General features: G+C 73.9%; 37 protein-coding genes, 1 tRNA gene and 1 pseudogene. 21 read left to right on the forward strand and 18 right to left on the reverse strand.

The features are described from left to right. Positions 1-52: 52 nt before the first annotated feature. The 3 genes from GCU69_RS15145 to GCU69_RS15155 all read right to left on the reverse strand — a co-directional run bounded on the left by GCU69_RS15145 (position 53) and on the right by GCU69_RS15155 (position 4,360). Complete coding sequence (locus GCU69_RS15145) at positions 53-805, reverse strand: thioesterase II family protein (protein WP_098755295.1); 753 nt, start codon at positions 803-805, stop codon at positions 53-55. Beyond that, entirely contained in the window at positions 802-2,895 is a 2,094-nt protein-coding gene (locus GCU69_RS15150; protein ID WP_156206338.1) for a non-ribosomal peptide synthetase, read from the reverse strand. Before GCU69_RS15150 ends, GCU69_RS15145 begins: the two co-directional genes overlap by 4 nt. A gap of 178 nt (positions 2,896-3,073) precedes the next feature. Further along, positions 3,074-4,360, reverse strand: a complete 1,287-nt coding sequence (locus GCU69_RS15155; RefSeq protein ID WP_170315855.1) for an MFS transporter — start codon at positions 4,358-4,360, stop codon at positions 3,074-3,076. A 130-nt stretch (positions 4,361-4,490) separates the two neighbouring features. Between GCU69_RS15155 and GCU69_RS15160 the strand changes: the two genes are divergently transcribed. The 3 genes from GCU69_RS15160 (at position 4,491) to GCU69_RS15170 (ending at position 9,662) form a co-directional block, all read left to right on the forward strand. After that, positions 4,491-6,623: a prolyl oligopeptidase family serine peptidase gene (locus tag GCU69_RS15160; RefSeq protein ID WP_328629998.1), complete on the forward strand. Its 2,133-nt coding sequence runs from the start codon at positions 4,491-4,493 to the stop codon at positions 6,621-6,623. Beyond that, on the forward strand, positions 6,620-7,840 hold the full coding sequence (locus tag GCU69_RS15165) for an ATP-grasp domain-containing protein (RefSeq protein ID WP_098755411.1): 1,221 nt from the start codon (positions 6,620-6,622) through the stop codon (positions 7,838-7,840). Before GCU69_RS15160 ends, GCU69_RS15165 begins: the two co-directional genes overlap by 4 nt. Before the next feature lie 568 nt (positions 7,841-8,408). Next, positions 8,409-9,662 (forward strand): ATP-grasp domain-containing protein, encoded by a 1,254-nt coding sequence (locus GCU69_RS15170; protein WP_098755354.1) that lies wholly within the window; start codon positions 8,409-8,411, stop codon positions 9,660-9,662. Positions 9,663-10,156: 494 nt separating this feature from the next. On the opposite strand, the gene GCU69_RS15175 is transcribed toward GCU69_RS15170, so the two are convergent. Continuing rightward, positions 10,157-11,404, reverse strand: a complete 1,248-nt coding sequence (locus GCU69_RS15175) for a tetratricopeptide repeat protein (RefSeq protein ID WP_098755353.1) — start codon at positions 11,402-11,404, stop codon at positions 10,157-10,159. Between the two features lie 335 nt (positions 11,405-11,739). Here GCU69_RS15175 and GCU69_RS15180 point away from each other — a divergent pair, with 335 nt between their 5' ends. From GCU69_RS15180 to GCU69_RS15190, 3 genes are all read left to right on the forward strand, one after another. Beyond that, positions 11,740-12,549 carry a phytanoyl-CoA dioxygenase family protein gene (locus tag GCU69_RS15180; RefSeq protein WP_156206340.1) on the forward strand — a complete coding sequence of 270 codons (810 nt, stop codon included), beginning with the start codon at positions 11,740-11,742 and terminating at the stop codon, positions 12,547-12,549. Positions 12,550-12,637: 88 nt separating this feature from the next. After that, the gene (locus GCU69_RS15185) at positions 12,638-13,702 is read left to right on the forward strand and encodes a polysaccharide deacetylase family protein (RefSeq protein ID WP_156206341.1); all 1,065 of its coding nucleotides are present in this window, start codon (positions 12,638-12,640) and stop codon (positions 13,700-13,702) included. A 334-nt stretch (positions 13,703-14,036) separates the two neighbouring features. Next, positions 14,037-15,293: a D-arabinono-1,4-lactone oxidase gene (locus GCU69_RS15190; RefSeq protein ID WP_156206357.1), complete on the forward strand. Its 1,257-nt coding sequence runs from the start codon at positions 14,037-14,039 to the stop codon at positions 15,291-15,293. Between the two features lie 975 nt (positions 15,294-16,268). Here the strand turns inward: GCU69_RS15190 and GCU69_RS15200 are convergent. Further along, entirely contained in the window at positions 16,269-17,060 is a 792-nt protein-coding gene (locus GCU69_RS15200) for an SDR family NAD(P)-dependent oxidoreductase (RefSeq protein ID WP_098755350.1), read from the reverse strand. 171 nt (positions 17,061-17,231) lie between these two features. Between GCU69_RS15200 and GCU69_RS15205 the strand changes: the two genes are divergently transcribed. Further along, positions 17,232-17,304 (forward strand) — tRNA-Arg (locus GCU69_RS15205). A gap of 279 nt (positions 17,305-17,583) precedes the next feature. Here GCU69_RS15205 and GCU69_RS15210 read toward each other — a convergent pair. Both GCU69_RS15210 and GCU69_RS15215 read right to left on the reverse strand, forming a co-directional pair. Further along, positions 17,584-18,201 (reverse strand): DUF1707 SHOCT-like domain-containing protein, encoded by a 618-nt coding sequence (locus tag GCU69_RS15210; RefSeq protein ID WP_098755349.1) that lies wholly within the window; start codon positions 18,199-18,201, stop codon positions 17,584-17,586. A 428-nt stretch (positions 18,202-18,629) separates the two neighbouring features. Then, entirely contained in the window at positions 18,630-19,457 is an 828-nt protein-coding gene (locus GCU69_RS15215) for an alpha/beta fold hydrolase (RefSeq protein WP_156206342.1), read from the reverse strand. 358 nt (positions 19,458-19,815) lie between these two features. On the opposite strand from GCU69_RS15215, the gene GCU69_RS15220 reads away from it, so the two are divergent. Continuing rightward, complete coding sequence (locus tag GCU69_RS15220) at positions 19,816-21,024, forward strand: acyltransferase family protein (RefSeq protein ID WP_235978493.1); 1,209 nt, start codon at positions 19,816-19,818, stop codon at positions 21,022-21,024. A gap of 202 nt (positions 21,025-21,226) precedes the next feature. Here GCU69_RS15220 and GCU69_RS15225 read toward each other — a convergent pair whose 3' ends face one another. From GCU69_RS15225 to GCU69_RS15235, 3 genes are all read right to left on the reverse strand, one after another. Next, on the reverse strand, positions 21,227-21,697 hold the full coding sequence (locus GCU69_RS15225) for a hypothetical protein (RefSeq protein ID WP_156206344.1): 471 nt from the start codon (positions 21,695-21,697) through the stop codon (positions 21,227-21,229). Between the two features lie 77 nt (positions 21,698-21,774). Then, positions 21,775-23,211, reverse strand: coding sequence for a sensor histidine kinase (locus GCU69_RS15230; RefSeq protein ID WP_156206345.1), 1,437 nt, complete (start codon positions 23,209-23,211; stop codon positions 21,775-21,777). Continuing rightward, complete coding sequence (locus GCU69_RS15235; RefSeq protein WP_098754828.1) at positions 23,208-23,882, reverse strand: response regulator transcription factor; 675 nt, start codon at positions 23,880-23,882, stop codon at positions 23,208-23,210. Before GCU69_RS15235 ends, GCU69_RS15230 begins: the two co-directional genes overlap by 4 nt. A gap of 112 nt (positions 23,883-23,994) precedes the next feature. Here GCU69_RS15235 and GCU69_RS15240 point away from each other — a divergent pair, with 112 nt between their 5' ends. Both GCU69_RS15240 and GCU69_RS15245 read left to right on the forward strand, forming a co-directional pair. Beyond that, positions 23,995-24,894 carry an SGNH/GDSL hydrolase family protein gene (locus tag GCU69_RS15240; protein ID WP_218037930.1) on the forward strand — a complete coding sequence of 300 codons (900 nt, stop codon included), beginning with the start codon at positions 23,995-23,997 and terminating at the stop codon, positions 24,892-24,894. A gap of 18 nt (positions 24,895-24,912) precedes the next feature. Continuing rightward, entirely contained in the window at positions 24,913-26,514 is a 1,602-nt protein-coding gene (locus GCU69_RS15245) for a M1 family aminopeptidase (protein ID WP_156206347.1), read from the forward strand. Positions 26,515-26,731: 217 nt separating this feature from the next. On the opposite strand, the gene GCU69_RS15250 is transcribed toward GCU69_RS15245, so the two are convergent. From GCU69_RS15250 to GCU69_RS15260, 3 genes are all read right to left on the reverse strand, one after another. After that, on the reverse strand, positions 26,732-30,862 hold the full coding sequence (locus GCU69_RS15250; protein ID WP_156206348.1) for a serine protease: 4,131 nt from the start codon (positions 30,860-30,862) through the stop codon (positions 26,732-26,734). Between the two features lie 10 nt (positions 30,863-30,872). Further along, the gene (locus tag GCU69_RS15255) at positions 30,873-31,202 is read right to left on the reverse strand and encodes a trypco2 family protein (RefSeq protein ID WP_235978494.1); all 330 of its coding nucleotides are present in this window, start codon (positions 31,200-31,202) and stop codon (positions 30,873-30,875) included. A 253-nt stretch (positions 31,203-31,455) separates the two neighbouring features. Next, entirely contained in the window at positions 31,456-31,836 is a 381-nt protein-coding gene (locus GCU69_RS15260) for an ATP-binding protein (protein WP_098754825.1), read from the reverse strand. A 126-nt stretch (positions 31,837-31,962) separates the two neighbouring features. On the opposite strand from GCU69_RS15260, the gene GCU69_RS15265 reads away from it, so the two are divergent. Continuing rightward, positions 31,963-32,817: a helix-turn-helix domain-containing protein gene (locus tag GCU69_RS15265; protein WP_098754824.1), complete on the forward strand. Its 855-nt coding sequence runs from the start codon at positions 31,963-31,965 to the stop codon at positions 32,815-32,817. Continuing rightward, entirely contained in the window at positions 32,798-33,016 is a 219-nt protein-coding gene (locus tag GCU69_RS15270) for a DUF397 domain-containing protein (RefSeq protein WP_156206349.1), read from the forward strand. Before GCU69_RS15265 ends, GCU69_RS15270 begins: the two co-directional genes overlap by 20 nt. Before the next feature lie 377 nt (positions 33,017-33,393). Here GCU69_RS15270 and GCU69_RS15275 read toward each other — a convergent pair whose 3' ends face one another. Next, positions 33,394-34,095 (reverse strand): HAD-IA family hydrolase, encoded by a 702-nt coding sequence (locus GCU69_RS15275; RefSeq protein ID WP_156206350.1) that lies wholly within the window; start codon positions 34,093-34,095, stop codon positions 33,394-33,396. A gap of 57 nt (positions 34,096-34,152) precedes the next feature. Then, entirely contained in the window at positions 34,153-34,353 is a 201-nt protein-coding gene (locus GCU69_RS33735; protein ID WP_156206358.1) for a DUF4287 domain-containing protein, read from the reverse strand. Between the two features lie 537 nt (positions 34,354-34,890). Here GCU69_RS33735 and GCU69_RS15285 point away from each other — a divergent pair. The 6 genes and pseudogenes from GCU69_RS15285 to GCU69_RS15315 form a co-directional block, all read left to right on the forward strand. Continuing rightward, positions 34,891-35,610, forward strand: a pseudogene (locus GCU69_RS15285) (lytic polysaccharide monooxygenase auxiliary activity family 9 protein); the annotation flags it as partial. A gap of 325 nt (positions 35,611-35,935) precedes the next feature. Then, positions 35,936-38,227, forward strand: coding sequence for a HelD family protein (locus GCU69_RS15290; protein WP_156206351.1), 2,292 nt, complete (start codon positions 35,936-35,938; stop codon positions 38,225-38,227). 203 nt (positions 38,228-38,430) lie between these two features. Then, positions 38,431-38,772: a hypothetical protein gene (locus GCU69_RS15300; RefSeq protein ID WP_156206352.1), complete on the forward strand. Its 342-nt coding sequence runs from the start codon at positions 38,431-38,433 to the stop codon at positions 38,770-38,772. 483 nt (positions 38,773-39,255) lie between these two features. Then, on the forward strand, positions 39,256-42,135 hold the full coding sequence (locus GCU69_RS15305; protein ID WP_156206353.1) for a tetratricopeptide repeat protein: 2,880 nt from the start codon (positions 39,256-39,258) through the stop codon (positions 42,133-42,135). Between the two features lies 1 nt (position 42,136). Continuing rightward, complete coding sequence (locus GCU69_RS15310; RefSeq protein ID WP_098750881.1) at positions 42,137-43,129, forward strand: hypothetical protein; 993 nt, start codon at positions 42,137-42,139, stop codon at positions 43,127-43,129. Next, entirely contained in the window at positions 43,126-44,835 is a 1,710-nt protein-coding gene (locus tag GCU69_RS15315) for an extracellular solute-binding protein (RefSeq protein WP_156206354.1), read from the forward strand. Before GCU69_RS15310 ends, GCU69_RS15315 begins: the two co-directional genes overlap by 4 nt. Before the next feature lie 117 nt (positions 44,836-44,952). Here the strand turns inward: GCU69_RS15315 and GCU69_RS15320 are convergent, their stop codons facing one another. Together GCU69_RS15320 and GCU69_RS15325 are read right to left on the reverse strand one after the other, a co-directional pair. Continuing rightward, on the reverse strand, positions 44,953-46,617 hold the full coding sequence (locus GCU69_RS15320) for an MFS transporter (protein WP_408055809.1): 1,665 nt from the start codon (positions 46,615-46,617) through the stop codon (positions 44,953-44,955). Between the two features lie 1,249 nt (positions 46,618-47,866). Then, the gene (locus tag GCU69_RS15325; protein WP_156206356.1) at positions 47,867-51,517 is read right to left on the reverse strand and encodes a D-alanyl-D-alanine carboxypeptidase; all 3,651 of its coding nucleotides are present in this window, start codon (positions 51,515-51,517) and stop codon (positions 47,867-47,869) included. 262 nt (positions 51,518-51,779) lie between these two features. On the opposite strand from GCU69_RS15325, the gene GCU69_RS15330 reads away from it, so the two are divergent. The 3 genes from GCU69_RS15330 to GCU69_RS15340 all read left to right on the forward strand — a co-directional run bounded on the left by GCU69_RS15330 (position 51,780) and on the right by GCU69_RS15340 (position 54,255). Further along, positions 51,780-52,511 (forward strand): GOLPH3/VPS74 family protein, encoded by a 732-nt coding sequence (locus tag GCU69_RS15330; protein WP_098753299.1) that lies wholly within the window; start codon positions 51,780-51,782, stop codon positions 52,509-52,511. 433 nt (positions 52,512-52,944) lie between these two features. Beyond that, complete coding sequence (locus GCU69_RS15335) at positions 52,945-53,802, forward strand: helix-turn-helix domain-containing protein (RefSeq protein WP_098753300.1); 858 nt, start codon at positions 52,945-52,947, stop codon at positions 53,800-53,802. Positions 53,803-54,051: 249 nt separating this feature from the next. After that, positions 54,052-54,255, forward strand: a complete 204-nt coding sequence (locus GCU69_RS15340; RefSeq protein WP_098753301.1) for a DUF397 domain-containing protein — start codon at positions 54,052-54,054, stop codon at positions 54,253-54,255. A 338-nt stretch (positions 54,256-54,593) separates the two neighbouring features. Here GCU69_RS15340 and GCU69_RS15345 read toward each other — a convergent pair whose 3' ends face one another. Continuing rightward, positions 54,594-55,709 carry an ADP-ribosylglycohydrolase family protein gene (locus GCU69_RS15345; protein ID WP_098753786.1) on the reverse strand — a complete coding sequence of 372 codons (1,116 nt, stop codon included), beginning with the start codon at positions 55,707-55,709 and terminating at the stop codon, positions 54,594-54,596. Positions 55,710-55,797 lie beyond the last annotated feature (88 nt).

Here is a 55,797-nt window from a genome sequence, read left to right on the forward strand (position 1 = left end):
CCCGGCCGCCGGTCGGTGTCGCACCGTCCGAACCGGCCGCCGGGCGGGGCCCTCAGCCGGCCACGGGTGCCGCCAGCGTGTCCTGGATCAGCGTGTACGGGGGCCGCGGGACCAGGTAGAAGTGGTCACCCCGCACCGTCCGCTGCCGGAATCCGCCCCGGGTCAGCTCCCGCCACGGCCGCCGGTCGGCGTCCGCGTCGGCGTCCCCGGCGATCGCCGTCACCGGGCAGCGCAGCACCGGTTCGGCGGACGGGCCGTAACCGTGGAACATCCGGCCGTCGGCGCGGACGTACGGCAGGACCAGTTCCTGGAAGTCCGGGTCGGCCGCCAGCTCGGGGTCCGTGCCGCCGAGCCGGAGCAGCTCAGCGACGACCTCGGCGTCGTCCTCCGCCTCCAGCGCCCGCTGCTCCTCCTCGGTGGGCGGCGGCGGGTACGGGGCGTCGCGGGACCCGGAGGCGAACAGATGCGCGACGGTGACGCCCCGGGCCTCCAGTGCCCGTGCCGTCTCCAGCGCCACCGCCGCCCCCATGCTGTGCCCGAACAGGGCGACGGGGCGGTCGGCCACCTGCTCCACCGCGTCCGCGACCGACCGCGCGAGCACCCGCAGGTCCGTGGGGACCGGCTCGGCGATCCGCTCGGCCCGCCCCGGGTAGCGCACGGCGAGCACCTCCGTGCCCGGCAGCCCGGCGGCCCAGTCGCGGAAGAAGGAGGCGGAGCCCCCGGCGTGCGGGAAGCAGACGAGCCGCTGCCGCGGGTCCGGGACGGGGCGCGCGCACTGCAGCCAGATGCCGGCGTCCGTCGTCACTTCGCCACCCCCTGCTGCGCCCGCTGCCGCCGTGCCCGCAGCGCGTCGGCCCGGCGGGTGGACGCCCGCCCGGCGTCGGAACCGGCCCCGCCCGCCCCGCCGCCGTCGCGGATCAGCGCCCGCTGCTCGCTGACGGTGGTGTGCCGGAAGAGCGCGACGACCGCCGGCCGGTGGCCCGTATGGCGTTCCAGGGCGTCCTGGAGCCGGAACATCGCCAGCGAGTGGCCGCCCATGTCGAAGAAGTTGACCTCCGTGGGCACCTCCCGCACCCCGAGGACCTCCGCCCAGGCGGCACTGATCCGCGCGGTGAGGTCGTCGGCGGACCCGGAGCCCTGCGCGGGCGCCGGTGCCTGCTCCCGCGCGGGTGCCGGGGCGGCGTCCGCCTCGTCCGCGCGCTCCCGCAGCCGCGCCCGGTCGGCCTTGCCGTTGACCGTGCGCGGAAAGTCGCCGAGCACGGTGATCCGTGCGGGCACCATGGCGGGCGGCAGCCGGTCGGCCAGCTGCTCCCGCAGGGCGGCGGCGTCCGGGGCGGACGGCGCGATCACGAATGCGGCCAGTCCGGTGCCCGTCCGGTTCGGTACGACGACGGCCTCCCGGACCCCGGTCAGCGAGCACAGCGCGGTCTCCACGGCGCCGAGTTCGACCCGGTGGCCGCGGATCTTGACCTGGTGGTCGCGGCGGCCGAGGAAGGCGAGGGTGCCGTCGGCGTTCCAGCGGGCGAGGTCGCCCGTGCGGTACATGCGCGCCCCCTCCCGGCCCTCGAAGGGGTCGTCGAGGAAGGCGGCGGCCGTGTCGGCGGCGCGGCCGTGGTAGCCGCGGGCGACCCCGGCGCCCCCGATGTACAGCTCGCCCCGCTCGCCCGGGGGCACCGGGCGCAGGGCGTCGTCCAGGACGTAGAGCCGGGTGCCGGGGACCGGCCGCCCGACGGAGACCGGCCCGGGGGTGTCGTAACGCCGGTAGCTGGCCCAGACGGTGGCCTCGGTGGGGCCGTACTCGTTGACCAGGGCGACACCGTCCGGGTGCAGGGCGAAGTGGCGGTCGATCAGGGCCTGCGGGAGCGGTTCGCCGGCGACGATCACCGTCTCCAGCGAGCGCAGCCGGTCCAGGCCGGCGCGTTCGGCGGCGTCGAGCAGCACGCCGTACAGGGACGGCACGCACAGCAGCCGCGTCACCCCGTGCCGGCCGACCAGCTCCGTGAGCCGCGCGGGGTCGCGGACCTCGTCGGCGCCCGCGACGACGAGCGTGCCGCCCGCGGTCAGGGTCCCCCACAGGCCGGCCACCGAGGAGTCGAAGGCGAGCGGCGACACCAGCAGGAACACCGGCTCGCCCGGGTAGACCAGGCGGCGGGCCAGCGTGGAGGAGGCGAGCTGGCGGTGCTCGACCACGACACCCTTCGGCTCACCGGTGCTGCCGGAGGTGTAGATCAGATACGCGGGGTCGTCCCCGGTGACGCGGACCGGTGGCGGGGCGGCCGGTAGGGCGCCCTCCCCGGAGTCGCCGTCCCCGGCGGCGGCTTCGGCGGTGCCGGGCCGCCCGCCGTCCCGGGCCGCCGCCGCCCGCGGGTTCCGGTGCGACGGGTTGCGGGAGCCCGGCCCGTCCCGGTGCTCGGCCGGGACGACCGGCACACCGGTCCGCCCGGCGCGCGGCGCGGTCTCCTCTGTGGCCACCACGGCGGCGGCCCCGGCGTCGGCGAGGACCGCGGCGATCCGCCGGTCCGGGTTCGAGGGGTCCACCGGGAGGTACGCGGCCCCGCTCCGCATGACGCCCAGCACGGCGGCGACCATGGCCGTCGAGGGCTCGGCGAGCACCCCGACGCGGGAACCCCGGCCGACGCCCGCCTCGGCGAGCCGGCCGGCGATCCGGGCGGCCCAGGCGTCGAGTTCGGCGTAGCTGATGGCCTCGCGGCCGCTCCGTACGGCCGTATGCGCGGGGCGCGACCGGGCCAGAGCGGCCACCTGTTCGTGCACGGCGGGGCGGCCTCCCGGGGGCAGTGGTGCGCCGCGTCCCGGTGACAGCGGGTCGCCGGCGGGGCGGCCGGTGTCGCCGCTCCGGATGCGGCTCGCGATGTCGGTGTCCAGTGGTGCGGTCATCGGTACTCCTCTGCTGGGCGTCGGATGCCGGCGCGGCGTGCGTGACACCGCGCGTGCGGTGAGGGGATGAGGTCGGTGAGGTCGGTGAGGTCGGTGAGGTCGGTGAACTCGGTTCGGGCGGTGGCGGATCGGGGGCGGCGGGGTCCGTGGCGGCGGGGGCGGACGCGGGCCGGGGCGGTCAGGCGGCGGGACGGGGACGGGTACGGCCGGCGCGCCGGTCGGCGGCCAGGAGCAGTCCGGTGGCCAGCAGGGTGACGACGCCGAGGGTGCTCCAGTACGCGCTGCCGTCGCCCGCGGCGTACAGGGCGAGGAAGAGCGAGCCGCCGGTGAGGGCGCCGAGCGCCTCGCCCGCGGTCCAGCACAGCTGCCGCAGGTTGAAGGCCTCCAGGCTGGAGCCGATCGGCAGCCCGGCGAAGGCGGTGCTCACCATGGGCCCGAACACCATTTCGGCGACCGCGAACACCGCCACCGCGAGCACCGCGCCGAGGACGGCGGGCAGCCCCAGGCCGAGCACGACGAGGGAGACGCCGAAGAGCAGGTTCGCGCCGCCGAGCAGGACCAGGGGGGTGGCCCCGGACCGCAGGAACCGGGCGGTCACGGCGGTCACCGCGGTCTGGAGCAGCACGATCGCCACGGCGGGGCCGGCGACGAGCGCCGAGCGCAGGGCCGCCGAGGTGAACTCCTCGCCGACGTACAGCACGAAGGCCGAGTAGAACTGGGCGTAGACGAAGGTGCCGAGGAAGCTGACGGCCACCATCCGCGCCATGTCCGGGGTGCGCGCGACACGGAGCAGCACCTGCCGGCCGACCGGCCAGCCACCGGAGGTGGGCGGCGGCTTCCGGCCGCGCGGGACGCCCGGCAGCAGGGTGACGGCGGCGGCCGCGTAGCAGAGCGAGACGACGGCCATGAGCGGCCGCGGATCGGTCGAGGCGTAGAGCAGGTTGGCGACGAACGGGCCGAGGGCCGCGGCGGCGTTGACGGAGATCTGGAGCAGCGAGAAGACCCGGTTGCGGCCGATGTCGTCGCTGATCACCTCGGCGATCAGTACCCGGGAGAGCAGGAAGTGGGTGCTCACCCCGAATCCCGCGAGGATCACCAGCCCGCACAGCGCCCAGTCGGCGCCCGCGTAGGGCAGCAGGCCGAAGGCGACCGCTGAGGTCAGCAGGGCGCCGGCCATGCCGTGGGCGTAGTCGAGCCGGGCCAGCAGGCGGCCGGCGAGGGTGGCGGACAGCCCGGCGGAAGCGGTGTAGCAGAACAGCCCGATGCCGACCACGGCCGTGCCCGATCCCGGTGAGCGGGCGGCGAGCAGCAGGCCGAGCACGGGGATCACGCTGAACAGCCCGAGGCTGCCCAGCAGGGTCTCGGCGGTCAGGGCCGCGGTCGTCCGCCGCGGTGCCGACGGGCCGCTGCCGGGGTGCTCCGCCACGGACGCCGCCGGGCGGGGCACCGGGGTTGGTCGTTTCACGGCTGGCTCCCTCGAAGCCGACTGGCTCCCTCGAACAACGGGACGGGCAGCATCTTGCCAAGGAAGACACACTATTGGCAATATTTGGAAACCAGCAAGGTAAATGATGTCAACTCAAGGGAGACTCTCCGTGCGGACCGCTCCTTACGGAACGTGGCCCTCTCCTGTATCCGCCGCCGAAGCGGCCGCCGGGGAGGCCCTGATCGAGTGGGTCGGCTTCGTCGGTGACGAGGTGTGGTGGGTCGAGAGCCGCCCCGGGGACGGCGGGCGCAGCGCGCTCGTCAGCGGCACCCCGGGCAATACACCGGTCGATGTGCTCGGCCCCGAGTGGAACGTACGCACCAAGGTCATCGAATACGGCGGGCGGCCCTGGCTGCCGCTCGGACCGGAACCGTCGGCGGGTTTCGTCTTCACCCACTGGGACGACCAGCGGGTGTACCGGGCGCTGCCCGGACGCGGCCCGGAGCCGGTCAGCCCCGCCCCGGACCACCCCGCGGGCACCCGCTACTGCGACTTCGCCCGGGTCGGCGACGAGGTCTGGTGCCTGCGCGAAGAGGCCACCGGCCCCGCCGGCACGGAGGTCCGCAGGGACCTCGTCGCCCTGCCCCTGGACGGCGCAGCCGCCACGGACCCCGGGCGGGTACGGGTGCTCGCCGCCAGCCACCACTTCATGACCGGCCCGAAGGTCTCCCCCGGCGGTGACCGGGTGGTCTGGATCGGCTGGGACCACCCGACGATGCCCTGGGACGCCACCGACCTGATGTGCGCCCCGGTCGCCGCCGACGGCACCCTCGGCCCCCCGCGACGCGTCGCGGGCGGGGACGGGATCTCCGTCACCCAGGCCGAGTGGGCCCCCGACCAGCCCGGAGTGCTCTACGTCCTGAGCGACCCCGGCGGCTGGTGGAACCTCCACGAACTCCGCCCGGACGGCACCACCCGGGCGCTGTGTCCCCGCGCCGAGGAGTTCGGCGAGCCGCCGTGGCGCATCGGCAGCCGCTGGTTCGTTCCCGCGGGCGGCGGACGGCTGTTCGTCACCCACGGCACCAGCGAGCGGCGGCTGGCCGTGCTGGACGCCGACGGCTCCCTGCGCGACATCGGCGACCCCTACACCGAGTGGTCCCACCCGGCGACCGACGGCACCCGGGTCGCGGGTGTCGCCGCCGGGCCGCGCCTCCGCCGCCGGGTCGCGCTGGTCGACCCCGGGCGCCCCGGCGCGACCGGCCTGCGCCCCGCGGAGCTGCGGCACGCGGACCATCTGCCCGAGGGCCGGCACACGGTCTTCCGCGGCACGGACGGCGAGGACGTGCACGCCTTCGTCTATCCCCCGCACCACCCCGGCTACCGGGCGCCCGCCGGGGAACTCCCGCCGTTCCTGGTCCAGGTGCACGGCGGCCCGACCACCCGCAGCCAGCTCGTGGTCGACTACCGGATCGCCTACTTCACCAGCCGCGGCATCGGTGTCGTGGACGTGCAGTACGGCGGCTCGACCGGCTTCGGCCGTGACTACCGCGAGCGCCTGCGGGAGAACTGGGGCGTCGTCGACGTACGCGACTGCGCCACCGTCGCCCGGGGCCTCGTCGAGCGGGGGCTCGCCGACCCCGGCAGGATCGGCATCCGCGGCGGCAGCGCGGGCGGCTGGACGTCGGCGGTGTCGCTGGCGGCCGAGCCGGAGCTGTACCGCGTGGCCGGCATCTACTTCCCGCTGCTGGACCCGGAGTCCTGGCGCGGGCCCGGCACGCACGACTTCGAGTCCCGCTATCTCGACAGCCTCATCGGCCCCTGGCCGGAGGCGGCGGAGCGCTACGCGCGGGTCTCACCGCTGCGGCAGGCCGACCGCATCCGCAGCCCCTTCGTCATCATGCAGGGCCTGGAGGACGCGATCTGCCCGCCCGTGCAGGCCGAGCGCTTCCTGGCGCGGCTGGACAACGGCGACGGCACCGTCCCGTACGCGTACCTCGCCTTCCCCGGGGAGCAGCACGGCTTCCGCCGGGCGGAGACCGTGATCGCCTGCCTCCAGGCCGAACTGTCCGCCTACGCCCAGGTCTTCGGCTTCGACCCGCCGGACGTGCCCCGGCTGGACCTCTCACCACGCTCCTTCCCGGGCTCCGCCCAGGACCCGGAACCCACGCCCGGCGCCACCGCGCCGACCCCACCGGCCACTTCCGCGCCCACCACGACATCCACCCCTGCGGCCGTCCCGGCGCCCGCGCCCGCGCCCTTTGGTGACGGGACCGGCCACGGCACTCCGGAGGCAACGACATGACACGACGGGTCCTGCTGATCGGCTGGCGGCCGGACGCGGTGGCCGCCCTCCAGCACCTGGGAGCCGAGGTGACCTGTGTGCTGACCCCGCCCGAGGACCGCGACCGGCGGCGGGGGCGGCTGCTCCCCGACGCCGCGGTGGTGCCCGTGGAGGATCCGTCCGGCGTCGAATCGGTGCTGGCCGGGCTGGTCCGCCGCGGGCTGTCCGCCGCCGACTTCGACGTGGTCTGCAGCCAGGCCGAGTTCACCCTGGTCAACACGGCGGTCCTGGGCGGCGCACGGAGCGGTACGACACCCGAGGACGCCCTCGCGCTGCGCGACAAGGACCTTCAGAAGCGGCGGATCCGCTCGGCGGGACTCCCCGTCGCGGACTTCCGGCACCTGGTCCACGCCCGCCAGCTCACCGGCTTCCCGCACACGCGCGGCGTCCTCAAGCCGCTCGCCAGCTCCGGCACCCGCGGCGTGCGCTCCTGGCAGAGCGCGGAGGAACGCGCCGGGGTCGCCCGCGACACGGAGCGGTCCGGCGCCACCGGCCCCTGGCTGGCCGAGGAGTGGATCGACGGCGCCGAACTGCACGTCGACGGCGTCGTCCGCGGCGGCCAGGTCGTGTTCGTCTCGGTCGGCCGCTATCTGCAGAACGTCCTCGCCATCCGACAGGGCGGCATCGTCGCCTCCGTCGTCCGGCACCCCGCGCACCACGAGCAGCTGTACGCCCGGGCGCGGGAGTTCGCCGAGCGGGCCATGAAGGCGCTCGGGCACCACGACGGGGTCTTCCACATGGAGGTCTTCGACCAGGGCGACCGGCTGGTGTTCGGGGAGTGCGGCGGGCGCATACCCGGCGGCTCGTTCGACGAGATGATCCGCCGCCAGCACGGGGTGGACCTGCACGGCGAGTGGGCCCGGGCCGTGCTCGGCCTGCCGCCCGCGGCGCGCCCGGACCCCGTGGCCGGGTGGGTGGGCGACGTCTTCCTGGCCACGGCCGCGGGCGTGGTGCGCTCGCTGCCCGCGGAGAGCGAGGTGGCCCGGCAGGAGGGCGTGCTCCATGTCGTACTGGAGGCGCGCCCCGGCGACACGCTGTCCAGCGCGCGCGAGGCGTCGTGCAGCCACGCCGGTACCGCGGTGGTGGTGGGACGGGACGAACGGGAGACGGCCGACCGCATGCGGCGGCTCGCGGCCTGGTTCGCGGAACGGGCGGTGATCGACCCGGCGGCACCCTGACCCGGCCGGCCCTGAGCCCTCCCGACCGGTCCGGCACCGGGCCCCGGTCCGGCACCAGCCCCGGACCGGCCGGGACGGACCGGCCGGGACGGACCGGTAGCGAGGGAGGGGCGGCGGGAGGGACGGACACACCGGCTGCCGAACGGACCGTTTCCGGCGGAACCGCCAGTGGCCGAACACCCTCCCACCCGACCGCTCTTCACCCGCCCGCTTCCCACCCGACGGCTCCCCGGCCGACCGCTCTTCACCCGACGGCTCCCCGGCCGACCGCTTCCCACCCGACGGCTTCCGCCCGGACCGCCGCTGACCGGACCACGGCTGACCGGGCCATCACCGAACGGGCAGCCGCCGCCCGGGCAGCCGCTGCCAGGAGCCGCCGGCGACCGGGCGGCCGGCGACCGGACCGCCCACCGGCCATACCGCCGACCGGGCCCCCGGCCCGCCGAGCCGCCCACCGGCCGCCGGCCCGCCCATCGCCCCCCGACCGCCGGGCCGCCCCCGGGCGGGCAGCTGCCCCGGCGCCCACACCCGACGGAACGCCCGCGTCCGGGCAGACTGGAGAGAGAACGTGCACACCACACCGTCGGCACCGCCCCGGCTGCTGCTGCTCGGCGGCGCGAACCCGCTGCCGTCGAGCGTCGACATCGTCGGGCTCGCGCTGGACCAGGCGCGCAGCCGCGGCATCCGCACCCATGTCACCCACCGGGCGGAGATGCTCGCGTCGACCCCGCGGATCACCGAACGGGCCGACGGCGCCTCGGCGGTCGACCCGGAGGACGCCGGTGCCTGCCTGCGGTGGGCCCGGGACCGCCTCGCCGCGGGCGACCGCTTCGACGCGGTGCTGGGCCTGCGGGACACCGTGCTGGACGCGACCGCCCGGACCGCCTCGCTGCTCGGGGTACCGGGCAACGAACCCGCGGCCGTACGCCGTACCCGTAACAAGGACGCCTGCCGGGAGGCGCTGGCCCGGGCGGGGTTCCGGCAGCCGGCCGTGCGGCTGTGCGGTACGGCCGACGAGGCGGCGGCGTTCCTGGCGGAGTCGGCCGGACCGTGGGTGGTCAAGCCGCGGGACGGCATGGGCAGCGTCGGCGTGACGAAGGTGAACGGCCCGCGGGAGCTGCCGGCGGCGCTCGGCGCGCTGCCGGACCGGAGCCCGTTCCTGGTGGAGGAGTTCGTCACGGGAGCGGAGTTCAGCGCGGAGGGTGTCTTCCTCGGCGGCCGTCCGCGGGTGCTCGCCGTGACCGCGAAGGAGTTGCTGCCGCCGCCGTGCTTCGTGGAGATCGGGCACGTGCTGCCCGCGGAGCTGCCGGAGGCGGCCCGGCGCGAGATCGAGGACCGGGTGTGCGCCGCGCTGACCGCCCTGGAACTGCGGTTCGGGGTCTTCCACGTGGAGTTGTGGCTGACCGGGGACGGCGTGGTGCTCGGCGAGGTGCACGTACGGCCCGGCGGCGACTGGCTGCACTCGCTGCTGACGTACGCCGTTCCCGGTCTCGAACTGTTCGGGCTGCTCTACGACGACCTGCTGGGCCGCCCCGTGCGGCAGGACCTCGCGCCGACGCGGGCGGCGGCGGTGCGCTTCCTCGCCCCGGCCCCGGGACGGCTGGTCCGGGTCCGGGGCTGGGAGGAACTGCTGGCCCATCCGGCGGTGCTGCGCGCGGAACTGACCGTCACCCCCGGCACGGTCCTCCCGCCGGTACGGCACTCCGGGGACCGGGCGGGGTTCGTCGTCGTCGGCGCGGACACCCCGGCGGGGGCACGCCGGCTGGCGGAACGGCTCGCCGCATCGGTGGACTTCGTCGTCGAGCCGGCGCGGGCGGCCTGAGCGGAGGCCGCTCCCGGGTGCGTCGGGACGGGGACCTCCGCGGTCGCCGGGGCACGGACGACCTCCGCGACAGCCGCAGGGCACACCGACTCCGCGACAGCCGCAGGGCACACCGACTCCGCGACAGCCGCAGGGCACACCGACTCCGCGACAGCCGGAGCGCAGACGGCCTCCGCGACAGCCGCAGGGCGGACGATCTCCGCTCCGGACGTCGCGGAGGTCGTTCCGCCCCGGCGAGGCGTCCGCCCCGGCCGAGGCGGAAGCGCGCCTCCGGCCGCCCGGGCAGCACTTGTTCCCCGGCGACCGGAGCGAAGGTCACTCCCCGGCGGACCGGGCAGCGCTCACTCCCCGGTGACCGGGGCAGCACTTGTTCCCCGGCGACCGGGACGGACGTCATCCCCGGTGACCGGGACGGAGTTCGGGCCGCCGTCGCAGGGACGGAGGCGGGCCGCCGTCGCTGGGACGGAGGCGGGCCGCCGTCGCTGGGACGGGGGTCACTCCGCGGTGGTCGGTGTCGTCTCCTGGAGCCAGCGGGCGCTCTCCAGGGTCTCGGCGAGAAGGCGCCAGATCTCGGCGGCGAGGTCGATGTTCGCCGCCTGCCTGGCTTCCTCGCCCAGCTCCTTGAGCCGCTGCAGCCCCTTCTCCTGACGGCCCTCCAGGATCATCAGCCGGCTGTCGAGAATGCTCAGCCTGACCCGGTCCCGGTATGTCAGCAGCAGTTCGCCGCCGAGCAGTTCGTCGTGCGCCGCGCGGGCGTCCTCCAGCCGGCCCTCCTGGAAGGCGAGGTGCGCCTGGAGGGTCAGCAGCTCCTGGCGCAGCCGCGGGGTGCCGACGAGCGACAGAGCGGTCTCCGCCTCCCGCAGGCAGTCGCGGCTGCGGTCCGTGAGCGGCGGGGTGATCTGGAGGTAGAGGGAGGCCGCGGCCAGCCTCAGCCGCAGCCACAGGATCAGATCGCTGTGGCTGTCCAGGATGCCCAGGGCCCGTTCGAGGTGTTCCCGGGCCCCGTCGTGGTCGCCCTGCCGGAAGCGCACCGTGGCGGCCGACCAGAGTGCCTCGGCCTTCAGGGTGTCCGTGGCGTCCTCCACCAGGCCGACCAGCTCGTCCACATGCGTCCGGGCGTCGGGCAGCCGCCCGACCTCGGCCTCGACCGAGACCAGGGTCAGCAGTGCCTGTCCGATGTCCGGCACGGAGAGCTTGGCCTCCTGCTTGGCCAGCTGGTACGCCCGCTCGGCGACGCCGATCGCCCGGGTCACCTCACCCAGCGACCGCAGACAGCGGGCGAGCTGGGTGAGGGCCCGGCACTGGAGCTCGGGGAGGCTCAGCTCGTCGGCGATCCGCGTCAGCTCCTCCAGACAGGTCTGCTCCTTGCCGTGCTCGCCCTGGAACCTCCAGTAGCGGGCGACGGTCCAGAAGGCCTGCCAGCGCAGCAGCGGATCGGCGTCGTCGGCGTCCTCCAACGCGGTGATGACACCCTCGACCGCCTGGTCGTTGTCCGTGGAGTTCGCGATGCTCAACGCCTGGGCCAGCGAGTCCCCGCTCTGCGGAAGATCGAAAGCTGAGCGGTCCACGCCCAGCTGTTCCGCGAGGTAGGTGATCACCCGGTCCGTGGGTTGCCGCGCACCGGACTCAAGTCGTGACAAGTATCCGGTGGAGATCTTGTCTCCCGCGAGAATCGCCTGGGAGAGTCCGCGCTTCTTCCTCAGTTCTTTGAGGCGGCGCCCGAAGTACGGCTGTTCGGTCATACGCATCTCGCTATCCACATGCCCGGATGTGACGTCAGGCCAGCCGGCCACACCTCCGTCACATCTGCACAGAGGACCAACAGGCTGATCATTCCAGAGGAAGCATAGCACCCGTTTCTCCGGCGCGGCAAGAAACATTGCCCGACGAATCGCCAAGTAACTTACATCTTTCCGCACCCCTTCCAGATACATTTCGGCAAACTTCTTGGCAATATATTGCCTAAGCCTTGTCACATCGCTAGGTTGGACCCGCCTTTGGCCGGTGCCCGACTCAGGAGGGATGCCGATCCGGGCCGGGCTCCGACGACCACCGACACGGATAGGAGTTCGACTGCATGACACCATCGACCACGCTTCCGCGCGCCGGCGCGACGCCCCTGGACGGCGATCAGCTCGACCAGTTCGCGCGCCTCGGTTACCTCGTCCTGCCCGGTTTCCTCCCCGACGACCTGGTGTCGCGGCTCGTGCCCGAGGTCGACCGCTGGGTCGACGAGGGCCTCCGCACCCAGTCCATAGCCTGCTGCGTCGAACCACAGCTCCACGGCAACCCGCCGGTCCTGGAACTCGAACTGGAGGCACACGGGGAACTCATCGCCCACCCGCCCCTGATGGACGCCATCACCCAGCTGATGGGTGCGGAGTTCGTCTTCCACCACCTGCACAGCGACCGGCAGCCGCCCGGCATCGCCGGAAAGCCCTGGCACCACGACTACGAGCAGACCCCGCAGACCGACCGTACACACCCCATGGTGCACGCCCTGCACTACCTCGACGGGCTCGACGAGGACACGTCGTCCCTCGCGGTGCTTCCGGGGTCGCACCACGAGGTGGCCGAGAAGAACGCCCGCGCCCACCTCGGCACCGGCCGGTTACCGGGAGAGGTCGTCATCGACAGCCTGCCCCGGGGCTCCACGGTCGTGCTGCACTCCGCGCTGTTCCACGCCCGGCGCCCCCGGCCCGACGGCCCCGGCAAGGACCGGTACTTCGTCGACGCCTCGTACTGCCGGACCGGGACCCTGTGGCCGCCGGTCAAGCCGTACTGGCGGCACATGCTCAGCCGGGCCAGGGAACTCGGGCTGGACCGCGGCCGGTGGCCGGAGCTCTTCGCGGAGCGCCACTTCACGGAGTACGCCCGGCCCTCCTGAGCCCCGCGTGCCACGACCCGGCGGGGCGCGACCTCCACGGGTCGCGACCCCGCACGTCAGACCCCTGCATGCCACGAGAGGAGGGGGAATGCTCTATTCAGGAGTGTCCTGGCACACCGGCGGCTACCACGTCGAGGTGCTGGACGGCGACGGCCGGCGGGCGATGCCGCCGGCGGAGTTCACCGCCGGCCGTGCCGGAGAGCTGATCGCGTATCTCCGGGCGGTCGGCGAACGCATGGTCACGGTGGTGGAGAGCACCAACGGAATTCTCGACGGCCGCCTGATGGCCGCGGGCCTGGAGGTGTACCGGGCCGATCCGCATCTGCTGCCCGAACGCCCGCTGTTCGGTTCGGTGTCCGCCACCGACCTCGCCCACACGGCGCGGCGGAACCTGGACCGGCTCACCCGGCTGGAGAGACGGCGCGGCACCCAGACGGGGCGGGAGGCCGAGCTGGACGCGTGGATCGTGTCCAGCTCGGCGGAGGTGGACACGGCCGTCATGGAGGGCCGCTGCCTCAGCCACGGTGAGCGCGACCGGCCCACGGTCGCGCTCACGTTCGACGACGGTCCCCTGCCGCCGTACACCGGCCAGATCCTCGACATTCTGGAGCGCTACGGCGTGCCGGCGACGTTCTTCTGCGTCGGCATGCACGCCCGGGCGTACCCGGAGGAACTGGTCCGGATGCGCGAACAGGGCCACGCCCTCGGAAACCACACGTGGTCGCATCCGTTCCTTCCGGAACTGACCCGGTCGCAGCTCACCGAGCAGCTCGACCGCGCCGGCGAAGCCATCGCCGGGGCGAGCGGGGGCGGCGTGCCGTCGCTGTTCCGCCCGCCGTACGGGGCACGGACCCCGCAGGTGATGGAGTGGCTGGCCGCGGCGGGACCGCGGATCGTGCTGTGGGACGTGGTGCCCGACGACTGGTCGATGCCGGGGGCGGAGAGCATCGCCGCGGCCGTGCTCGACCAGACACGGCCGGGTTCCGTGGTGCTGCTGCACGACGGCGGAGGCGACCGTTCGCAGACGGTGGCCGCGCTGCCGCCCGTCATCGAGGGGTTGCTGACACGCGGTTTCCGCTTCGTGCCGGTGCACGAGCTGCTGCCCGCGTCCCGCCGTCAGGCGGAGCCGGGACTGACCGCGGCCGCTTCCTGACACCCCGCGGCGCCGGCACCGTCCTCCGACGGTGACCGGCGCCGCACCCTTCCGCGGTGCCGGCGACCGCGCAGCGGACCGGCACCGCCCGTACCGCACAGGAGTGCCAGTGACCATCACCCATTCCACTTCCACCCGGACAACCGAGACACCACCGGGACCGAAGCCGCCCCGGGCGGACCGGGCACAGACTCCGGATCAGACGGATCCGGCACAGCCGGACCCGGCGCAGGCACGGACGGACCAGGCACAGCCGGATCCGGCGCAGGCGGCGCAAGCACAGGCGGCGCAGACGACGGAACAGGCCGCGGTGGGGACCGCGGTGCGGACCACCGTGCAGACCGCGGTGCGGACCGCGAACTGGGCCGGCAACGTCACGTACGGCTCACCGCGCATCCACCGCCCGCACAGCCTGGCCGAGCTGCGAGGGCTGGTCCGCGACCACGCCCGCATCCGGGCGCTGGGCAGCGGCCACTCGTTCAGCCTCGTCGCCGACTCCGACCACGACCTCGTGCGCCTGGACGGTCTGCCGCCGCACGTCGACGTCGACCCGGGGCGGGCGACCGCGACCGTGACCGCGGGCATGCGCTACGCCGAGGTCGCCGTAGCGCTGGACCGCGCCGGATGGGCGCTGCCGAACCTGGCGTCGCTGCCGCACATCTCCGTGGCGGGCTGCTGCGCGACCGGAACCCACGGATCCGGGAACCACCGGCGCTGCCTGGCGGCCTCCGTACGCGCCCTGCGGCTGCTCGGCCCGGACGGCGACCTGGTCGAACTGGGCCGCGACACGCACCCGGACACCTTCCCGGGAGCCGTCGTCGCCCTCGGCGCGCTCGGGATCGTCACCGGGGTCACGCTGGACATCGAGCCGCGCTACGAGATGACCCAACGGGTGCGCACGGACGTACCGCTGGACGAGGTGGCCGACCGGTTCGACGCCGTGTTCGCCGCGGCCACCAGCGTCAGCGCGTTCACCGACTGGCGCAGCGGCCGGGCCGACGTCTGGCTCAAGCACCGGACGGACCGGCCCGCGGGCGACTGGCGGGGCGGCCGCCCGGCGACGGCCCCGCGGAACCCGGTCCCGGGCATGCCCCCGGAGTTCAGCACCGAGCAACTCGGGACGGTCGGCCCGTGGTTCGAGCGGCTGCCGCACTTCCGCCCCGAACTGACGCCGGGCGCGGGCGAGGAACTCCAGTCCGAGTACTACCTGCCGCGCTCCTCGGCCCCGGTCGCGCTGGCCGCGATCAGATCCGTCGGTGACGTGGTGGCTCCGCTGCTGCACATCGCGGAGATACGGACGGTCCGCGCGGACGACCTGTGGCTGAGCCCCGCGTACGGAAGGGACTCGGTCACGTTCCACTTCACCTGGGTCAACGACCTCGAAGCGGTGCGGCCGGCCATCGCCGCGGTGGAGGGGCAACTGCTGCCGCTGGGCGCACGGCCGCACTGGGGCAAGCTGACCGGCCTGACCCCGCGGGAACTCGGGGCACGTTACGAGCGGGGCGCGGACTTCGGCCGCCTGGCCCGGTCCATGGACCCGACGGGCAAGTTCCGCAACGCGTTCACGCAGGAACTGCTCGCGGACCTCTGAACCCCGGGACGGCGGCCGCCGGGTACAACGGCCGCCGTCCCGGCCCGGGGGTCCGGGTACCGGTAACCGCTTCCGCGGCGAATCCGGGTCACGCGACCTGCACCGGTCGCGTCGACAGGGGTCCTGGGCGGGACGACGGCCCTGTCGGCACGGGTGTCCTGAGCCGGACGACGACCCCGTCCACACGAGACCCCTGGGCCGGACGACGACCCCGTCCACACGAGACCCCTGGGCCGGACGACGACCGAGTTCGAACTGGGGACGGCGGGCAGTTGGTGGCGAGGCGTCCGACACCAGCCCGGTCCTCCCCGTCTCCGTCACCAGCCCGGTCCTCCCCGTGTCCGGCAACCCGGCCCGGGAGGTGGACGGGCGCGGCCTGGCCCTGGTCGAGACGGTTGCCGTCCGCTGGGGCGTCCAGGACCGCACCGGCCCCGGGAAACCGTGTGGGCGGAGTGCGCGGTGGCCGGCCCGGGGCCCTGAACTCCCGCAGCCGGGCCCTGACCGGTGTGGTGGTTTCTGCGGGGCCGACCGGGGAGCAACGTCCCGGGCACGGCGGGCCGCGCTGCGACGGTCCCGTTGGGAGCGGTCTCGTTGGGAACGGTCCCGGTCGCGCGGCGTGCCGGCGGCCCGAGGGGACTCCCGGCTGCGGGCGCCCCGGCCGCGGAGATCCGGCGCGGGGCGGAAACGGATCCTGCCCGGCGCCGGGGCGGGCCTTGAACCGGCACCGGGACCGGCAGTGGCAGTGGCAGTGGCCTGAGCTTGAACCGGCACGGGGTCCGACCAGCACACCGGGCCCCACCGGCACCCGGTAGGACCGAAACGGAAGCCGACCGGCGCGGAGATCCACCCGGCGCGAGGTCCGACCCACGCAGGGTCCGACCCGCACAGGGGTTCAACCAGCACGGCTTCCACCAGCAACGGGCGCAACGAGCACGGGACCCGACGTAGCTCACGAAAGACGACTGCCGGGCTCTTTCAGCGGGCGGCCCGCTGGGCCTCCACGATCCGGTGAGCAACGTTCCGCGCCTCGCCCTCGGGCTGCTTCCTCCCGGTGAATCCTGGGAACTGCCCGGCCAGCGCGCAGTTCAGCCGGAGTTTCCAGGGGGCGATGTTGACCTCGGCACGGCCTGTCCGGATGGCGCCGACCACGGCGGTGGCCACCTGCTCCGGCGACACGGTGCGCAGGCCACCGGGCACGGGCGCACCCGTATCGGCGAACATGCCCGCCTCCCCCACGAAACCCGGCTGGACGAGCGAGACCCCCACACCGGCGCCGCGCAGATCCTGCCGCAGGCTGTGCGCGAAGCCCCGCAGCCCGAACTTGCTCGCGGTGTACAGGGAGGACAAGGGCGTGGCGGCCTTGCCCGACATGGAGCCGACGAAGGCGAGATGCCCCCGCCCGACGGCGACCATGCGGGGCGCCAGCAGCCGGGCCAGTACGACCGGAGCGCGCAGGTTCACTTCCAGGGCCCGGTCGACCTGGTCGACCGTGTACTCCAGCAGGTCCCCGCTGGCGGGCACGGCGGCGTTGGCCACCAGGATGTCGGTGTCCTCGCACACGTCCGCGAGCCGCGCCACGTCACCGCGCTCGCCGAGATCGGCGGTCACGTACCGGGCCCCCAGCTCGGCGGCCAGCGGTTCCAAGGCGTCCGCCCGGCGCCCGGTCATGACCAGACAGGCTCCCGCCTCGGACAGTTGGTGCGCCAGCGCCCGTCCGATGCCGCCGGTCGCCCCGGTAAGCAGCACGGTCGCTCCGTCGATACGCATAGGGCCTCCCGTTCCCAGTCCTGACTCGGCGGTTGAGCCAACAGTACCGAAGAGGCAAGCCTGTGGCAATATGAGGCAACTCTCTTGTCAAATACTGCGCCCGCCAGGCGCTGGATCACCACCCGCTACACTGTCGGCAGCACTGCGGCCGAGCACCGGCCGCGCCGCCACGCCTCCGTAGCTCAGGGGATAGAGCACCGCTCTCCTAAAGCGGGTGTCGCAGGTTCGAATCCTGCCGGGGGCACTTCACAAGGGCCAGTTCAGGGGCTTGATCCTCTGGAACTGGCCCTTCTACGTGATCATGCACGGGTCGCGCTCGCGGCGCTGAGTCCGTTGTGGTCCCGGCCGGCCCGGGCCCTGGCTCAGCCTTCGTGGGGCGCGTTCGGGTGGGTGACCGCAGTTCACGCACCATGCCGTCCGGGTGGTGCAGGGACGGCGTTGCCCGGGCATCGCCGGACGGTTCAGCGAGCGCGGACGGCCGCGGCCGGCCGGTTGAGGTTTGGTCAACGGCTCGGAGCAGTGGCTAGCCGTGCGTCGGGTTGCTGCGCAGCTTGCGTCGTTCCCAGCGGTTGGGGTGGCGTACGACCACTCCCGCCATGCCGCCGGCCCCGGTGAGCCGGATCAGCGGAGTTCCCGGGAGCCGGTCGGGAGTGGTCTTGTCCTTCACGCCGCCGAAGCCGGGATCCATGCCGCTGGTGTCCGCGGCCCAGGCGTCGGGGATGACGATCGTGACACCAGCCGTCTCCCCGTACGCCTCCACCACGACCTCGGTGAGGCGGCACTCGGTCCGGGAGAAGTCAATCTTCACGCCGCCCATGCCTCCGCGGGCGATCACGTGCCCGGGCACCTCCCAGCGGCCGGGGCCTCGGGACGCGCCGTGCATGCCGCCCTTGAGTACCAGCGGCGGCCGGCTCTCGGAGGACTTCGGGCTGGGCAGGTCCGCGGTCAGGACGGCCAACTCGGCGTACGTCCTGGACCGCAGCGCCTGTTCCAGGCGCGCGTCCAGCTCGTCGAGATCGATCCGCCCATCGGCTGCCGCATCGCGCAGTTGCTCCACCACTGCTTCCCTGTCGTCGTGAGAAGCACGAAGCTCTGCTGACGGAGCGGGGCGCGGAGAGGGCTCCGGAGGCTGGGCGGTCATGGCCGTAAGGATAAGCAGCCGGCGCGCGGGGTGAACCCGGCGGGCCGGGACCGCACACGTCGGTTCCCGGCGGCCAAGGGGCGGTTCGGGCACTCTGCCCGGTGGAGCCTTGCCCTGTCCGCGAGTTCGCCGGTCCTGTGGCGGTCTTCGCCCGCCACTTTCGTCTTCGGGCCTCCTGCGGCCCTGTTCGTCGGCACCGCCACCTCCGAGGGCAACGACGCCACCGATGTCACCGGTGTACCGATGTCGCCGGTGTCACCGACGCAGTCGTCACAGCGGTGCCGGTCCGGCCTTCGACGGTTGTCCGCGCCTGTCCGGTGCGCGCTCCTTAGCCCCCCGCCGCTGCCCCTGCCCCTGCCCCGCCCCGATGGGAAATTCGCCTCTCCCGGTCCTCCTCCCGGTCCTCCCGGCCCCCGGCCCCGGGGCCGTCAGCCGCCGGTCGCCGTGAACTCCGCCGTCAGCAGTGACAGCAGCCTGGCCGGTGCGTCCTCCTGCAGGAGGTGGCCCGCGTTCTCGATCCAGTGCAGTTCCGCGTGCGGCAGCCTGGCGTGCAGCCACTCGGCGTACTCCGGCGGCAGGATCCGGTCCTCACGGCCCCAGATGAGGCGCACCGGCAACGTCAGGTCGCGCAGCAGGTGTTCGTACTCCGCCGTGTCCGCCTGCCTGATCTGGCTGTACTGGCGGTAGAACGCCGCCTGCCCCGCGGCACCGCGCCACGGTGCCGCGTACGCATCGAGCGCCTCGGGCCGCAGGCCCACGTGGGTCGCGTGCCGCAGATGGCTCACGACCAGCGCCTCGTGGGCGTAGTCCGGCAGCCCGCGGAACACGTCCGGGTGCTCCAGGATGAGACGGAACAGCCCTCGCTCCCACTCTCCGCCGCTCACCGCGTCGAACAGCGTGAGGTCCCGGTACCCGGCCCCTTCCAGCAGCAGGGTCCGCAGGGCCACCGCGCCGCCGATGTCGTGGGCGACGACGCTCGGGCGGGACAGGCCCCAGTGGCCGAGGAGCCCGGCGAAGTTCCGCGCGTGCGCCGCCAGGCTCAGGTCCTGGCCCCCGCACCGGTCGGAACGGCCGAAGCCGAGATGGTCGAAGACGTAGACCTTTCTGGTGCGAGCCATCGCCGGGGCGATGTCCCGCCAGAGGTACGAGGAGTACGGCGTGCCGTGCACGAGCACGACCGGGTCACCGCTGCCGAAGGCCGCCCACCGCACGGTCCCTTGGGGCGTCTCGAACTCCTCGGCCGGTGCCCATTCCATGGTTCGTTCCTGTCCGCCTCGGGTCGGCGACTCGCTGTCGCCGCCGCCGGACGATACATGGGGTCGTCGGGTACGACACGACTGCGACACGGCGTGGACGGCCTCCCGACACGGGTGCGGCACGTTCGGCGCCATGACGTCAGTTGAGACGGGTGGAGGGACGCCTGCTCCGGGAGCGCCGCCCGCCCGGGCAACGGTGAGCACCGGGACGCTGGGCGCGGGAGCATCACCGGACACCGCAACACCGGGCACGGGAGCGGCACCGGACACCGCAACACCGGACACACGAACAGCGCCGCGCACCGGAACACCGGACACACGAACAGCGCCGCGCACCGGAACACCGGGCGCGGGAGCCGTGCCGGGCACGGACGTCCCGGTCGGCGCCGGGCGCGCGGGGCGGCTGCCCGCGTTGGACGGGCTGCGTGGTGTCGCGATCCTCGGTGTACTGCTGTTTCACACCGGCCAGCTGTCCGGCGGCTTCCTCGGGGTGGACCTCTTCTTCGCCCTGTCCGGTTACCTCATCACCGATCTGCTGCTGCGCGAGACCGACGCGACCGGTACCGTCTCGCCGGCCGCCTTCTGGGCGAGGCGGGCCCGGCGGCTGCTGCCCGCGTTGGCGGCCGTACTGGCCTCGGTGACCGTGCTGGTCCGGGCGGCCGGGCCGCCGGGCCTTTTGCGTACGACCCTCGACGACGGCCCGTGGGTGCAGCTGAACCTGCTCAACTGGCATCTGCTCGCCGAGTCGGCCGGGTACTGGGACCGGTTCGGGCCCGGGCGGGTGTTCGAACACCTGTGGAGCGTCGCGGTCGAGGAACAGTTCTACCTGGTGTGGCCGGTGCTGGTGCTGGTCCTCGCCCGGGGCGGCGGGCCGATGGAGGTGCGCCGCCGGCTCGCGGTGGCCGCCGGTCTGGGCTCGGCCGTCTCCCTGGCGCTGATGATCGCGCTCGTCGACGCCGCGGACCCGTCCCGGGTCTACACCGGTACCGACACCCGGGCCTTCTCCCTGCTGCTCGGCGCCCTGGTCGCCACCCGGCCGGTGCGTGACGTGCCGGCCCGCGCGGCCGGCCGGTCGGCGGGGGCCGTGTCGGTGCTGTTGGCCGCCGGAATCGTGACGGCGTGGACGTTCGTGGACGGGACGGACTCGCTGTGGCTGTTCCACGGCGGGCTCTTCGCGCACTCACTGGCCTCCGCGCTGCTCATCGGCCTGTGCGTGCGGGCGCCTCGTACGTGGCTCGCCGTACTTCTCGCCCGGCAGCCGCTGCGGTGGTTCGGGCTGGTGTCGTACGGCCTGTATCTGTGGCACTGGCCCGTCATCGTGCTGCTCTCCCCGCATCTGGCCGGACTCGGCGAGTGGTCCCGGACCGTGCTGGTGTGCGCCGTGTCGACCGGTCTGGCCGCGCTGTCGAAGTATCTGGTCGAGGACCCGGTCCGGTACCGCGCCGGGTGGGCCCGGGGCCGTGGCGGTGCCCTCGCGTTCGCCGCGCTCATGACCGGCCTCGCCGCGCTGTGGTGGGCGGTGCCCGCCCCGGCCCCGGCCACCGTCGACATCACGCGGCTGGAGTGAGCGGTCGGTGGGCCGCCGCCGCGGCCCCACGCCCGGACACCGCCCCTCGGTGCTCCGCGGGCTCCCTCGCCACCGCGCATCCGGGGACACCGGGTTACGAGCCACCGCGCTCCGGGGCCGCGGGCTGCCGGGCTCCCGGGCCGCCCCCGGGAAGACGACCGGAGAGACGACCCGAAAGACGACCAGCCTCCGAAAAGCCGGGTCACCCGGTCACCGGACACCTCCGGTGCTTCTCCGACTCCGGCGTCGGCAGCGTGAACCGGACCTGCGCCCTCGTGTCCCGCGAGCCGCCGCCCTGCACGTGAACGCCCAGCGCCGTGCACACGATCTGGTCGATGCCCAGCGGTGTCACGTCGTCGATCGTCAACGGCACCTCGATCCGGAGGACGTCCGGCGTGCTGGTCACCACGACCCGGGGTGTCGTGGTCGGCGCGATCTCCGTACGCAGGTCCGAGTCGCCGAGCCCCGTCAGCAGCAGTTGCACCGCGTCGGAGACCGTGCCCAGGCGGCCGGTCGGCCGCAGCTGCGGCCGGAGTTCGCCCCCCGCGTCCACGAAGTACAGCGTCACCCCGGGCGCCACGCCCGTCGGGGCCTCGCCCCCGCCGGTCACCCCGGAGGGCTGGACCCCGCAGCCCGCGAGCAGCACAGCCGCTGCCGCGCACCACACGGCCACCGGTCCCGCCCGTCCTACTCGTATCGCCCGCCCTACTCGTCCCACCCGTCTCACCCATCTCACGCGGCTCACCCGGCTCATACGTCCCACCCGGCTCGCCCGTCCTCCGGGTCCCGGTCCCGCGGCAGCCGCAGGACGAACCGCGCGCCCCCGCCCTCGGCCCGGCCCGCGGTCACGTCGCCGCCGTGCAGCCGGGCGTTCTCCAGCGCGATCGCCAGTCCGAGCCCACTGCCCGGGGTCCGGGTGCGTACGGCGTCGGCCTTGTAGAAGCGGTCGAACACGTGCGGCAGCACGTCCGCGGGCAGGCCCGGCCCGCTGTCGGTGACCTCGATCCGCACCTGTTCGCGGGACGCCGATACGTGCACGCGCACCGGCGGTTCACCGTGCCGCAGCGCGTTCCCGGCGAGGTTGGCCACGACGACGTCCAGCCTGCGCCGGTCCAGCCGCAGCACGATCTCCTCCGCCGCGGTCAGTTCGATCTCTTCCAGCCAGCCCCGGGCGCGCAGACAGTCCCGTACGGCGCCGGTCACGTCGACGTCCTCCAACCGCAACCGGGCCGTACCGGCGTCGAACCGGGACACCTCCATCAGATCCTCGACGAGCCGGACCAGCCGGTGGGTCTCCGTGATCGCCAGTTCCGCGGACTCCCGCGCGTCCGCCTCCATCCCGTCCGCCGCGGTCGCCAGCACCTCCACCACGGCCGTCAGCGTGCTCAGCGGGGTGCGCAGTTCGTGGGAGACGTCGGCGGCGAACCTCCTGGCGTCGGTCTGCATCCGCCGCATCGCCGTCATCGAGGTCTGCAGCGACTCGGCCATCTCGTTGACGGTGACGGTCAGTTCGGTCAGCTCGTCGGCGCCCTGGACCGGCAACCGCGCGCCGAGGTCCCCGGCGGCCAGCCGGCGCGCGGTGTCGCGGAGATCGCGTACCGGCCGCAGCACGCTGCGCGAGGCCAGCAGCGCCAGCAGCACCGCCGGCGGCAGCGCCAGCGCGGCGGTGCTCACGGCGGACCGGGTGAGGCCGTCGGTCTGCCGCTCGACTCCGGCGAGGTCGCGTACGGCGTACACCTCGATGCCGGACGGGGAGCGCGCACCGTCCGGCGCGGTGATCGTGACCGGCGTGCCGATCAGCAGCCACGGTCGGCCGCCGGCGGTGATCCGCTGCGTGACGAGCGCGTTCCGGCTGCGTACGGCGGCGCGCAGTTCGCGGGTGACCAGACCGGTGTCGGCGCCGCCGACGGACCTCATGTCCTCGTACGTCACCAGCGTGTTCGACCCGACGGCGGCGCGCAGCCGGTCGAGGGCGGCCCGGTCCGGCGGATACCGCAGTTCGGGGACGACCGCCTCGATCCGGCCGGTGACGGCCTCGGTGAGCCGCTGCTGCGTCGAGGTGACCAGCGCGGTCCTCGCCGATCCGGCGCTCGACCAGGCCGCCGCGGCCGCCCCGAGTACGGTCACCAGCACGAACGCGACCAGCAGCCGGGCCCGCAGTCCACGTGGCCGCGGTCGCCGGGTCACACCGGCCCGAACCGGTAGCCGAACCCGCGCACCGTCTGCACGTACACCGGGGCCCCCGAACCGTCCTCGATCTTCACGCGCAGCCGCTGCACGCAGTTGTCGACCAGCCGCGAGTCACCGAGGTAGTCCAGCTCCCACACCTCCTCCAGCAGTTGCTGCCGGCTGAACACCCGGCCGGGTGCCCGGGAGAGGGTCAGCAGCAGCCGCAGCTCGGTCGGCGTCAGCATCACCGGCTCACCGCGCAGCGACACCGTCAGCGACGTGGAGTCGACGCGCAGGTCGCGGTGGACCCGTACGCCGTCGGAAGTCCCGGTGCTGCGGCGCAGTACCGCCCGGATCCGCGCGTCGAGGACGGTGGGCTGCGCCGGTTTGACGACGTAGTCGTCCGCGCCCGCCGCCAGGCCGCCGACGACGTCGAAGTCGTCACCGCGCGCGGTGAGCATGATCACGGGCACTTCGCCCTCGGCCCGGATGCGGCGGCACACCTCGAAGCCGTCGATGCCCGGCAGCATCAGGTCGAGCACCACGAGGCCGGGCGGGGCGGAGCGGAACTCCCGCAGCCCGTCCTCGCCGGTGTCCGCCGTGCGGACGTCGTGTCCGTGTCTGCTCAGCGCCAGCTGGAGTCCGCGCCGGACCAGGGGATCGTCCTCGATGAGCAGTATCGCCGCCACCCGCTCAGTATGGGCAACGCCCGGCCCGCAGACCCTTGCCGGCGGAATCCTGCGACACGTCCGCGACACAGCGGCGGAGCCCCGGGGACACGGCGGCGGCAGCGTCGTGGCCATGAAACGGACATCGGAGACCGGGGTCTCCACCCTCATGACGTCCACGACCGGGACACAGCGCCGGGTCCTGGGCCTGGCCGCGCTGCTTCTGCTCACCGCCGCCTGCTCAGGCCGGACGACCACCGCTTCCCGGGAACCCGGCGTGCCGGACGCGCCGCCGCCCGGCAACCCGGCGCTGTCCAAGGTGCTCCTCCTCGGCGACTCCATCGCGGCGGGCGAGGCGCTGCCGCTGGCCGCCGCCTTCGAGGCCGGCGGCGTCGAGTTCGAGTCGATTGCCTCCGAGGGCGGCGGAAACGTCGTCGGACCGTTCTCGGAGAAGAACTGGAAGAAGCTGCCCGGGCAGATCGCCTCCGCCGAACCCACCCTGGTCGTCCACCAGCTCACCACCTACGACTGGGGCACCCCGCAGGAGCAGCGGGCGGCGTACGAGAGGCTGCTGACCACCGTGAACCGGGCCGGGGCCGAGCTGGTGTTCGTCACCGCGCCACCGATCAGGCCCGACGACTTCTACGAGCCGCACCTGGCCGAACTGGACCGCGCCCCGGACGTCGCCCGCGCGGTCGCCGCGGGTTCACCGGGGCCGTCGGATTCGTCGGGGCCGTCGGATTCGCCGGGTTCACCGGGGCCGTCGGGATCCTCGGGCCCGCTCCGCCAGTCCGACAGGGCGGCCGGGATGCTCGACGCCCGCGCGGTGTGGGGCAGTACGTACCAGCAAGTCAAGGACGGTCGGGCGTACCGCAGCCCCGACGGCGTCCACACCTGCCCCCAGGGTGCCGCGGCCTTCACGAAATGGCTGCTCGGCGAGTTGGCGCGGTTGTTCCCCGGCTTCTCCCCCGCGCCCGCGAAGGACTGGGCCGACACCGGCTGGTCCGCGGACAAGCACTTCCAGAGCTGCTGACGAAAGAGCGTGCCGTTCATGGATCTCATACGGAGCAGGCGCGTCCACCGCCGCCTCCGGGCCGCCGGACCACCCCCGCGGCCGGGCCCGGGCCGCGTCCGGGAAGGGGGCGGCCGACGCGGGCGGCTGGTGCTCGCGGCCGTGCTGGCAGGCGTCCTGACGGGCGCGGTCACGGACTTCGGCAACGGTACGGGCTTCGGTGCCGGTACGGGCTTCGGTGCCGACACGAGCCTCGGTGCCGGTACGGACGACGACGTGGCGGAGGACGACGACGTATCGCACAACGACGCGTCCGCTTACGACGCGTCCGGCAATGAGGCGTCCGGCTACGACGTGTCCGGCTACGACATCACGATGAGCTACCAGCCGGACTCCGGCACCCTGCGCGGCGTCACAGTGGTGAGCGCCACCGCGACCGAGGCGCTGGACAGCCTCACCCTCCACCTCAGCGGGCCGGCGGTCCGCTCGGTCACGGTGGACCCGGACACGGTGCGTGCGGGGGCGGCGGACCGGGCAGCGGCGGAGTCCTTCTCCCGGACCGGCGAGAAGGACCTCGTCATCGTGCCGGCGACACCGATCGCCCGCGGCGCGGGCTTCCGGGTCCGGATCGAGTACGACGGAACGCCCGGCGCCGGATGGCTGCCCACCGAGTCGGGCGGAGCCACCGCCTTCATGGGGAACTCCAGCGCGTGGTTCCCCGCCCACGAGAACGCCCGGGACAAGGCGGACTTCCGACTGACCGCGAGCGTGCCCGAGGGCTGGAGCGTCGTATCGGTCGGCCGGGAGGAACCGGTGCGGCCGGAGCGGCCCGCATCCGCTGCGACGGCGACGTTCCGCTGGGCCGAGCCGGACGTCGACCCGGCCCATGTCGCCGTGTCCGTCGACCGCTTCACCCTCGAACGGTCGGTGCTCGCGGACGGAACCCCCGTCGTCAACGCCTACGCCGACGGCTTGCGGAAACCGGCCAAGCCACTGGCGGACCGGTTGCCGGACATTCTCACGTTCCTCTCCGGCAAGTTCGGCCCGTACCCGTTCGGGGCCGCCGGCAACGTGTTCGTCCACGTGAACGACGACGGGCCGGCGACCGCCCCGCAGACCCGGCCGGTGTATCTCGGCGCCGGCAACGAGCGGTTCATGACCCTCAATCCCGTCGTCCACGAGCAGGCCCACCAGTGGTACGGGATTTCGGCCGCCCCCCGGCAGCCGGAGGACACGTGCCTGTCGGAGTGCTTCGCCGTCTACGCCACCTGGCTGTGGGACGAGGCCGAGGACGGCGCCGACCTCGACGCCCGCTACCGCGAGCAGGTCCACGCCGAGAAGGCCGACCCCGCGTTCTGGAAGGAGCTGTACGCCCCCGGCAGGACACCGGGGATGACCCTGTACGACAAGGGGCCGCTCGCCCTGCACGCCCTGCGCCGGGAGGTCGGCGACAAGGCGTTCGACCGGCTGCTGAAGCGGTGGCCGCGGGAGAACCGCGGTGCCTACGCCGACTGGCCGCGGTTCGAGGAGTTCGCGGAAGAGGTCACCGGGCAGGACCTCACCGGCTTCTTCCGGGCGTGGTTCCGCGGCGCGGCCGTTCCCGCGGACGCGTACCTCTGGCCCGGCCCGCTCGAACCGTAGGCCGCTGCCCCTTTGACGGGAAGCGCCGGTGCTTGCCGGGAGCGCCGGCCGGGGCCCCGCCCCTCCGCCCTCGCCGCGGGAGCACCGGACCGGAGCCGAAGGCCGTCGTTTTCGCGGAACAGCGCCCACCACATCCGCGTGGACGAGCCCGAGGCCGTCGTCCGGGCCGTGCGGTACGTCACCTCGCAGGGCGCGCGCTGAGGGGCGGGCCGGCCACTCACGGCTCCCGGGCCAGCCGTTCCCGCAGCGCGTCCCGGTGCGACTCCGCGTCCGCGCGCGCTCCCGGGTCCGCCTCCGGGTGGCCGGCCAGCCATGTCTCCCAGTGGCCGACCGCGCGCCGCACCCGGTTCTCGTAGGCACCGCCGGGGTCGGCCGGGGCGGCGGGGGCGTTCTGCCGCAACCGGTGGGACACGTGCTGGAGCAGGGTGGGCGCGTTCCGGTCGTCCGGCCACTTGTCCAGCCAGTCGAGGGCCGCCTCCAACACCCGGTCCAGGGCCGTCACACCGTCCGCGGCGTCCGACTCCGTGACCGGTACGCCGCCGAGTTCGCCGTCCCGCAGCAGTCCCAGCAGCAGCTTGATGGCGTTCTGGGTGCCCGGGGTGCGCGAGGCGAGCATGCGGTAGCCGAGCGACGACGCGTCCCGCCGCAGGTCCTGCGGCAGCGGGCGGGCCGCGAGGACCGGGGCGAGCAGCTCGAAGGCGCGGGTGGTGCGGGTGTGCATGCCGCACCAGGTGACGCACGTCAGATGGAGGTTCTCCAGCGTCGCGGCCTCCAGCCGGTCGGCGCCGTCGAGCAGCCGCCGCAGCACCTTCATGGCGTTGCCCGGCAGCCCGGCGTCGGCGAGCACCCGGCAGGCACGCGCCACGAAGCGGTTCCACTCGGGCTCCGCCTGGCGCCGGTACGTCAGCATCGTGTCGACGAGATGGTGTTCGGACTCCGTGGCCAGCAGATTCGGCGTGACCACGTTCACCACCCGCTCCGCCAGCAGCGGGCGGTCCTCCGGCAGGGTCCGGGGGTTGCGCAGCGCGGCGGCCAGCAGCCGCAGCGCGCTGCTCTGCCGGGGATTGGCGTCCACCCAGACGGGCACCTCGGCCAGCGCCTCCCGGAACCGGCCGCCGGTCAGCGGGTGGCTCAGCAGGGAGGTGAGCACGAAGCTGGTGTGCTCGCTCAGCGTGTGGCCGCGCAGATAGCCGAACGTGGCGGTGAGCAGCCGTTCCGTGAACTCCTCGTCCAGCGTCCGCTTGGCCAGCAGGGGCGGCAGCAGCGCGCGGGCCACCGTCGGGACCGGCCGGGACTCGTAGAGCTCCAGGGCCGTCGCCGCGTGCCGGCGCAGCTCCTCCGGCCGGTCGTCGAGCAGCTTGGTGCGCAGCAGCGCGCCGAGGACGCCGACACGCTGCTGGCGCTCGCCCGCGGGTCCGGCGAGCCAGCGCACCGTGCGGTCGGCGATGTCCTCGCACTCCTCCGGGGTGAGCATGGCGTCGGCCCGGGCCCTGGACTTGCGTGCCTTGGTGAGCAGCGGTTCCAGGACGAGGCCCGCCTCGCGGGTGTCGGTGTGGAGTTCCAGCCACGCCCAGGCCCGCTGGACGGCGGCCGGGGTGGCGTCGCGGCCCGGCAGGTCGCGGCCGAGCAGCTCCCCGAGGACGTAGCCGGCCTCGACGCTGAGCCCGTGGCTGTCCTCGTGCTCCAGCCAGGCCAGGGAGTCCTGTACGGCCTGCTTGAAGATCGCGCCGGGCAGGTCCCGGCGCAGCCGCTGCCGGCGGAGCACGGGTTCGTACACGTAACTGGCCGATTCCGGTTCTCCCGGGGCGACCGTGTCCAGCAGATAGCGGGCGGTGGCGGCCAGTTCGCCCCCGGTGAGTTCCGGACGCAGCACCAGCGTGGGCGCGACGAATCTCGCCTCGGGGCGCCCGGCGTGACGGCGCAGCCAGCCCCGGGCCCAGCCGACGGCCTGGACCGCGCGGGGGTCGCCGTGCGGCAGGGCCACGCCCTTGGCGGTGTCGAGCAGCCGGTCGTACACCCGTGAGGCGTCGATGCGGTACGGATACCGGGTCAGGTGCTCGAACATGCGGTCCGCGCTCCACTCGCCGAGTGAGGGGTCGCGGTTCTCGGTCGGCAGCACCCGGTGGAAGGTGTAGGCGGCCTCGGGGTGGGTGGCGTTGGCGTCGAGCCAGGCCAGCAGGTAGTTCCGGCCGTACGACGGGTCCAGGTACGCCTTCGCGGCCAGCAGCGCGTGGCGGGCTCCGGGGTGCTGGTAGTAGCGGCGGATCCAGGGAGCGACGATCCGCTCCGCGTGCCGCCGGATCACCGGCTGCCAGGCGGGGCCGCGGAGGAGGACGAGCAGCGCACGGCCCTCGGAGTCCTCGAAGGTGAGTTCGCCCAGCCGCTCGATGTGCTCGTCCGCCCAGGCTTCGAGGGCGCGGGCCAGGAGTTGCCGGGGCTCCTCCGCCAGCGCGTCGTGGAGCCGACTCATCGCCCTCGCGACGTTGCCGAGGGTCTGGGTGTTCCTGAGTCCGGCCGCCAGGACGGTGCCCAGCTCCGGCTTGCGTACGCCCTTCCGGCCGCGGTCCAGCAGCAGCACCCGGGACAGCAGCTGGTCGGTGTACAGGCCGTGCACCACGCGGATGGTGTCGCGGCGCTGCTGTGTCACGCCGACGTCGCACAGGATGCCGATCAGCGCTTCGGCTTCCTCCTCGGCGTTCGCTTCCGCCCCGGCGTTCGCTTCCGCCCCGCCGCCGGTGAGCGCGGCGACCAGCTCCGAGCGGGGCCGGGGCGCCGCGGCGACCGTCCGGGCGACGTCGACGAGCTTCTGGTGCGTCCGGCCCGTACGGATCGGGGATCCGCGCTCGGCCGGTCTGAGCCGGAGCAGCTCGTCACGGTCCAGCACGTCCCGCAGCCACACGGTGAAGTCCGCGTCGATGGGGACGACCTGGCTCAGGTCCCGCCCCCGCTCGTGCTCCCCCGCGTAGTAGCCGGCCAGCAGCAGCGCGATGACCGGGGGCCCGTCGCACAGCCGGGCGATCCGGCGTTCGCCGTGCCGGTCCGCGGCGGCGGACGCCAGGGTGCGCACCGCCGCACGCCGGATGGAGTCGTGGTGCGCCCGGTCGACGGGCACCGCCGTCCTGTCGAAACAGTCCAGCAGCGGCCGGTCGTGGCCTCCCTCCAGAGCGGGCACCAGTACGGCGAACTCCGCGCCGCCGCCCCGGGCGGCCGACCGCACCCGCGCGACGCCCTTCTCGTCGTCCACGAGATGGTCGAACTCGTCGGCGACGACGAGGATGCTCCGTCCGTACGGGCCGACGCTCTCCCAGACCTCCTTCAGGGACGCCTCGCCCACGAGATGCACGACCAGCCAGCCCTCCCGGTCGGCGCGCGCGGCGGTCTCCAGGCACAGCCGGGTCTTGCCCGTCCCGGACGGCCCGTGCAGCACCACCCCGATTCTCGGGTCCCGGGCGTCCCCGGCCGACTCGGTGAGGCGGGCCAGGAGGTTCCGCGGGGAGGCGGGGTGCCCGTCGCCCGGGTCGACGAACGGCACCCGGTGCGAGGTCAGGGGGGACGGATCGGTGGCCATCGGGTCCACGGCCCAGTGGTGGAGCGCGAGCTGCCCTCCCGTACGGTCCCAGCCGTCCGCGGGCTCCAGCCGCAGCCGGGGATCGACGTCCTCCTCGTCCAGCAGCTCACGCCATCGCGGGTCGTCGACGGCGTCCAGCCCGGAGATCTCGTGCTCGCTGACACCGGTCGACAGGACGTGCTCCCGGAACACGCCGACCAGCAGCCCGGTCCCCTTCGTCAGGACCGCCGCCCCGGACATGCCCTGCCAGGGACTGTCACCGGGGGCGCCGGAGGCGGGGGTCGCGTCGAGGCGGATCCGCAGCGCGCCCGGAGAGCCGGTCTCCGCGGTGCGTACGACACACGGCACGTCTCTTCTGCCCCGTACGTCCTCACCGGTGTGCCGGTCCACGTACCGGGTGTGCACGGGGTGGCCCATCGCGCGGGCCGTGACGTCCCCGGACCGCGACCGGTCCACCCGCCCCAGGCGCAGGGGTGCCACCGTGGTCCGCGGGGGCTCGTCGAACCGCAGCAGGGCGACGTCCGCGACCGTGTCCTTCCACACGCACTCCGCCGTCCGGAAGTCACCGTCGCCGCCGAGGTCCACCCGCACCGGGCCGCCCACGTCGACGACACCGACGACATGGGCGGCGGTGATCACCAGGCGGTCCGAGATCCGGTAGCCGCTGCCGAAGTCGTATTTCGCGGTGCCCTTCCGCTTCGCGACCGGGATCTCCGCGCAGATCCGCGCGACCCGGCCCGGCTGGGGGGCGGTGTCGGCCGTATTGGGCAACAGGCTCACTCCGGCCCCCTCACCGCGGCAGTTGGTCCAGCCGGTCCTTCGTCCTCACGGGTTCACCGTTCACCGTGCGGGCATCGAGCTGCACCCGCACCGTCTGCACCTCTCCGGCGCTCTGCGACCGCTTGGCGCCCGCGGAAATCACATGGACCTTGATCCCGCCGTCCACGTCGTTGCTGCGGGTGAGCGTGGTCTGCAGCTCCAGCTCCAGCGATGTGACGCCCAGCCGGACGGGTCCGCCCTCGGCCTCGGCCTCCTCGACCGCCCTGGCCAGCTCCCGGCGTACCGCCCCGAGCGCGGCCGCGAGGCCGATCTCCGTGCCCTCGTCCTGCGACGACCCCATGAACCCCCCAAGTCACGGCTGCTGCTGCCGGGTTGATGCTATCGATGACGCCACCGGCGGCGGGGCGCTTCGCACAGATCCTCACGGACACACAGATCCTCACGGACGCGGGACGCGGGACGCGGGGCACGGGACGCGGGACATGGAGCGCGGTGCGCGCGCGGTGCGCGGTGCGCGGGACACGGTGCGCGGTGCGGTACGTCCGCAGCGCCGTCACGCCGTCCGGCACCCCGGCCCCCAGCGTTCCGTACGGTCAGCTCCGCTCGGGCAGTTCGCACCACACGGTCTTGCCGCCCGGGCTGTCGTCCACGCCCCAGCGCCGCGCCACCGCGTCGAGCAGGAACACCCCCCGCCCGTCCTCCTCGCTGTCGGCCGCCCGCCGCATCACGGGCCAGGCGTACGGCTGCCGGTCGGTGACCTCCACCCGCGTGCACCCGTCCGTGTGCGTCAGCCGCAGCGACACCGCGGTGCCCTCACCGACATGGCCGATGACGTTCGTGAGGAGTTCGGTGACGCACAGCTCCACGTCCGGGCAGCGGCACCCGAGATGTTCGCGCACGGCCCACCGGGCCTCGGGTACGGCCTTGGGGACGGCGGTCAGTTCGAGGAGGAGCGGGCGTGCGGTGAGATGCATGGGTGGTGCGCCTTCCTGTGCGTTGTGTTGCGGTGCGTGATTACCTGGTTACACAGTGGCGTGAACCGGCGTACCGTAGAAGGGTTTCGGGTTCCACGGCACAGCGTGTGGAGGAAGGCGGCCCACGTGGGTCCACGCAAGGACATCGACGGCTCGGCGAGCGTCCCGTCGTTCTACGGCAAGGAATTGCGCTGGAAGCGGGAGAAGGCCGGACTCACGCTCCAGGAGACGGTCGAGGGCAGCTTCTACGCGCCGAGTTACCTCAGCGAGATCGAGCACGGCCGGCGGCGCATGCCGGAGGACCTGGCGCACCACATCGACCGGGCGCTGTCGACCGACGGCTTCTTCGGCCGCCGCTGCGAGGACGTCCGCAAGGCGAAACGAAGCGGCCACGCCGGGTACTTCGAACGCGTACTGGAGGCGGAGAAGCACGCCCTGACCATCGAGGAGTGGTCGCCGACCGTCATCCCCGGCCTGCTGCAGACCGAGGCGTACGCCCGCACGGTGGTGCGGGCGACACACCCGCTGGCGCCGGACGACGAGGTGGACACGAAGGTCAACGCCCGCCTGGCCCGCGCCCGCCTGTTCGAGGACGACCACAGCGTCCCCCAGTATTGGGTGGTCCTGCACGAGTCGATCCTGCGGCAGCCTGTGCTGTCACGGGACGAAGCGGCTGCCCAACTGGGACGCATCGCATCGCTGGCGCGGCACAGCCGCATCCTTCCACAAGTCCTCCCGTGGGACTGTGGGCCACACCCCTTCATGCTCGGCACGGCCAAGATCCTGACCTTCGCCGACGCCCCGCCGCTCGCCTACACGGAGTCGCTGCACAGCGGCGACGTCATCGACGATCCGAGCCTCGTGGCGGATTACCGAAGGTCGTACGATCTGCTCAGGGCCGCCGCACTGCCGCCGGAGGCGTCCCTGAGCATGATCGAGGCAACGGCTGAGGAGTTCCGACATGACAGGCCCCGAGACTGACTTGCGCGCCGCTGTCTGGCACAAGAGCAGCTACAGCAACGGCTCCGGCGGAGACTGCGTAGAGATCACCGACCACGTGCCCGGCGTCGTCCCGGTCCGGGACTCCAAGGCGCCTCAGGGCCCCGTCCTGCTCATCCCCGCCCCCAGCTGGTCCGCCTTCGTCGGCGCCCTGAAGAACTCGGACGCACCCACGGCCTGACTTCCACGACGGTCCAACCCTGCAGCGCTGCGTGCTTGCCACTCTTCGTTTTCTTCATCGGGCGCAGGAGGTTGTGCGTCCGATGAAGATTTTTCGCCATCACTCTGCTTGCCGCTGCGCTTGCAGCTCCAAGGAGAAATCCCGGCCGCCGTGGTACCGCTGCATCCGAGCGCGAGTTCGGTGTGACCGAACTCGCGGGCGAACTCGGTCTGTCCCGTACCGCCCGGCCTGAGAGAGCTACAGCGCCTCCCTGCCCGGAAACACCAGTCCTGACCGCCGAGGAGACCAGCTCGTGACCGCGGAGGAGACCAGCTCGTGACCGCGGAGGAGACCAGCTCGTGACCGCGGAGGAGATCAGTTCCTGACCGCCGAGGAGATCAGCGCGGATTTGCCGGAGGTTCGGGCCCTGATCGATCTCGCGGAGAAGACGATCCCCCACATGCCTCGCCTCTGACCGGCGACCGCGCGTCGCCGACGAGCGGGGCGAGAGCGGTTCGCAGGTCCTCCGGGCGCCGGTAGTGGACAGCGGTCATGCCCGCCTCCCGGGCCGCCGCCACATTGACCCCGGTGTCGTCGACGAACAGGCAGCGGTGAGGGGCCGCACCGACGCGGTCGGCAGCCGTGCCGTAGACGCGGGGGTCCGGCTTGGCGACGCCGATACGGGCCGTGTTGACCACGACGTGCGCGAGACCGGCCAATCCCTGCCCGGCCAGGTCCGCCTCCAGGCGGGTGGTCGCATTGGACACGAGGGCCACCTTGGCGACCTCACGGGCCCGGGTGAGCAGGGCGACCACGTCCCGGTCGACGGACGGCACCTGCGCCGACCACGCGGCCACGGCGGACCGGGCCCGGTCCGCCGAACCGCAGGCCAGGGCCAGCGCGTCGGCCACGCCGGAGCGCCACTCCTCGTCCGAGACCCGACCGGTGACGGCCGGCTGCAAGCGCTCGGGCGCGAAGGCGGCCGCCGCGAAACACCCGGCGGGCAGACCGTGGGCCCGCTCCAGGAGGTCCGCCGGCGGCCAGTGCCGGAGGACTCCGTCGATGTCGCACAGCACGGCCTCGTACACCGGACCCGTCATCGTCGGCACACCTCCGGACCGGCCGGCCCCCGGGCGGTCCCGCTCACCGCTTCGCGCTCACTGCTTCGCGCCCTCGGCGAGTGTGTGCGCTACCAGCGCGTTCGCATGGCCGTGCCCCATGCCGTGCTCGTTCTTGAGCAGGTTCACCAACTCCATGTGCTTCGCCGGCATCGCCGCACAAATCAGCTCTTTCCACTCCGCGACCGGGCGGCCGTACTTCTTCTCGATCGCGGGGAAATAGGCGGCGGGCCCCTTCACCCGGGCCGGGGCCTGCGCGGTCGCCGTCGCGGCGCCCGTCGAGCCGCCCGTGGTGCTGTCCGCCGAGCTGCCCGTCGTGTTGTCCGCCGAGCCTTCGGCCGTGCTGTTCGCCGAGCTGCCCGTCGTGTTGTTCGCCGTGCTGTCCGTCATGTCGCAGTACCCCCTCCTCGTACGGATGACGCGAGCCGCACCGGCCCCCCGGGCACACCGGCTCCCGTCCTGATGCCCGTATCGGACCACACGCCACTGACAACACCCGGGTCCGGTGCGCGCCTTCGCCCGCCCAACCGGACCCGGCGCCACGGGGCCCCCGTCCGTGTCCGGATCTCGCCCCAACCGTTCCGTGCATGTCAAGGAAATGTTGCGAGACGCGTTTACGGATCAACGAACCGGGGCTACTTTTTATATGGGAGCGCTCCCACTCGGTCACCTGCTGGCCGCACCCGCTCCGCTCCTCCGTCACCCCGCAGCAACCGGGAGCGCGTCCCCGCCCGTCGGCACCCCGTCCCAGGGCGAGATCACTAAGGAGACCCCCACATGGCTACCGGAACCACCACGCGGAGAAAGACGACGCTCCGCTCACCCCGCTTCCTGACCCTCGTGGGCGCGGCGACGGCCTCGCTCGTCATGAGCCTCATGCCGACGAACGCCTCCGCCCACGGCGCCACCATGGAGCCCGGCTCGCGCACCTTCCACTGCTACAACCAGCTCGTCGAGAGCGGCCACCAGACGCCCTCCAACCCCGCCTGCGCCGCCGCGGTGGCGGAGGACGGCGCCACGGGGCTGTACAACTGGTTCGCCGTGCTCGACTCCAACGGCGGCGGCAAGACCACCGGTTACATCGCCGACGGCACGCTGTGCAGCGGCGGCAACCGCGGCCCGTACGACTTCTCCGCGTACAACGCACCCCGCGCCGACTGGCCCAAGACGCACCTCACCTCGGGCTCCAACATCCAGATCAAGCACAGCAACTGGGCGCACCACCCGGGCCGCTTCGACGTCTACCTCACCAAGCCGGGCTTCTCGCCCACCAAGAGCCTGGGCTGGGGTGACCTGGAGCTGATCCAGAGCGTCACCAACCCGCCGCAGGCGGGCGGCGCGGGCTCCAACGGCGGTCACTACTACTGGGACCTCCAGCTGCCGCAGCGTTCCGGCCAGCACATCATGTACATCCACTGGATCCGTTCGGACAGCCAGGAGAACTTCTACTCCTGCTCCGACGTCGTCTTCGACGGCGGCAACGGCCAGGTGACCGGCTGACGCAGAGGCGTCTTCCGGACCGACCGCACGAACGGAACAACGAGGTGCCCCGCCGGCGACCCGGCGGGGCACCTCGCCGTGCACCCAGCCTCACTCCGCCGTGCATCTCCCTGCACGTCACCTGCCGTCCGGCATCCCGCGAAGACCCCGCCCCGATGCCGTACGGATAAACAAAAATCCCCGACCGCGCATTTGACGGCCGGGGTATTTCTCTGCGTATATTAAGGGTTTCCATGCCCAGTTGAGAACAATGCATGGAGAAGCTTTATGAGGCCATCATATCCGGGCGGGAGTCGCATTGTCAAACGGCAAGAATGAGGAATTGCGTCGCGAGCAGGAATTCATGGACCTGCTCCACGACCGGCTCACCGAGCTGCGGGCCGGGGCGGAGGCCGCTGTCGCCGAGGCCATGACTCCGGGCGGGAACACCTACCAGGCCCGGCTGGAGCGGGACATCCTGGTCGCCGAGCGCTCCGGGCTGCTGGCCGCGTTCAACTCCGGTGAGCACGGGCTCTGCTTCGGCCGCCTCACCTACCGGGACGGCCGGGACCACCACATCGGCCGTATCGGAATCCGCCGTGACGACGCCGAGCGCACACCGCTGGTGATCGACTGGCGGGCCGAGGTCGCCCGCCCCTTCTACCTCGCGACCGGGCACACCCCGATGGGTCTCCGCCGCCGGCGTCACATCAGCTCCGAGAAGGGCCGGGTCACCGATCTCCAGGACGAGCTGCTGGACCTCACCGACCCCGAGCGGACCGGGCACGAGGCCAGTGACGCGGTGCTGCTCGCCGCGGTCGACGCCGCGCGCACCGGGCGGATGCACGACATCGTGCAGACCATCCAGGCCGAACAGGACCGCATCATCCGCGCCCCGCACCACGGCGTCCTCGTCGTCGAGGGCGGCCCCGGCACCGGGAAGACCGTGGTCGCGCTGCACCGGGCCGCGTACCTGCTGTACGCGCACCGCGAGCAGCTCGCCCGCCGCGCCGTGCTCGTCGTCGGCCCCAACCCGGCGTTCCTCGGCTACATCGGCGAGGTGCTGCCCTCCCTCGGCGAGACCGGCGTCATGACCGCCACCCCGGGCGAGCTGTTCCCGGGCGTGACGGCGACCGGCACGGACACCCCCGAGGCCGCCGAGGTGAAGGGCCGCACGGAGATGGCCGACGTCCTCTCCCGGTTCGTACGGGACCGCCAGACGCTGCCCGAGCCGGGGACCGTCATCCCGCACGAGGACGGGGACCTGCTGCTCGACCCGGACATCGTGACGCTCGCCCGGCACCAGGCCCGCGAGACGCGGCTGCCGCACAACCTGGCCCGCCCGCACTTCGCCTTCCAGATCATCGACGCGCTGACCGCCCAGCTCACCGAGCGCATCGGCGCCGACCCCTACGGCGGCCCCAACCTTCTGGGCCCGGACGACATCGCGCAGCTCGGCACGGCCGTCGCCGCCGACCCGGCGGTGCGGTCCGCCGTGGAGGAGCTGTGGCCGCAGCTCACCCCGCAGCAACTGCTCGCCGACTTCCTCGACGACCCCGTGCACCTCTCCGAGGCCGACGCGGCCGCGATCCGCCGGCCGCGTGCCGAGTGGAACGGCGAGTGGACCACCGCCGACGTACCCCTGCTCGACGAGGCCGCGGAGCTGCTCGGCGAGGACGACTCGGCGGCCCGCGCGGCGGCCGAGGCGGAGCGCCAGGAACGCGTCGCGTACGCGGAAGGCGTGCTCGAACTCTCCTACGGCTCCCGCACCCAGGAGTTCGAGGACCGTGAGGACGAGGACTCCGAGGTGCTGGCCGCGCACGACCTGATCGACGCGGAGCGGCTCGCCGAGCGGGCCGAGGAGGCCGACCACCGCACCGCGGCGGAGCGCGCGGCGGCCGACCGCACCTGGGCCTTCGGCCACATCATCGTCGACGAGGCGCAGGAGTTGTCGGCGATGGCGTGGCGGATGCTGATGCGGCGTTCCCCGACCCGCTCGATGACGCTGGTCGGGGACCCGGCGCAGACCGCCGAACCGGGCGGCTGCGGCTCCTGGGACAAGATCCTCGCCCCGTATGCCGAGGACCGCTGGGAGCACGTCCGGCTCGGCGTCAACTACCGCACCCCGGCTCAGGTCATGGAGACCGCCGCCCGGGTGCTGCGCGCCGCCGACCCGTCCTTCGAACCGCCGCGTTCCATCCGCTCGACGGACGCCCGGCCGTGGGCGCTGCGCACCGGGGACCTGCCGGGCGCGGTCGCGGACGCCGTGACCCGGGAGGCCTCCGGCGAGGGGCGGCTCGCGGTGATCGCCCCGGACGCGCGCCTGGACGCCCTGGCGAAGGCGCTGCCCACGGCCTCGTGGGGCCCGAACCCGGACCTGACGAACCCCGTGGTCCTGCTGGGCCCGCGGCAGGCGAAGGGGCTGGAGTTCGACACCGTGCTGGTGGCGGAGCCCGCCGAGTTCGGGACCAGCGACCTGTACGTGGCGCTCACCCGGGCGACGCAGCGGCTCGGCGTGCTGCACACCGGCCCGCTGCCCCCGGGGCTCGCGGATCTGCCCGTGCCGGAGAGTGCCGTACCGGAAACTCCCGCACCGGTGACTCCCGTACCGGAGACCGCGGAGCGACCGGGGTGAACCGGCGGTCCGCCGGGCGCGTCCGTCCGGACATGGAGCAACAAGGGAGTCCGGCTCGTTCAACTCGGTCGGGCCGGTCGGGCCGGTCGGGCCGGTCGGGCCGGTCGGGCCGGTCGGGGCGGTCGGGCCGGTCGGGCCGGTCGGGGCGTTCTACGGCTCGTACGGCTCGTAGGGCGAGTCCGCTGGGGGCCACGGGGTGTGTCGTGTCGCTGCTGGCCGCTTTCGCCGGCCTCGGCGCGTGGCTGTCCGGGTCGGGGGCTCATCTGCGGGGCGGCTTCGAGGGCGAGGGGCGGGATCTGAGCGTCCTGTACATCGAACTGCCGCTCATGGTGCTCGGGATACCGGCCGCCGCGCTGGCGGCCTCGCTGCTGGCGGGTGCCGCGCTGGGCGGCCGGGCCGGGCGGAGGGGGCGCGCCGCGGCGTCGGGGCTGGCGGCGCTGGTGGTCGCGGCGGTGCTGACCTGGGTCTGCGCCGGCTGGCTGGACGCCACTTCCCCGGTCCGGCCGCAGGAAGGACTTCTGGGCCCGGGGGCCGGGACGGTGTGATCGGGGTGGCCGGGGCGGCCGGGGCGGTCGGGGCGGTACGGCCCGGGTGAGCGCCGGGGACGGCGGCCGGCGGGTGGGAGTGGCGGTGTCCGGGGCCGGTGGCCGGCGGGGTGGGATCGGGGCGGGCGGCCGGGCGCGGCACGGGCGGCCGCCGCTCCCCGCCGGCCCACGACGTTTCGGCGTCCCGGCCCTACGGATCGGCGCCCGGCGCGCCTATCGTAAGGCGCCATGGGGGATGAAACGCGATCGCCGGATCACGGAGCGTCACAATACGGCGGGTCACCGGGGGACGAGGAGACCGCAGGGACCGAGCGGGCCGAGCGATTCGACCCGACCGACCGGGCCCACCGAATCGAGCGGACCGACCGAAGCAACCGGGCCGGACCGGACGACCGGACCGTGCGGATCCGGCCGGAGCCGGACGAGGGCACGGTACGGATCCACCGGCCCGCGCCGCCGGGTCGGGCGGCGGACGGGAAGACCGTGCGCATCGCTCCCGCGGACGGGCCCGCACGGACCGGTCCGGCCGCGGCGGCGGGCGAGGAGCCCGTACCGACCGGCCTCGCGGCGGGCGAGGAGCCCGTACGGCCCGCTCCGTCCGAGGAGACCGTCCGGCCCGGACCGGACGACGAGACCGTACGCGCCGTTCCGCCGACGGACGGGGCGACCCTGCGCATCGGTCCGCCGACCGGTCCCACCGCTGCCACCCCCAACGCCGCAGACACCACCAACACCACCAACACCGCAGACACCGCCGACACCGCCAACGCCGCAGACACCGCTGCCACCGCCGACACCGCCAACACCGCAGACACCGCTGCCACCGCTGCCGCGGTGCGGGACGAGCGCGACCTGTTGTCCCTGCCCACCCTCCCCGTCCCCGACCCCCGCCACCTGGTCAGCCGCGACGCCTCGTCCCCGCCGCCCCTCGCCCGCCACCGGCCGCGCGGCGGCGACCCGGACGACCGCGCCCGGCGCGGCGCGGGCCCCGCGGGAAGGCGCAAACCGCCGCTGCGCCCCGGAACGCTGCTGGACGGCGGGCGGTACGAGGTGACCGGCTATCTGGCCCACGGCGGCCAGGGCTGGATCCATCTGGCCGAGGATCTCCGGCTGGAGCGGCGGCCGTTGGTGCTGAAGGGCCTGCTCGACCCGCACGACGAGACGGCCCGGCTCATCGCGCTGGAGGAGCGCAACCATCTGATCGCGCTCGACAACGCCAACATCGTCCGCATCCTCGACTACGTCACGCACCACCCGGAGACCGGCGGCGCGAGCGACGGCGAGAGCGGCGGTCCCGGGGACGAGGGCTGCGGTGCGGGCGGCGGTCCGGGCGACGAGAGCGACGGTGCGGGCGGCGGTGCGGACGCCGGAACCAGCGGTGCGGCCAGCGGTCCGGTCCCCGGAACCGGCGGTGCGGGCGCCGGGGGCGGCGCGGCCGAGCCGACCGACTACATCGTGATGGAGTTCGTCGGCGGCAAGCCGCTCCAGCAGATCATCGACGAGACCCGGCAGGGCGCCCGGCCGCTCGGCCCCGGCGAACCGCTCACCCTGGAGCACGCCGCCCGTTACGGCTGCAAGATCCTCCAGGCGCTGGAGTACCTGCACGGCAAGGGCCTGCTGTACTGCGACATGAAGCCCGAGAACGTCATCCACCACGCCGACCGGGTCAAGGTCATCGACCTGGGCGCGGTGCGCAGGATGGCGGACACCACCACCCCGTCCATCGCGACCAGACGGTTCGCGGCCCCCGAGGTACGCGCCGGAGGGCTGCCGACCGTCGCGCACGACCTGCACACCGTCGGGGTGACGCTGCGGGTGCTGGCCGACGCCTGTGAGGACACCGGCGGATCCGGCGGCGGCTCCCGGGCCGGCTCACCGCGCGGCGGGCCCCGGGGAAACGCTCCGCGCGGCGCGGCCCCGGACGCCGCGCCACCCGCCGACGCGCCGCCCGCCGCAGGGCTCGGCCCGGAGTCCTTCCGGCGGCTCGTGGACCGCGCCACCGAGGCCGACCCCGCTCGGCGCTTCGCGTCCGCCGCCGAGATGGGCCGCCAGCTCCAGGGCGTGCTGCGCGAGATGGTGTCCCTGCGGACCCGGACCTCCTCCATCGAGCCGTCCGCCCTGTTCGAGCCCAGTCCCACGCTGCTCGACGCGGGCCTGGGCTCCGTACCGCCCGTCGACCGGTGGACGGAGGGCGACGCCGGTGCCCCGTGGACGCCCGCGCCGCCGCTGGGCAGCGGGCGTCCCGAACCGCGGGAGGTCGCGGCCGGGTTACCGGTGCCGTATCCGCGCGCGGACGACCCGGCCGTCGTGCAGCTGCGGTTGCCCGCCTCGCAGGATCCGCGCGGTGTCGTACGGCAGCTCGAGGCGGTACGGGTGGCCAGCGTCGAGGTGAAGCTGCGGCTGTGCCGGACGCGGACCACGCTGGGCGAACTCGACGAGGCGGAGCGGCTGCTGGCGGAGGCGGCACGGCAGGCGGCGGCGGAGACGGAGGCCGGCCACGGACCGGAAGGCGGCCCGGGAGGCAGGACGGCGGGCGGCCCCGACCGCCCGCCAAGCTTCGGTGAACGGGGCGGTCCCGGCGAACGGGGTGGTCCCCGGGAACGGCACGGTCCCGGCGAACGGGGCGGCGCGGGCGGGGCCGGGGGCGGGATCGGCTCCGGCCGGGACGACTGGCGGATCAGCTGGCACCGCGGACTGCTGGAACTCGCCCGCGGCCGGGTGCAGACCGCCGAGGCCGCCTTCGACCACGTCTACAGCGCGCTGCCCGGTGAGTACGCCCCCAAGCTGGCCCTCGGCTACTGCGCCGAGCACCGCGGGGGCACCGACCGCGCCGCGCTGCTGTACGAGGCCGTCTGGCAGCGCAACCGGCAGCAGGGCAGCGCCGCGTTCGGCCTCGCGCGTACCTGCCTCGCGCGCGGTGACCGGCGGGCGGCGGCCGGCATCCTGGACGGAGTGCCGCCGGCCTCCCGGCACCACGACGCGGCGGCGGTCGCGGCCACCCGGGTGCGGGCCGCCCGGCTGGCCGTCGACGGCAGCCTGCCCGGCCGGGACGACCTGCTGGAGGTCATCGCGCGGCTGCCGAAGCTGTATCTGGACGGCGGCGCGGAGCACGGTGACGAGCGGACCCGGCTGACCGCGGAGATCCGCGGCTGGGCCCTGGACCGGGCCCGGGAACCCGGAGCCGCCCGGGACACGGCCGGGCTGAGCGGTCCGCTGCTGGGCACCCCGCCGAGCGAGCAGCGGCTGCGCAAGCTGCTGGCGGGCTCGCTGCGCGCGCTGGCCTGGCTGCCCGGCACCGACCGGCGCACCCGGGAGCTGCTGATCGACCGGGCCAACCAGGTGCGTCCCTGGACGCGCTTCTGACATGGCCGGCAACCGGGGCACCCGGCACTACCTGGAGCGGCGGCTCGCGCTGCTCCTCACCCTGATCGCCCTCTCCCTCGCCGCCCTGCTCACCGGCTACCACGGCGTCCACCGCGCCCCCGGCGAGCTGCGCGGCGGCACCGCCCCCGCCATCCTGGAGACCGCCGCGGCCCGCACCGCGCTGCAGAGCGCGAACCTGGCCGCGCAGCAGAACCTGACCGGCGAACTCGCGGACGTCGTCGGCAAGGGCGAGGACTACCGCACCCAGATATCGGCCGCCGACCAGAGCCTGTCCAAGATCGTCGACCTCTCCGCGGACGCGGGGCACGGCGAGGTGCTGCCGCCCGTGCGGGGCCAGTTCAAGGCGTACACCGAGGCCGTCGACAAGGCCGCCGAGCACCGGGACGACCCCGATCTGCGCGACTTCTACCTGGAGAACGCGCAGACCATGCTGGTGCGCGAGGGCACCGGCATCCTGCACCAGCTGGAGCAGCTCCAGCGCGACCAGCAGCGGGTGATGGTGAACCGGACGTCGTTCGGCCCGGTGCTGTGGACGGTCTGGGGTACGGCCGTGGCGGCGCTGCTCGCCCTGGCCGTACTGCTGGTGCGGACCCAGTTGTCGTTCCGCCGCCGGTTCCGGCGCCGGTACAACGTCGGTCTGCTGGCGGCGACGCTGCTGCTCGGCGCGGCGGCGCTGCCCGCCATCGGCACGTACCAGACCCAGCAGCGGCTCGACTCCGCCCGCGTCCACCTGGAGTCGGTCGTCGAGGAACAGCGTCCGGCCGAGCGGGCGCGGCGGACGAACACCGGGGAGCTGACAGAGATGCGCAAGACCATCAGGGACGCCTCGCGGCAGGTCCGGGCGGACCTGCTCGACACGGACGCGCGGGCCAGCGCCATCGACTGGATCTGGTTCGGCGGCTGCGTGACGGGGGTCCTCGTGTTCGGCGGGATGCAGATCCGGATCACCGACTACCGGTTCCCGCGGCGATGAACGGCGGTACGGAGGGCCGGGAGACGGTCGGGGCCGACGCGACGACCGACGCCACCAGCGACGGGGCCGACGCCACCACCGACACGACCGGCACGACCGGCACGACGGCCAACGGGACCGACGCCACCACCGACACGAGCGACACGACCGGCACGACGACCAACGGGACCGACGCCACCACCGACACGACCGGCACGACCGGCACGACGACCAACGGAACCGACGCCACCACCGACACGACCGACGCGAGGACCGACAGGACCGACGCCACCACCGACGCGGCCGTGCGCAACCGGCCAGCTCACTCCGCGAGTGCGCGGCCGTCCCCATCGGGGTCCGGCACCGGCTGGAGAACGCCTGCTCACGCGGCACGCACCCGGCCCGCACACTCCGCACCTACGCGGCCCCCTCGTTCCGTACGTGCCCGGCCCGGCCCGCCCGCCCGTGTGCCGCGCCGCGCGGCGCCCCGGCGGCTCCTGCTGCTCTGCCTCGCCCTCGCGCTGGCGGTCACGGCGCTCCCGGGCTGCGGCGGCCCCACCGGCACCCAGCGCGGCGTCACCATCCTCGCGCCCTGGACCGAGGAGGAGGCGGCCGCCTTCGAAGCCCTGCTGGACCAGTTCACCGACCGCACCGGCATCGAGGTCAACTACCAGGGCACCCCGGCCCAGCGGGAGGTGCTGCTGTCCGAGGTGCAGGCGGGCACCGCCCCCGACCTGGCGGTCATCCCCGGCCCGGGCGAACTCGCCGACTACGCCCGCAACCGCGACCTGATCCCGCTCGACGGCATCGCGGACCCGGGCGAGTACGACGAGCCGTGGCTCGCCCGTCCCGCGGGCGAGGAACACACGTACTGGCTCCCGGTGAAGGCCGATCTCAAGAGCATCGTCTGGCACGAGAAGGGCGCGCAGCCCGAGCGGTTCGCCGACGACCCGGCCCGCTGGTGCGTCGGCATGGGCGCCGACGCCATCTGGGGCTGGCCCGGCAGCGACTGGATCGAGGACATCCTGCTCCAGCAGTCCGGCACGGACGTCTACGAGAAGTGGGTCACCGGCAAACTGCCCTGGACGTCCCCGGAGGTCCGCCGGGCCTGGACCACCTGGGGCGGGTTCCTGACGCCGGACGGCGCCCGGCGCGCGCTGCTCACCGACTACCGGGGGCCGGACGGCGGCGACGGGCTGCTGTTCGACCCGGACGCGGACTGCGATCTCGAACACCAGGGCTCGTTCGCCCGGGTGCACATCTACCACGACCGCGCCGATGAGACCGACTTCGAACTCTCCTCCGAGATCCTGCCGCGCGCCCGCAGCTCCGCGCGTCACCGCGAGGTGTCCGGCGACTACGTCGCGATGTTCCAGGACTCGGACGAGGGGCGGCAGCTGATGGCCTTCCTGGTCTCCGCCGACACCCAGCGGACCTGGGCGGAGTCCTCCCGGACCCCGGTGTTCTCCGCCAACAGCCGCGTCACGCCCGCCTCGTACGGGGACGAGGTGGACCGGCGGATCGCCCGCGAGCTGCGGGAGGCCGACGCGCTCTGCCTCGACGCGTCGGACGCCATGCCGCCACCCGTGCGGAACGTCTTCCACCAGAAGATCCTGGAGTACCTGGCCGACCCCGGGGACGTCGACACCGTGCTGGAGGATCTCCAGCGGCTCCAGGACAGCCTGGACCCGGCGGAGACCTCCTGGCTGTCCTCGGTCTGCGGCTGAGCCCGGCGGGCGGCCGCGGATGCCGGCACCGGCTCCCCGCCGCCGTTGGGAGCGGAGGCCGGCCGCGGGACGGCCCGTGTCGGCTTCCCGGGTCCCGCGACCGCACGCCCGCCCCGCTCAGCCGGTCTCCGGGCAGGGCGTGCCGCGCGGCAGTTGGTACGGGGCCGCCAGCCGGTACGTACCCGGGCGCGGCGCGTGCAGCACCGTCCACTCGTCCTCCGGCTCCCCCTCCTCCACCGGCGCCGTCTCCTCCTTGGTGACGCAGCCGTGCAGGTTCCGGAAGCCGTTCCCGGACGGGTTCACCTCCGGCGGCTCGACCCCCTCCCCCTCGCTGTTCACCAGGCCCAGCCACGGCGAGTACGGGATGCGCAGCCGCACCGGCCCCGCCGACTTCACCGTGATCACCAGCTCGCCGGCGTCCGCGCGGCGGGCCGAGGCAGGCGGCTCGGCCAGCGGGGTGGGGTCCTCGACGGCGTACAGCCGCCAGTTGGCGTCGGACCACACCAGGTCGAGATACGGCAGCCCGGCGTCGACCAGCTCGGCCTCCCGCTCCCCGCCCTTGTCCATCTCGCCCTCGGGCAGCACGACGTACCGGACGGCCCAGCGGCGCAGCCAGTCACGGTACTTCTCCGCGGTGAGCGAGTCGTCGTAGAAGTGCGGGTTGCGTTCCAGGTCGGCCTGCCGGTTCCAGCCGCGCGCCAGATTGACGTACGGAGCGAGCGCCGACGCCTCGCGGTGGCTGCTGGCCGGGACCACCTCGACCCGGCCCCGGTCGGAATCCAGCCGGTCCAGCCGGTCCACCAGCGGCGCCAGCTCCAGCGCCCACGCGACGTCCGGAGTGGTCCGCACGACGTCGCCGATGGTGTTGCCGATCTGCCAGCCGGTGATCACGACGAACCCGGCGACGAGCGTGTACCAGCGGCGGGAGCGCGGCACCGTCCAGGGCAGCGCGGCCAGGAACACGACACCCGCGAAGATCAGCGAGAGCCGGGTGATGTTGCTGCCGACCTGCGAGTCGATCAGCCATGTCAGCAGCACCCCGATGCCGTAGACCCCGGACACGATGCGCACCGTGCGCCACTCGCGGGGCACCAGGGCCACCGCGATCACGGCGGCGGCCAGCGGCAGCGCGGCGCTGAAGACGGACATCGGCTGCGTACCGGAGAACGGGAACAGCCAGGCCGACAGCCCGACCACCACACACGGCGTGACGCCCAGCGAGTACGCGGCGGGCCGCCGCCGGTCGAGGAACAGCGCCGCGGCCACCACCCCGAGGAACAGCCCGGCCACCGGGCTGCCCGCCGTCGCCAGCGCGGACAGCAGCGCTGCCGCGCCCGCGCGCGCGAACTGCCAGGGACGGGCGCGCCAGGTGCGCGGCCAGCAGAACACCATCGCGACCGCGCCCAGCGCGAACATCATGCCCAGCCCGAACGTCACCCGCCCCGACACCGCGTTGCAGGTCAGCGCGAACGCCCCGGCCAGGGACGGCCACAGGGGGCGCTTGACGCCGCTGCTGCGCAGCAGGATGAAGGCGAGCAGCCCGCAGGAGATCGTCCCGGCGATCATCATCGTGGTGCGGACACCGACCACGGACATCAGATACGGCGAGACGACGCTGTACGAGACGGGGTGCATCCCGCCGTACCAGGAGAAGTTGTAGGCGGAGTCCGGGTGCTTGCCGACGAACTCGGCCCAGGCGTCCTGCGCGGCCAGGTCACCGCCGCTGTTGGCGAACACCTGCACCCAGAGCAGGTGCAGTGCGGCACCGACGACGAGGGTCACGACCACGGGGTGCGCGGCGAAACGCCGCAGCCGGAGAACGGGCCGGGGGCGGCTGTTGGGGGTGAGGCGGCTCGCGGGCCGGGGGCGGCTGTCGGATCCGGGGCGGTTCTTGGGGGCGGGGCGGCTGTCGGATCCAAGGCGGCTGTTGGGGGTGGGGCGGTTCGCGGGGTCGGGGCGGCCCGCGGGGTCGGGGCGGCCCGCGGGGTCGGGGCGGCCCGCGGGGTCGGAGGGCGCGGGCTTACCGGTGTCTCCGGGGTCTCCGGTGTCCCCGGTGTCCCCGGTGTCCCCGGTGTCGCCGATATCTCCGGGTATGAGCCGGGCGGGCTTTTCCGTGTCTCCGGGTGCGGGCCGCGACGTCGGCTTACCGGTGTCTCCGGGTGCGGGCCGCGGCGCGGGCTTCACGGCCCCGACGGGGGCGGGGGGCGCGGGCTTCCCCGTGTCGCCGGGCGGGCGGGGGCGGGGCGCCGGTATTCGGGGGGCGGGTGTCCGACGGGGGCGGGAACTCCGGTGTCCGGACCCGCCGTCGGCCGCTTCCCGCGCCGGGGCTCCGCCCGCTCCGTGTGCCGGTTCTCCGGCCGGGCCGTGTTCCCGGGCTTGGCCCGGAGCGCATGCCGGGCCGCCGCTCGTTCCGGGTATCGCGCCCGGGTCCGTACCGCGCGCCGGGGTTCCGTCCGGCCCCGGCCCCGCGGCCGCCTCCGTGCTTCCGGCCAGGTGTCCGCTCCGGCCGTCGCCCTCGGCCCGCGTCGGGTCCACGGTGCTCACTGCGGCTCTCCCCCGGTCTGCTCGGCCCTGTTGGTCCCGGCACTTCGGGCCAGGCCGGATACCTGCGGTGCGGTCCAGCGACGCTAACACGCACCGCGGCGGCGCCCCGGTGCCCGCCGGAACGGCGACAGGGCCCTCCGTCGGGGACGTCCCGGCCGCCCCCGGGTTGCCTCCGGTCGGGGCCGGCTGAGCCGAGCGGCCGTAACGGAACCCGGGCGGCGAACGGCCCGCGGCCCCGGTACGGAAACCCCGGTACCGGCCACGGAACCCGGCTCGTACGGCGAACCGCGGCGCGGCCCGTGCCCCGGCGGCCGGCCGCCGGCCCGCCCCGTGCTGACGGGCGGGACCGGCAGACCGGACACGGGCGGAACGGCAGACCGACCGGCGGACCGGACACGGGCGGGCCGACCGACCGGCGGACCGGCCGACGGACAGGGGCGCACCGGCTGTCGTCGGACGGGGCTCCGTGAACGCGCGTGGGCTTCGCTCAGAAGACGCGCGTCAGCTTCGCCCCGAAGCCCGGCTCCGCCTTGTCCTCCTGGAGCGCCACCGGAACCTTCACCTGCCCCGGTCCGCTGCCCACGGTCAGCGTGCCGACCTTGTCGCCCGCCTTCGCCTCGTGCGGCACGCTCTCCCCGTTGTCGGTGAGCGCGAGGTCGACCGACAGCCCCGGCCAGCCCACCGCCGTGACGTCCTTGGTCGCGACGAGCGCCGTCCGGCCGCCCAGACCGTCGTCCACATGCCCGACGACATCGCCCTTCGCCACGACTTTCGTGTCGATGAGCGCGGCCTGCGCGGACTCGATGAGCTGCTTGCTGACCTCGGTGACCGTGTCGATGGCGGGCACCTCGTACTGCCCCAGCGCCGCGCCGACGATCAGCTGCGTGGTGCCGCCGATCTCCTTCTCGGCCGCGAAGAGCAGGTTGCCGCCGGCGGCGGTGCTGGTGCCGGTCTTGATGCCGATTCCGGTGTACGGGATCAGCCGGTTGTAGTTCAGCTGCTTCTCGCCGTTGGAGTCCTCGTAGTACGGCTGGGCGGAGATCTCCTTGAAGACCGGGTCCTCCATCGCCGCCTTGCCCAGCTTCACCAGGTCCTTGGCGGTGCTCACGGTCGACTTGGTGAGTCCGCTGGGGTCGGTGAAGGTGGTGTTCTTCATGCCGAGGTCCTTGGCGGCGTCGTTCATCTTGTCGACGAACGCCCCCTCGTCACCGTTGCTGTCCCAGCGCGCCAGCAGCCGCGCGACGTTGTTCGCGGACGGAAGCATCAGCGCCTGGATCGCCTCGTACTGCGACAGCTTCTGGCCCTCCGTCACGCGGACGACGGACTCCTTGTCGGCCTTGCCGGTCTCGTAGTCACGGACCGCCTTGGCGTCGACGGTGATCTGCTTGCCCTCACCGTCCCCCTTGATCGGGTGGTCGCGCAGGATGACGTACGCCGTCATGACCTTGGCCACGCTCGCGATCGGTACGGGCTTCTCCGCGCCGGAGGAGCCCAGACTGCCGAGGCCGTCGACCTCGACGTACGCCTGTCCCTCCCCCGGCCACGGCAGCGACGGCTTCTGGCCCTTGAAGGCGTGGCTCGCGGGCACCGACAGGTGCAGCGTCGGCTCCGGCAGCGGACGAACGGTTTGTGCGATCGCGAAGATGATCAGGAGCAGCAGGACCAGCGGCGTCCAGATCTTGACCCGGCGCACCAGGGTCCGCAGCGGAGTCTCCGGCGGTGGCGGGGTGTTCGTCAGCTGCGCCAGCAGATCGAGCGGCGGAAGCGGTTGCTGCTTGGTCCGCTCGGACTCGGCGGGCCCGCCCGGCGCGACCGCCGCCTCTTCGCCCGCCCCGTGGCCGGACGCGGCGGGCAGCGGGCCGGGGGTCGCCGGAGACCGGGACCCGACGGTGGGCGGGGTGCTCGGCGCGTCGGGAACGGCCGCGGCCCCGCTGCTGCTCCTGGCGGCCCAGGACGGCGCGGCGGCGGCCGCCTTCGGGGTGCGCGGAACGCCGTCCGCCTGCTGGAGCGGTACGAACTTGCTGGTCCGCTCGGCGGGCGACCCGGCCGGCGCCCCGGTCCGGGAATCGCTCTCGGCAGACGTCTTGGCACGGCCCTGCTGGCCGGCCTTCGGAGCTGCCTTCGCGTCCGGCTCCGGGTCCGCCTTCGCGGCTGCGTTCGTGGCTGCGTTCGTGGCTGCGTTGGCGTCCGGCTCCGCGCCGGTCTTCGGGTCTGCCTTCGCGTCCGGCTTCCCGGCTGCGTTCGCGCCGGTCTTCGGGTCCGGCTTCGCGTCCGCTGTGGTGCCCGGCTTCGATGCCGCCGCCTGCGAGTCGTCCTTCGAACCGGCCTTCGGCTTCGCGCCACCCCCGGGGAGGTCCTTGTCCGGCCGTACGGCGCGGAACGTGGTCGTCGGCCGGTCGACCGGCTTTCCGGCACCGGAGGGCGCCTCGTCCGGCTTTCCGGCACCGGAGGACGCCTCGTCCGGCGTACCGGCACCGGAGGACGCCTCGTCCGGCGTACCGGCTTCGTCGCGGCCGCCCTTTCCGGGCCGCACCCGGAACGCGGTCGTCGGCTGGTCGACGGGCTTCCCGCCGTCCCGCGCCGCCACCACGCCACCCGCAGCCCGGGCACCGCTCGCACCGGCAGCGGTTTCCTCGGACCCGGTCTCACCGGACCCGGAACCGGACTTCGAGGCCGGCTCGGCCACCCGACCGGACTCCGCGCCCGGCTCGGTCCCCGGACCGGACTTCACGCCCGACTCCGGCTCCGGTCCGGCCTTCGCGCCCGACCCGGACTTGGCCTCCGGCTCGGGCACCGCGCCCGATTCGGGCACCGCGCCCGGTCGTGACCCGGACGGCCGTGACCCGGACGGCCGGTCCGATTCCGGTTTGCGGCGCGGCAATTTGCCGGAGCCGCTCCCGGCCGTCTCCGCGCCTTTCCCGGCGGCCTCCGCCTCTCCGGTCGGCTCGGCCCCTCCGGACGGCGTGTCGGCGTCCTCGGCGGCCTTCGCGCCACCTTCCGCAGCCGTTCCCCGGGAGCCGTCGTCGCGCAGCACGCCGAACACGGCGGTGGCGCGGTCCCGAACGGCCCCGCCGTCCCCGACTCCGCCGTCCACGACCTCGCCGTCCCCGACCTCGCCGTCGGCCTTCTCCGCGTCGTCGCCCGCCTCGTCCGTACGGCTGTCCGCCCGGTCCGCACCGGCAGACCCGCCCGCCGTGTCCGTATCGGCAGCCGCCGGGCCCGTACCGGCAACCGCGGCGTCCGTGACGGCGGTCACCCCGTCCGTAGCCGCAGCCTCAGCCTCCGTACCGGCGACCGCGGCGTCCGTGGCGGCAGCCGCGCCGGCGACCGCGGCGGGAGCCGTCCTGCCGCTGTCGGCAGCGGCCTCGTCCGCGTCGCGACCCGACTCGCCCGCCTGACCCGTCTCGGCTGTTTCGCCGGTTTCGTTCGTCTTTACCGTCTTTACCGTCTTTTCCGTCTTTTCCGTCACTTCCGTCTCTTCCGTCCCGGCGTCCGCCCCGCCGCCGGTTCCGGGCGACTCGACCCTGGCCCTGCCCGCCCGGAGGCCGTCGAAGGCCGCCGTCGCGCGCCGGGCCCGCTCGGCGGCGGAACGTTCGGTCACCGGCTCCTCGGCCGCACCGGCCCCAGGCCCGTCGGTCTCGCCGGCCCCTCCGGTCTCGCCGGCCCCTCCGGTCCCGTCGGTCCGGTCGTCCTCCTCGGCGGTCGCGACCCAGGCCGCCACGGCGGCCCGCAGCCGCGCGTCACCGCCCGCGGCGGGCCCGTCCGCCGAACCCGCCCCCGCCCGGCCGGAACCACTCCCGGCGCCGGAACCGTCACCACCCGAGGAACCCTCGGCGCCCGAGCCCCCGGCACCCGACCCCTCGGCACCCGAGCCCCCGGACTCGCCCTCCGGCTCCGCGGAACCGGAGGGGCCGGAGGGGCCGGAGGGGCCGGAGGGGCCGGAGGAACCGGAAGGCCCCGGAGCCGCGTCGTCCTCGGCGGGGTCCGGTGGCGTCACCGCCTCGCCGGAGTCCTCGCCCGGCGGCGTGGACCCGAATACGGCGAGCCGCGGATCGCGCTCGCCTCGCCCGGTCGCCCCCGACGACTTCCGCTGCTCCGACCTGTCGGGGGACTTGCCCGCCACCGATGCCTCCTCCATACGTGCCGCCTCAACCGTCGCGGGACGCCGTACGTCCCCACGGCGTCCCGTTCCGTCCGTCCACTCCACCAGTGTCCTGTGCGACCGGAATGTGATCCGCCCGCCACACGGCCGCCATCCGGTTTCGTCGCCTTCCGGAGGCCGCCCCACGTGCTAGACGAGCACGACATACATATCGGTTCCAGTACAAAGTACCCAGGCACCCTCGACAGACCATTGTGAGAGGGGTCACCCTGTCAGACATCCACGCGGGGAGGCATGGATGGGCAGGAGCCGCAGAACAATTCCGGAGGAGCTTCTGTTGCTCGCCCTGGACCCGGCCACGGGTACCACGGCGCAGCCGCAGTCGCTCGACCTCGGCCTGGCCGGGGCACAGCTAGTGGAGCTGGCTCTGGCAGGACGGATAGCCCCAGACGGGGATCGTATCGCCGTGGTGCTGCCACGGCCGACAGGAGATCCGACACTGGACTCCGCACTGGAGCTGTTGCGCCGTCGTGGCAGCCCGGTACGGGCGGTCCACTGGATCGGCGGGCCCCGGCTGGGGCTGCGCCAGACGTATCTCACGCATCTGGAGCGGTGCGGCATGGTGCATGCCGTGGCCGGTCAGATGTGCGGGGTGCTGCCGACGACGCGCTATCAGGCGACGGAGACGGCGATCAGCCGGGAGATCAGGAACCGGCTGGACAACGCGATCCGCACCGGCGTACCGCCGGACCCGCGGACCGCGGCGCTCGCCGCGCTGGCCCATGCGGTCGGTCTCGGCAAGCACCTCTACCCGGGCAACGAGGGGCGGTCCTCCCGCTCGAGGCTCCGGGACCTCATCAGGCACGATCCGATGGGCGGGCTCGTCGCGCACGCCGTGATGGACGTGCAGAACGGCGCGGCGGCGCAGCCACGGCGATCGGCCCCGGCCCGGGGAGGCGCAGGCGATCCCGCGGGCGTCCCGGTGCAGAGCCGGCGCGGCGGTGTGGCCGCCCGGGCCGTGGCCCACTAGTTCCCAATTTCCTCAGTTCCCCCGTCCCGGTCTCCGGGACCCGACAGAGCGAGGCAGGTCCACAGCAGCGCGACGAGTGGCGGCAGGCCGCTCGTCTCCGGTTCCTTCCGGCCGTATCGCAGGTCAGTCCCCACCGACCGGTCCGGGAGCCGCAGAAGCGCGAGGAGGCGTGCGGGCCCCGGGACGGAGCCGGCACGCCTCCTCCGCGCGCCCGAACACGGCGCGGCGTCCGTACGCGCACCGGCCCCGGCCGCCACCCGGCCCCGGCCACCGTCCGGCGCGGGCCGCCGCGTCGCCCCGGGCCCCGGCAGCCCGCCCCCGGATCGCCACGCGTGCTCACCGGGCAACCGTGTGTGGCCGTTTCCCAGCGCCGGAGTGGTCCGGGCTGGCAGGCTGTTGGACAAACAGCGGTACAAGTCGGAGGTGCTGCCTCGTGGCGTCCAACGTCAATCCCACCGTCAGAAGACGGCGGTTGGGTCAGGAGCTGCGCCGGCTCCGCGAGCAGAAGGGCATGACGGCCGAGGCGGTCGCCGAGCGGCTGCTGGTGTCCCAGTCGAAGATCAGCCGGCTGGAGAACGGCCGTCGCAGCATCAGCCAGCGCGACGTCCGGGACCTCTGCGGGGTCTACGAGGTCGAGGACCACCGCATCGTCGACTCGCTGATGAACATGGCCAAGGAGTCCCGCCAGCAGGGCTGGTGGCACGCCTTCGGCGACATTCCGTACAGCGTCTACATCGGGCTGGAGACGGACGCGACCTCGGTCCGCAACTACGAGTCGCTGCTCGTCCCGGGACTGCTCCAGACCCGGGAGTACGCGGAGGCCGTGCTCGCCGGCATGGAGCCCGAGGCGACCGCGGCGGACAACGCCAAGCGGGTCGGCGTCCGGATGAAGCGCCAGGAGCGGATCAGCGACCCGGCGTCGCCGCTGCGGTTCTGGGCGGTGGTCGACGAGTCGGCGCTGCGCCGGGTCGTCGGCGACCGGCGCATCATGCGGGAGCAGCTGGAGCATCTGGTCGAGCTGAGCCACCAGCCGCACGTGACGGTGCAGGTGCTGCCGTACGCGGTGGGCGCGCACCCGGGCATGGTCGGCACCTTCTCGCTGCTGGAGTTCTCCGACACGGCCGACTCCAGCGTGGTCTATCTCGAAGGGGCCACGAGCGACCTGTATCTCGAGAAGCACACCGAGGTGCAGCACTACAGCGTCATGTACGAGCATCTGCGGGCCCAGGCGCTCAATCCCGACCACACGCGCCGGTTCATGGCCGATGTGGCCAAGGAGTACGCCCGCTGAAGACCGGGTAAGGCCATTTGCGATCAGCTTTCGATCGCTACCTGACAGGTATAGGTCATGCCAATTGACATGGTGCCGGGGCAAGATACACCGCGCACCAACCCTCGCGGACGAGATCACGGCATATGCCATCCGGTTGAGTGAATGCGTCTGCCCTACGGGCGAGTTGCCCCGTAGCGTCGATCACGCCTCGAAGCCCCCTGGGCGACGGGGAGTTCCATTCAACCGCAGATCCACCGGGAGCTGATCATGGCAGAACATGGCATTACCGAGGTCTGGAAGAAGTCGTCCTACTCCGGAGCCAACGGCCAGTGCGTCGAAGTGGCCGCCCGGGTCCCCGGCAGCGTCTCCGTGCGCGACTCCAAGGACACCGGCCGCCCCGCTCTGAGCTTCTCGGAGTGCTCCTGGGAGGCCTTCCTCTCGGAGATCGACCGGGGCGTCACCGGCCGCTGAGCGTCCGGCGTCCGCGGAGTCCCGCAGGCCCGGGTACGCGCACCGATCACCCGCACCGCCGCATCCCCGAACTGAGCCCTCTCGACTGGCCCGCCGTCCCGGCCGAGGGGGCTCGGCCCTGCCCCGCGCCGACCCCGGGACCCCGCCCCGTGCGGGGCCCGCCCCTGCGGGACCCGCCCTGGCCCGTGCGGGACCCCCCCGTGCCGGACCCGGCCTGCCCTGCACGGGGTCCGGGCTTCCCCGTGCCGGAGCCGGCCCCCTGCCCCGTGCCGGACCCGCCGCCGGCCCGTGCCGGACCCGCCGCCGGCCCGTGGCGCCGGCCGCTCCCCGGTCCGCTCTCACGCCCGCGGGTAGCGGGCCAGCCAGCCCGGGGACGAGGCCGCCGGGCCGTGCAGCGCCGGGCCCTGCGTCATCTCCATCGAGAAGTCGTCCGCCAGCTCCAGAATCGTCGGCCGTCCCTCCAGCTCGGCCAGCCAGCCCGGCGGCAGCGCGGTCTCGCCGTGCAGCACCCCGAGGAGATGGCCGCAGACGGAACCGGCGGCGGCCGAGGCCCCGCTGTGGTTGACCGCGAGCAGCAGCCCGTGCCGTACGTCCTCGGCGACGAGCGCGCAGTACAGCCCGATGGCCAGCGCGTCGGCCGCGGTGCGGCCCTCGCCCAGCGACTCCACCCGGGCGGCGCTCGGCAACCCCTGCCGCACGGCGCCCAGCGCCCGCTTCAGCCCGTCCATCGTCTCCTCGTGCCCCGGCCGCGTCGCGAGCTGGACGAGCGCCTGCTGCACCGCGTTGTCCAGGGTGTCGCCGCGCGCCAGACCGTGCACGACGACCGCGTACGCCCCCGGCGCGAGACAACCGGTCGGGGCGCCGTGGGTCTGCGCCGCGCACTCCACCGCGAGCTGGAAGACCAACTGCGGCTCCCAGCCCACCAGCAGGCCGAACGGCGCCGAGCGGGTCACCGCGCCGCTGCCGTCCGCCCCCGGGTTCTTCGGCCGGCTGAGGGTGCCCATGACCTCGTCGCCGAACCCGGCCAGACAGGCGCGGTCGGGCTCGCGGCGCGCGTAGAGCCACTCCTCCCGGGCCAGCCACCCGTCGTCCTTGCGGCGCTCGTCGGGACCCCACTCGTGCTGGGTCGCGGCCCACCGCAGATACGCCCGGTGCAGATCGGTCGGCGGGTGCCAGGCACCGGTGTCCCGCCGCACCTGCGCCCGTATCAGCCCGTCGACGGTGAACAGGGTGAGCTGGGTGCCGTCGGTTATCGCGCCGCGCCGCCCGAAGGCGGGGACCAGGTCCGTGATGCCGTTCGGGCCGTGGGCCGTGCGGATGTCGGCCAGCGAGTCGGAGGCGACACCGGCGCCGAGGGCGTCACCGACGGCGCCGCCGAGCAGACAGCCGCGTACCCGGCTGCGGAAGTCCTGCTGTTCGGCGCGGCCCCAGACGGCCGTGCTCACTCCGCTCACTGGTTTCCTCCCGGTTGCGCGCGGGCGGTCCTCGTCATGGCGTCCGCCCGTCCCGTCGTCACGGCCCCCGCGCGTCCTGCCCCCCTCC

The organism is Streptomyces lycii (assembly GCF_009735685.1).
Lineage (GTDB): Bacteria > Actinomycetota > Actinomycetes > Streptomycetales > Streptomycetaceae > Streptomyces > Streptomyces lycii.

What these genes read in the sequence shown, in the direction of transcription:
- GCU69_RS15150 (WP_156206338.1), bottom strand. Translation starts at nt 2,895, where the DNA reads ATGACCGCACCACTGGACACCGACATCGCGAGCCGCATCCGGAGCGGC.
- GCU69_RS15165 (WP_098755411.1), top strand. Translation starts at nt 6,620, where the DNA reads ATGACACGACGGGTCCTGCTGATCGGCTGGCGGCCGGACGCGGTGGCC.
- GCU69_RS15175 (WP_098755353.1), bottom strand. Translation starts at nt 11,404, where the DNA reads ATGACCGAACAGCCGTACTTCGGGCGCCGCCTCAAAGAACTGAGGAAG.
- GCU69_RS15180 (WP_156206340.1), top strand. Translation starts at nt 11,740, where the DNA reads ATGACACCATCGACCACGCTTCCGCGCGCCGGCGCGACGCCCCTGGAC.
- GCU69_RS15185 (WP_156206341.1), top strand. Translation starts at nt 12,638, where the DNA reads ATGCTCTATTCAGGAGTGTCCTGGCACACCGGCGGCTACCACGTCGAG.
- GCU69_RS15200 (WP_098755350.1), bottom strand. Translation starts at nt 17,060, where the DNA reads ATGCGTATCGACGGAGCGACCGTGCTGCTTACCGGGGCGACCGGCGGC.
- GCU69_RS15210 (WP_098755349.1), bottom strand. Translation starts at nt 18,201, where the DNA reads ATGACCGCCCAGCCTCCGGAGCCCTCTCCGCGCCCCGCTCCGTCAGCA.
- GCU69_RS15215 (WP_156206342.1), bottom strand. Translation starts at nt 19,457, where the DNA reads ATGGAATGGGCACCGGCCGAGGAGTTCGAGACGCCCCAAGGGACCGTG.
- GCU69_RS15240 (WP_218037930.1), top strand. Translation starts at nt 23,995, where the DNA reads ATGAAACGGACATCGGAGACCGGGGTCTCCACCCTCATGACGTCCACG.
- GCU69_RS15245 (WP_156206347.1), top strand. Translation starts at nt 24,913, where the DNA reads ATGGATCTCATACGGAGCAGGCGCGTCCACCGCCGCCTCCGGGCCGCC.
- GCU69_RS15255 (WP_235978494.1), bottom strand. Translation starts at nt 31,202, where the DNA reads ATGGGGTCGTCGCAGGACGAGGGCACGGAGATCGGCCTCGCGGCCGCG.
- GCU69_RS15260 (WP_098754825.1), bottom strand. Translation starts at nt 31,836, where the DNA reads ATGCATCTCACCGCACGCCCGCTCCTCCTCGAACTGACCGCCGTCCCC.
- GCU69_RS15270 (WP_156206349.1), top strand. Translation starts at nt 32,798, where the DNA reads ATGACAGGCCCCGAGACTGACTTGCGCGCCGCTGTCTGGCACAAGAGC.
- GCU69_RS15275 (WP_156206350.1), bottom strand. Translation starts at nt 34,095, where the DNA reads ATGACGGGTCCGGTGTACGAGGCCGTGCTGTGCGACATCGACGGAGTC.
- GCU69_RS15310 (WP_098750881.1), top strand. Translation starts at nt 42,137, where the DNA reads ATGGCCGGCAACCGGGGCACCCGGCACTACCTGGAGCGGCGGCTCGCG.
- GCU69_RS15315 (WP_156206354.1), top strand. Translation starts at nt 43,126, where the DNA reads ATGAACGGCGGTACGGAGGGCCGGGAGACGGTCGGGGCCGACGCGACG.
- GCU69_RS15325 (WP_156206356.1), bottom strand. Translation starts at nt 51,517, where the DNA reads ATGGAGGAGGCATCGGTGGCGGGCAAGTCCCCCGACAGGTCGGAGCAG.
- GCU69_RS15330 (WP_098753299.1), top strand. Translation starts at nt 51,780, where the DNA reads ATGGGCAGGAGCCGCAGAACAATTCCGGAGGAGCTTCTGTTGCTCGCC.
- GCU69_RS15340 (WP_098753301.1), top strand. Translation starts at nt 54,052, where the DNA reads ATGGCAGAACATGGCATTACCGAGGTCTGGAAGAAGTCGTCCTACTCC.